The 56018-nt window shown below is 68.3% G+C and carries 53 protein-coding genes (2 of these 53 only partly in view); 19 read left to right on the forward strand and 34 right to left on the reverse strand.

The annotated features are described in order from the left end of the window. Positions 1–387, reverse strand: partial view of a DMT family transporter gene (locus tag OD750_RS14550; RefSeq protein ID WP_263541407.1) — the 5' end (the start) only. 504 nt of this gene lie to the left of the window's left edge; 387 of the gene's 891 nt are visible here — the first part of the coding sequence; it begins with the start codon at positions 385–387; the stop codon falls past the left edge of the window. Between the two features lie 98 nt (positions 388–485). On the opposite strand from OD750_RS14550, the gene OD750_RS14555 reads away from it, so the two are divergent. Then, positions 486–1379 (forward strand): LysR family transcriptional regulator, encoded by an 894-nt coding sequence (locus OD750_RS14555; RefSeq protein ID WP_263541408.1) that lies wholly within the window; start codon positions 486–488, stop codon positions 1377–1379. Positions 1380–1427: 48 nt separating this feature from the next. On the opposite strand, the gene OD750_RS14560 is transcribed toward OD750_RS14555, so the two are convergent. Genes OD750_RS14560 through OD750_RS14575 form a run of 4 tightly spaced genes read right to left on the reverse strand, consistent with a single transcriptional unit; the run spans position 1428 to position 5307 of the window. Then, positions 1428–2567, reverse strand: a complete 1140-nt coding sequence (locus OD750_RS14560) for a sulfate/molybdate ABC transporter ATP-binding protein (protein ID WP_263541409.1) — start codon at positions 2565–2567, stop codon at positions 1428–1430. A 2-nt stretch (positions 2568–2569) separates the two neighbouring features. After that, a complete protein-coding gene (gene cysW, locus OD750_RS14565) occupies positions 2570–3433 on the reverse strand; it encodes a sulfate ABC transporter permease subunit CysW (RefSeq protein ID WP_263541410.1) in 864 nt (287 codons plus the stop codon). Position 3434: 1 nt separating this feature from the next. Continuing rightward, the gene (gene cysT / locus OD750_RS14570; RefSeq protein ID WP_263541411.1) at positions 3435–4253 is read right to left on the reverse strand and encodes a sulfate ABC transporter permease subunit CysT; all 819 of its coding nucleotides are present in this window, start codon (positions 4251–4253) and stop codon (positions 3435–3437) included. Between the two features lie 55 nt (positions 4254–4308). After that, positions 4309–5307 (reverse strand): sulfate ABC transporter substrate-binding protein, encoded by a 999-nt coding sequence (locus OD750_RS14575; protein WP_263541412.1) that lies wholly within the window; start codon positions 5305–5307, stop codon positions 4309–4311. Positions 5308–5526: 219 nt separating this feature from the next. Here OD750_RS14575 and OD750_RS14580 point away from each other — a divergent pair, with 219 nt between their 5' ends. Beyond that, complete coding sequence (locus tag OD750_RS14580; RefSeq protein ID WP_263541413.1) at positions 5527–6189, forward strand: energy transducer TonB; 663 nt, start codon at positions 5527–5529, stop codon at positions 6187–6189. Positions 6190–6297: 108 nt separating this feature from the next. Beyond that, complete coding sequence (locus OD750_RS14585; RefSeq protein WP_263541414.1) at positions 6298–7536, forward strand: CSLREA domain-containing protein; 1239 nt, start codon at positions 6298–6300, stop codon at positions 7534–7536. Here the strand turns inward: OD750_RS14585 and OD750_RS14590 are convergent. Further along, a complete protein-coding gene (locus OD750_RS14590) occupies positions 7533–8210 on the reverse strand; it encodes a protein kinase family protein (protein WP_263541415.1) in 678 nt (225 codons plus the stop codon). The genes OD750_RS14585 and OD750_RS14590 overlap by 4 nt on opposite strands. An 82-nt stretch (positions 8211–8292) precedes the next feature. Between OD750_RS14590 and OD750_RS14595 the strand changes: the two genes are divergently transcribed. Then, a complete protein-coding gene (locus OD750_RS14595) occupies positions 8293–9072 on the forward strand; it encodes a DUF3298 and DUF4163 domain-containing protein (RefSeq protein ID WP_263541416.1) in 780 nt (259 codons plus the stop codon). A gap of 186 nt (positions 9073–9258) precedes the next feature. On the opposite strand, the gene OD750_RS14600 is transcribed toward OD750_RS14595, so the two are convergent. The 3 genes from OD750_RS14600 to glk all read right to left on the reverse strand — a co-directional run bounded on the left by OD750_RS14600 (position 9259) and on the right by glk (position 15697). Beyond that, entirely contained in the window at positions 9259–11562 is a 2304-nt protein-coding gene (locus OD750_RS14600; protein WP_263541417.1) for a family 20 glycosylhydrolase, read from the reverse strand. A 170-nt stretch (positions 11563–11732) separates the two neighbouring features. Next, a complete protein-coding gene (locus OD750_RS14605; protein WP_263541418.1) occupies positions 11733–14408 on the reverse strand; it encodes a TonB-dependent receptor in 2676 nt (891 codons plus the stop codon). Between the two features lie 158 nt (positions 14409–14566). Further along, positions 14567–15697, reverse strand: coding sequence for a glucokinase (gene glk / locus OD750_RS14610; protein ID WP_425508232.1), 1131 nt, complete (start codon positions 15695–15697; stop codon positions 14567–14569). 317 nt (positions 15698–16014) lie between these two features. Between glk and OD750_RS14615 the strand changes: the two genes are divergently transcribed. The 3 genes from OD750_RS14615 (at position 16015) to OD750_RS14625 (ending at position 18998) form a co-directional block, all read left to right on the forward strand. Next, positions 16015–17313, forward strand: coding sequence for a sugar MFS transporter (locus OD750_RS14615; RefSeq protein ID WP_263541420.1), 1299 nt, complete (start codon positions 16015–16017; stop codon positions 17311–17313). A gap of 112 nt (positions 17314–17425) precedes the next feature. Further along, complete coding sequence (locus OD750_RS14620) at positions 17426–18469, forward strand: LacI family DNA-binding transcriptional regulator (RefSeq protein WP_263541421.1); 1044 nt, start codon at positions 17426–17428, stop codon at positions 18467–18469. Positions 18470–18545: 76 nt separating this feature from the next. Then, the gene (locus OD750_RS14625; protein ID WP_263541422.1) at positions 18546–18998 is read left to right on the forward strand and encodes a hypothetical protein; all 453 of its coding nucleotides are present in this window, start codon (positions 18546–18548) and stop codon (positions 18996–18998) included. A 164-nt stretch (positions 18999–19162) separates the two neighbouring features. On the opposite strand, the gene OD750_RS14630 is transcribed toward OD750_RS14625, so the two are convergent. The 16 genes from OD750_RS14630 to OD750_RS14705 form a co-directional block, all read right to left on the reverse strand. Continuing rightward, complete coding sequence (locus tag OD750_RS14630) at positions 19163–20602, reverse strand: transglutaminase-like domain-containing protein (protein WP_263541423.1); 1440 nt, start codon at positions 20600–20602, stop codon at positions 19163–19165. Positions 20603–20806: 204 nt separating this feature from the next. Continuing rightward, positions 20807–21367 carry a hypothetical protein gene (locus tag OD750_RS14635; RefSeq protein WP_263541424.1) on the reverse strand — a complete coding sequence of 187 codons (561 nt, stop codon included), beginning with the start codon at positions 21365–21367 and terminating at the stop codon, positions 20807–20809. A gap of 18 nt (positions 21368–21385) precedes the next feature. Then, positions 21386–21580 (reverse strand): hypothetical protein, encoded by a 195-nt coding sequence (locus tag OD750_RS14640; protein ID WP_263541425.1) that lies wholly within the window; start codon positions 21578–21580, stop codon positions 21386–21388. 78 nt (positions 21581–21658) lie between these two features. Next, positions 21659–23923 carry a carboxy terminal-processing peptidase gene (locus tag OD750_RS14645; RefSeq protein WP_263541426.1) on the reverse strand — a complete coding sequence of 755 codons (2265 nt, stop codon included), beginning with the start codon at positions 23921–23923 and terminating at the stop codon, positions 21659–21661. Between the two features lie 32 nt (positions 23924–23955). After that, complete coding sequence (gene lipA, locus OD750_RS14650; RefSeq protein ID WP_263541427.1) at positions 23956–24933, reverse strand: lipoyl synthase; 978 nt, start codon at positions 24931–24933, stop codon at positions 23956–23958. Between the two features lie 5 nt (positions 24934–24938). Continuing rightward, the gene (gene lipB / locus OD750_RS14655; protein WP_425508243.1) at positions 24939–25661 is read right to left on the reverse strand and encodes a lipoyl(octanoyl) transferase LipB; all 723 of its coding nucleotides are present in this window, start codon (positions 25659–25661) and stop codon (positions 24939–24941) included. Beyond that, on the reverse strand, positions 25649–25939 hold the full coding sequence (locus OD750_RS14660) for a YbeD family protein (RefSeq protein WP_263541429.1): 291 nt from the start codon (positions 25937–25939) through the stop codon (positions 25649–25651). The genes lipB and OD750_RS14660 overlap by 13 nt, the downstream gene beginning before the upstream one ends. A 4-nt stretch (positions 25940–25943) precedes the next feature. Beyond that, complete coding sequence (locus tag OD750_RS14665) at positions 25944–27191, reverse strand: D-alanyl-D-alanine carboxypeptidase family protein (protein ID WP_263542102.1); 1248 nt, start codon at positions 27189–27191, stop codon at positions 25944–25946. Positions 27192–27285: 94 nt separating this feature from the next. Then, entirely contained in the window at positions 27286–28245 is a 960-nt protein-coding gene (locus tag OD750_RS14670; protein ID WP_263541430.1) for a septal ring lytic transglycosylase RlpA family protein, read from the reverse strand. Further along, positions 28242–29234: a lytic murein transglycosylase B gene (gene mltB / locus OD750_RS14675; RefSeq protein WP_272841991.1), complete on the reverse strand. Its 993-nt coding sequence runs from the start codon at positions 29232–29234 to the stop codon at positions 28242–28244. Before mltB ends, OD750_RS14670 begins: the two co-directional genes overlap by 4 nt. A gap of 129 nt (positions 29235–29363) precedes the next feature. Then, positions 29364–29804, reverse strand: a complete 441-nt coding sequence (locus OD750_RS14680) for a hypothetical protein (protein WP_263541432.1) — start codon at positions 29802–29804, stop codon at positions 29364–29366. A gap of 73 nt (positions 29805–29877) precedes the next feature. Next, on the reverse strand, positions 29878–30993 hold the full coding sequence (gene rodA / locus OD750_RS14685; protein ID WP_263541433.1) for a rod shape-determining protein RodA: 1116 nt from the start codon (positions 30991–30993) through the stop codon (positions 29878–29880). Further along, a complete protein-coding gene (mrdA, locus tag OD750_RS14690) occupies positions 30990–32864 on the reverse strand; it encodes a penicillin-binding protein 2 (RefSeq protein ID WP_263541434.1) in 1875 nt (624 codons plus the stop codon). The genes rodA and mrdA overlap by 4 nt, the downstream gene beginning before the upstream one ends. Further along, the gene (mreD, locus tag OD750_RS14695) at positions 32861–33352 is read right to left on the reverse strand and encodes a rod shape-determining protein MreD (RefSeq protein ID WP_263541435.1); all 492 of its coding nucleotides are present in this window, start codon (positions 33350–33352) and stop codon (positions 32861–32863) included. Before mreD ends, mrdA begins: the two co-directional genes overlap by 4 nt. Next, the gene (gene mreC, locus OD750_RS14700; protein WP_263541436.1) at positions 33349–34290 is read right to left on the reverse strand and encodes a rod shape-determining protein MreC; all 942 of its coding nucleotides are present in this window, start codon (positions 34288–34290) and stop codon (positions 33349–33351) included. The genes mreD and mreC overlap by 4 nt, the downstream gene beginning before the upstream one ends. A 111-nt stretch (positions 34291–34401) precedes the next feature. Then, positions 34402–35448, reverse strand: a complete 1047-nt coding sequence (locus OD750_RS14705) for a rod shape-determining protein (protein ID WP_263541437.1) — start codon at positions 35446–35448, stop codon at positions 34402–34404. Between the two features lie 259 nt (positions 35449–35707). Here OD750_RS14705 and gatC point away from each other — a divergent pair, with 259 nt between their 5' ends. Genes gatC through gatB form a run of 3 tightly spaced genes read left to right on the forward strand, consistent with a single transcriptional unit; the run spans position 35708 to position 38915 of the window. Further along, positions 35708–35995: an Asp-tRNA(Asn)/Glu-tRNA(Gln) amidotransferase subunit GatC gene (gene gatC / locus OD750_RS14710; protein ID WP_263541438.1), complete on the forward strand. Its 288-nt coding sequence runs from the start codon at positions 35708–35710 to the stop codon at positions 35993–35995. A 29-nt stretch (positions 35996–36024) separates the two neighbouring features. Continuing rightward, positions 36025–37467 carry an Asp-tRNA(Asn)/Glu-tRNA(Gln) amidotransferase subunit GatA gene (gatA, locus tag OD750_RS14715; RefSeq protein WP_263541439.1) on the forward strand — a complete coding sequence of 481 codons (1443 nt, stop codon included), beginning with the start codon at positions 36025–36027 and terminating at the stop codon, positions 37465–37467. Then, positions 37464–38915, forward strand: a complete 1452-nt coding sequence (gene gatB / locus OD750_RS14720; RefSeq protein ID WP_263541440.1) for an Asp-tRNA(Asn)/Glu-tRNA(Gln) amidotransferase subunit GatB — start codon at positions 37464–37466, stop codon at positions 38913–38915. Before gatA ends, gatB begins: the two co-directional genes overlap by 4 nt. Before the next feature lie 166 nt (positions 38916–39081). Here the strand turns inward: gatB and OD750_RS14725 are convergent, their stop codons facing one another. Then, on the reverse strand, positions 39082–41334 hold the full coding sequence (locus OD750_RS14725) for an RCC1 domain-containing protein (protein ID WP_263541441.1): 2253 nt from the start codon (positions 41332–41334) through the stop codon (positions 39082–39084). Between the two features lie 84 nt (positions 41335–41418). Next, the gene (locus tag OD750_RS14730; protein WP_263541442.1) at positions 41419–41877 is read right to left on the reverse strand and encodes a GNAT family N-acetyltransferase; all 459 of its coding nucleotides are present in this window, start codon (positions 41875–41877) and stop codon (positions 41419–41421) included. Between the two features lie 76 nt (positions 41878–41953). Between OD750_RS14730 and OD750_RS14735 the strand changes: the two genes are divergently transcribed. Further along, positions 41954–42580: a short chain dehydrogenase gene (locus OD750_RS14735; RefSeq protein ID WP_263541443.1), complete on the forward strand. Its 627-nt coding sequence runs from the start codon at positions 41954–41956 to the stop codon at positions 42578–42580. A 92-nt stretch (positions 42581–42672) separates the two neighbouring features. Continuing rightward, positions 42673–43158 (forward strand): hypothetical protein, encoded by a 486-nt coding sequence (locus tag OD750_RS14740; protein WP_263541444.1) that lies wholly within the window; start codon positions 42673–42675, stop codon positions 43156–43158. Here OD750_RS14740 and OD750_RS14745 read toward each other — a convergent pair. Both OD750_RS14745 and OD750_RS14750 read right to left on the reverse strand, forming a co-directional pair. Further along, a complete protein-coding gene (locus OD750_RS14745; RefSeq protein ID WP_263541445.1) occupies positions 43039–43665 on the reverse strand; it encodes a hypothetical protein in 627 nt (208 codons plus the stop codon). The genes OD750_RS14740 and OD750_RS14745 overlap by 120 nt on opposite strands. Before the next feature lie 64 nt (positions 43666–43729). Further along, positions 43730–44557: a helix-turn-helix domain-containing protein gene (locus OD750_RS14750; RefSeq protein WP_272841993.1), complete on the reverse strand. Its 828-nt coding sequence runs from the start codon at positions 44555–44557 to the stop codon at positions 43730–43732. Between the two features lie 193 nt (positions 44558–44750). Between OD750_RS14750 and OD750_RS14755 the strand changes: the two genes are divergently transcribed. Beyond that, positions 44751–47102, forward strand: coding sequence for a proprotein convertase P-domain-containing protein (locus OD750_RS14755; RefSeq protein ID WP_263541447.1), 2352 nt, complete (start codon positions 44751–44753; stop codon positions 47100–47102). Positions 47103–47214: 112 nt separating this feature from the next. On the opposite strand, the gene OD750_RS14760 is transcribed toward OD750_RS14755, so the two are convergent. Both OD750_RS14760 and OD750_RS14765 read right to left on the reverse strand, forming a co-directional pair. After that, on the reverse strand, positions 47215–48099 hold the full coding sequence (locus OD750_RS14760) for an Fpg/Nei family DNA glycosylase (protein ID WP_263541448.1): 885 nt from the start codon (positions 48097–48099) through the stop codon (positions 47215–47217). A gap of 10 nt (positions 48100–48109) precedes the next feature. Further along, positions 48110–48499, reverse strand: coding sequence for a VOC family protein (locus OD750_RS14765; protein ID WP_263541449.1), 390 nt, complete (start codon positions 48497–48499; stop codon positions 48110–48112). Positions 48500–48561: 62 nt separating this feature from the next. Here OD750_RS14765 and OD750_RS14770 point away from each other — a divergent pair, with 62 nt between their 5' ends. The 4 genes from OD750_RS14770 to dbpA all read left to right on the forward strand — a co-directional run bounded on the left by OD750_RS14770 (position 48562) and on the right by dbpA (position 52162). After that, positions 48562–48984, forward strand: a complete 423-nt coding sequence (locus OD750_RS14770) for a cupin domain-containing protein (protein WP_263541450.1) — start codon at positions 48562–48564, stop codon at positions 48982–48984. A 108-nt stretch (positions 48985–49092) separates the two neighbouring features. Next, positions 49093–49884 carry a hypothetical protein gene (locus tag OD750_RS14775; RefSeq protein WP_263541451.1) on the forward strand — a complete coding sequence of 264 codons (792 nt, stop codon included), beginning with the start codon at positions 49093–49095 and terminating at the stop codon, positions 49882–49884. Between the two features lie 149 nt (positions 49885–50033). Continuing rightward, a complete protein-coding gene (locus OD750_RS14780; protein ID WP_263541452.1) occupies positions 50034–50741 on the forward strand; it encodes a ParA family protein in 708 nt (235 codons plus the stop codon). Between the two features lie 44 nt (positions 50742–50785). Further along, positions 50786–52162: an ATP-dependent RNA helicase DbpA gene (gene dbpA, locus OD750_RS14785; protein WP_263541453.1), complete on the forward strand. Its 1377-nt coding sequence runs from the start codon at positions 50786–50788 to the stop codon at positions 52160–52162. 149 nt (positions 52163–52311) lie between these two features. Here the strand turns inward: dbpA and OD750_RS14790 are convergent, their stop codons facing one another. After that, positions 52312–52830: a hypothetical protein gene (locus tag OD750_RS14790; protein WP_263541454.1), complete on the reverse strand. Its 519-nt coding sequence runs from the start codon at positions 52828–52830 to the stop codon at positions 52312–52314. 169 nt (positions 52831–52999) lie between these two features. Here OD750_RS14790 and OD750_RS14795 point away from each other — a divergent pair, with 169 nt between their 5' ends. Beyond that, positions 53000–53671 (forward strand): Bax inhibitor-1 family protein, encoded by a 672-nt coding sequence (locus OD750_RS14795; RefSeq protein ID WP_263541455.1) that lies wholly within the window; start codon positions 53000–53002, stop codon positions 53669–53671. A gap of 3 nt (positions 53672–53674) precedes the next feature. Here the strand turns inward: OD750_RS14795 and OD750_RS14800 are convergent, their stop codons facing one another. Beyond that, entirely contained in the window at positions 53675–54337 is a 663-nt protein-coding gene (locus tag OD750_RS14800) for a hypothetical protein (RefSeq protein WP_263541456.1), read from the reverse strand. Between the two features lie 38 nt (positions 54338–54375). Next, on the reverse strand, positions 54376–55806 hold the full coding sequence (locus OD750_RS14805; RefSeq protein ID WP_272841994.1) for an MFS transporter: 1431 nt from the start codon (positions 55804–55806) through the stop codon (positions 54376–54378). A gap of 61 nt (positions 55807–55867) precedes the next feature. On the opposite strand from OD750_RS14805, the gene OD750_RS14810 reads away from it, so the two are divergent. Next, on the forward strand, positions 55868–56018 hold the start of the coding sequence (locus OD750_RS14810; RefSeq protein ID WP_263541458.1) for a TfoX/Sxy family protein. It continues 200 nt past the right edge of the window; 151 of the gene's 351 nt are visible here — the first part of the coding sequence; it begins with the start codon at positions 55868–55870; its stop codon lies beyond the right edge, outside the window.

A 56018-nucleotide genomic window follows, 5' to 3' on the forward strand; every position in this document is an offset into this window, starting at 1 on the left:
CGCCTCGCCGGTCAGCGTCGCGAGCAGCGATACGCCGATCGGCATCGCGCCGATCACGAGCGCGGCGATGCCCGCGCTCGCACCGTGCGCCATGCCGGTGTAGAGCGCGCCGAACTGCAGCGCGAGCGACAGCAGGCCGACGACGGCGCTGTGCGCGAGCGTGCGAGCCGGCGGCCATGCCGGGCGCGCGATCGCCGCGAGCGCGGCGAACGCGAGCGCGGCGATGCCGAACCGCAGCACCAGCACGGTGAACGGTCCCGCGTGCGCGATCGCGACCTTGCTCGCGAGATAGCCGGTGCTCCACACGACGATGAACGCCGCGGGCAGGAATTCGTGCAGGTTCCAGGGGCGTCTTTCGGCGGCGAGTTCGGTGCAGGCGGCGTTCATCGAAGGTCCGTGCGAGTTCATGACGGGCGTACGATAGGTTCGCGCGCCGCTGCGATAAACTGGCCGTCGAGCAATCGTTTATTGCGCCGAGGGCAATAATGAGCGATCGACTGAATCAGATGGCCGCGTTCGTCGAAGTCGCGCGGCAAGGCAGCTTCGTCCGCGCGGCGGAACGGCTCGGCGTGAACGTCTCGGCGACGAGCCGCGGCGTCGCGGCGCTGGAGGCGCGGCTCGGCGTGCGCCTGTTCCAGCGCAGCACGCGGCGTGTCGCGCTGACCGAGGCGGGCCGCGCGCACTACGCGCGCTGCGAGGCGCTCCTGAACGAATTCGACGATGCCGAGGCAGCGGTGAGCCAGCTTTCCGGGGCGATCAACGGCACGCTGCGCGTGACGATCCCGGCGGGCCTCGGCATGACGCATATCGTGCCGTTCGTCGCGGGATTTCTCGAACGGCATCCGGGCCTGGAACTCGATCTGAGTCTCGCGAACCGCATCGTCGATCTCGTCGAGGAAGGCTATGACCTCGCGATTCGCGTCGGCGGACAGCGCGACGCGCGGCTCGTCGTGAGGAAGCTCGGCAGCAGCCGGCGCGTGCTCGTCGCGAGCCCGGACTATCTCGAGCGCCGCGGCACGCCGCGCACGCCGGCCGCGCTCGCGTCGCATACGCGGCTCGTGCTCGAGGTGGGCCTCGCGCCGCGCGTGTGGCGGCTCGTCAACGGCGCCGACGAGGTCGCGATCGACACGCCGTCGCGCGTGCGCAGCAGCGACGCGATCGCGCTGCGCCGGCTGTGCGTCGACGGCAGCGGCATCGCGTTCGTGCCGGGTTTCGTCGTGGCCGACGACCTCGCGGCCGGACGCCTGAAGCGCGTGCTGCCGCGCTGGGCGTCGCCGGTGCAGGAGATCCATGCGATCTACCCGGCCAACCGTTTCATTCCGGCGAAGGTGCGGGCGTTCGTCGACTATCTGGAAGGGATTTTGCGAGAAGTGCAGTAATGTCTTTCTCCCTCTCCTCCAAGCTCGCTTGGGGGAGAGGACTCGAAGCTACCGCATCCGCGCCAGCGCCGCCTGCCCGTAGCGCGGATGCACCACGCGCCGCCGCGACGGATCGAGCTGGCCGGTTTTCGGATCGTGCGCGAACACCGTCAGATGCCGCGGCTGCACCGTCACGCTCATGCCGGCCGCAAGCCCGCGCCGCTGCGCCTCGTCGCCGCCGAGTTCGGCGTCGAGCGTCAGGCCCAGTGCCGGCACTTCGATTTCGACGTGCGCCACGCTGCCGGCGAAGAACACGTGGCCGAGCGTCGCCTTCCAGCCCGAGTCGAGCGACGTCGTCGTGAACGCGAGATGCTCGGGGCGCACGTACGCGACGCCGCTGCCGTCGCCGATGCCGTCGAGCGGATCGGCGTCGAAGCGCTGGTCGCCGGCCTGCACGCGACCGCCCGCGAACTTGACCGGAATCTTGTTGACCCGGCCGATGAACTCGAACACGAACGGCGTGCCGGGCTGCTGGTACACCTCGTCGGGCGTGCCGACCTGTTCGATGCGGCCCTGGTTCATGACGACGACGCGGTCGGCGAGTTCGAGCGCTTCCTCCTGATCGTGCGTGACGAATACGGTGGTGAGGCCGAGTTCTTCGTGCAGATGCCGCAGCCAGCGCCGCAAGGTCACGCGCACCTGCGCATCGAGCGCGCCGAACGGCTCGTCGAGCAGCAGCAGATCGGGCTCGATCGCGAGCGCGCGCGCGAGCGCGACGCGCTGGCGCTGGCCGCCGGAGAGCTGCGCGGGATAGCGGTTGCCGAGTCCGTCGAGCTGTACGCGTTTGAGCAGCTTCTCGACGCGCTCGGCGATCTCGGCGCGGCTCGGCCGCTTGGCGCGCGGTCGCACGCGCAGGCCGAACGCGATGTTCTCGAACACGGTCATGTGGCGAAACAGCGCGTAGTGCTGAAACACGAGGCCGACGCCGCGTTCGCGCGCGCTGACCGACAACAGGTCGCGGCCGTCGCGGCGCACGTCGCCCGCGTCGGGAAAGTCGAGACCCGCGAGGATGCGCAACAGCGTCGTCTTGCCTGACCCCGACGGGCCGAGCAGCGCGACGAATTCGCCGGGTGCGATCGACAGGCTGACGTCGTCGAGCGCGCGGAAGTCGGCGAAGCGGCGATGCAGATGCGAGAGTTCCAGAGTCATCGTCAATGCCCGCGCGGCGCGCGCGCCGCCAGTTCGGCGCCGTAGCGCCATTCAAGGAAGGTTTTGACCGCGAGCGTCACGAGCGCGAGCAGCGCGAGGATCGACGCCACGGCGAACGCGCCGACGTAGTCGTATTCGTTGTAGAGAATTTCCACGTGCAGCGGCATCGTGTTGGTGAGCCCGCGGATGTGGCCCGACACGACCGACACCGCGCCGAACTCGCCCATCGCGCGCGCGTTGCACAGCAGTACGCCGTACAGGAGCGCCCACTTCACGTTCGGCAAGGTCACGCGGAAGAACATCTGCCAGCCGGTCGCGCCGAGCGTGCGCGCGGCTTCTTCTTCTTCGCTGCCCTGCGCCTGCATCAGCGGAATCAGCTCGCGCGCGACGAACGGCAACGTGACGAACACGGTCGCGAGCACGAGGCCCGGCACCGCGAAGATCAGCTTGATGTCGTGCTCGGCGAGCCACGGCCCGAACCAGCCCTGCGCGCCGAACAAGAGCACGTAGATCAGGCCCGAGACGACCGGCGACACCGAGAACGGCAGGTCGATGAACGCGCCGAGCCAGGCCTTGCCGCGAAAGTCGAAGCGCGTCATCGCCCACGCCGCGGCGAGGCCGAACACGGTGTTGAGCGGCACCGAAATCGCCGCGACCAGCAGCGTCAGGCGGATCGACGCGAGCGCTTCGGAATGCGCGAGCGCGGCCGTATACGCGCCCACGCCCTTGCGCAGCGCTTCGACGAACACCGCCGCGAGCGGCAGCACGAGAAACAGCACGAGAAACGTCACCGCGAACGCGATGAGCACCGCGTGCCAGCTGACGCGCGCTTTCGACGGACGGCGGGAGAGCACGATCTCGTTCATGTCAGCGCTCCGCCCAGCGCCGGCTCCAGCGCTGCAACAGGCCGATGCCGAGCAGGATCGCGAACGAGATGCCGAGCATCACGACGCCGATCGCGGCTGCCTCGCCATATTTGTACTGTTCCAGTTGTTGCACGATCAAGAGCGGCATGATTTCCGATTCGAACGGCTTGTTGCCGGCGATGAAGATGACCGAGCCGTACTCGCCGACGGCACGTGCGAGCGCGAGCGCGAAACCGGTCAGCAGCGCGGGCAAGAGGAGCGGAAACAGCACGCGCAGAAACGTCTGCACGCGCGTGGCGCCGAGGCTTTCGGCGGCCTCCTCGAGGTCGCGGTCGAGCGTTTCGAGCACCGGCTGCAGCGTGCGCACGACGAACGGAAAGCCGACGAACACCATCGCGACGAGCACGCCGGTCTGCGTGAACGCGACCTTGAGGCCGAGCGGTTCGAGCCAGCGCCCGAGCCAGCCGTTCGGCGCGTACAGCGCGGTCAGCGCGATGCCGGCGACGGCGGTCGGCAGCGCGAACGGCAGGTCGACGAGCGCGTCGAACAGGCGCTTGCCCGGAAAGCGGTAGCGCACGAGCACCCAGGCGATCAGGAGGCCGACGCCCGCGTTGATGAACGCCGACAGCACCGCGGCGCCGAACGACAGTTTCAGCGCCGCGAACACGCGCGGCGTGGTCACCGCCGCCCACAGGCCGGAAAAGCCGAGTCCGGCGGCCTTGAGCGCCAGCGCGGCGAGCGGCAAAAGAACGATCAGCCCCAGGTACGCGATCGCGTAACCGAGGCTGAGTCCGAAGCCGGGCAATACTCGTCGAGCCATGCGTCGCGCCTTTCCTGCGCGGCGCCGGTCGTTGCCGGCGCCGCGTCGTCTGTCGTTACTTCGCCGCGCCGATCGTGTCGAACACGCCGCCGTCGGCGAAATGCGCCGCCTGCGCCTTCTTCCAGCCGCCGAACACCTCGTCGATCGTGAAGGTGTTCACCTTGGGGAACGTGCCCGCGTACTTCGCGGCCACTTCTGCGTTGCGCGGCCGGTAGTAGCGCTTCGCCGCGATCTCCTGCGCCTGCGGCGTGTAGAGGAAGTTGAGATACGCCTCGGAGACGGCGCGCGTGCCGCGCTTGTCGACCACCTTGTCGACGATCGCGACCGGCGGTTCGGCGAGGATCGAGATCGACGGCGCGACGATTTCGAACTGGTCCTTGCCGAGTTCCTGCTGCGCGAGCAGCGCCTCGTTCTCCCACGCGAGCAGCACGTCGCCGATGCCGCGCTGCACGAACGTCGTGGTCGAGCCGCGCGCGCCGGTGTCGAGCACCGGCACGTTCTTGAACAGCGCGGTGACGAATTCCTTCGCCTTCGCCTCGCTGCCGCCCGGCTGCTTGAGCGCGTAGCCCCACGCGGCGAGGTAGTTCCAGCGCGCGCCGCCCGAGGTCTTCGGATTCGGCGTGATCACCTCGACGCCGGGCTTGACGAGATCGCCCCAGTCCTTGAGGCCTTTCGGATTGCCCTTGCGCACGAGAAACACGATGGTCGAGGTGTACGGCGTCGCGTTGTTCGGGAATTTCTTCTGCCAGTCGGCCGCGAGATAGCCCTTCTCGGCGATCGCGTCGATGTCGTAGGCGAGCGCGAGCGTGACGACGTCGGCTTCGAGGCCGTCGATGACCGCGCGGGCCTGCTTGCCCGATCCGCCGTGCGAAGCGTTGATCGTGACGTTGTCGCCCTTCTGCGCCTTCCACTGCGCGGCGAACGCGGCGTTGACGTCCTTGTACAGCTCGCGCGTGGGGTCGTAGGAAACGTTGAGCAAGGTGATGTCGGCGGCCGACGCGTGCGCGGCGAACGCGAAAGCGAGGACGGTCAGCGTGGAGCGGATCGATCTCATGGGGTTCCAGACCTTGCCGGTTGAGTGGGCTACAGCCTAGTTCGGCGACGGTTAAGCCGGAATTGACGCGCCGTTATCACCATATGACGCAACGCACGATCGCGTTGCAAGCGGCCGGGACGGCGGGCCCGCGAATGTCGCCCGGAAGCGCTAACCCCGGCCGGGAACCCGCGTCGTTGCAGCCCTTCGCCGGCACTCGCGGCTTGAAGGGGAAACATCATGGCTACCGCCGTATTCGACGACCGTCCGCGCGAATCCTTCCAGTGGACGCGCAGTTCCGCGATCAGCGTGACGCTGGCGGCTCACGCGCTCGCCGCTTTGCTGATCCTCGCGCCGCCGGCGATGGAGTCGGTCGCCAGGCGCGAAAGCACCGCGATCGAGCCGATCATGGTGATTCCCGAGAAGAAGCCGGAAGAGGTGATTCCGGTACAGCCTCTCAAGCCGCCGCCGCCGTTCCGGCCGAGGCCGGCGCCGACGCCGCGGGTCGAAACGCCGCCGACACCGCCGATGCCGGTGGAGGCGAACGACAGCCCGATGGCGATACCCGTCGATCCGACGCCGGCCGCGCCCGACCCGGGTCCGGCGCCGATCCCCGAAACCGCGCCGACCGCGCTCGGCTACGGCGCCGGCATGAAGAACGTCGCGTATCCGCGTGACGCGATCAAGAACCGCCACGAAGGCACGGTGATGCTGCGCGTGAAGATCGGCACCGACGGCACCCCGCTCGAGGCGATCGTCGAGTCGTCGTCGGGCCACGCGTCGCTCGACCGCGCCGCGCGCGAGGCCGTCATGAAATGGCGCTTCACGCCGGGCACGAAGAACGGCCAGCCGTTCATCGCGTGGGGCCTCGTGCCGATCGCGTTCAAGCTCAACCAGTTGTAAGCCGCCGAGGTTTGCCCCCTGGCGCTTTACCGGTCCAAGGACGGACCACCCGCGGCGCGACACCTAAGTTCGCTTGACGCGATATTGCGCGTGCGAAACGATTCGCACATGAAAAATCTTTTACTTGCGGCAACCGCCCTCCTCGCCGCGCCGATCGCACAGGCGTCGACGCTCGTCGTGACCGAGGCCGCCGACACCGTCGCCAACAACGGCCGCTGCTCGCTGCGCGAAGCGATCACCGCCGCGAACACCGGCCTGCCTTCGGGCGCCGCGGCCGGCGAATGCGGGCAAGGCGTCGCCGCGCCGTACGACCGCATCGACGTGCCGGCCGGCGACTATCGCCTCGAACGCGCAGGCAGCGGCGAGGACAACAACGTCAACGGCGATCTCGACATCCGCAGCGCGAATCTCGAACTGCGCGGCGCCGGCGCCGACGTGGTGACCGTCCGCGGCGATCGCGAGGAACGCGTATTCGACGTCGGCACGCCCGCCGCGCCGGCCGGCGCGCACGTGACGATCGTCGGCATGACGATCCGCAACGGCAACGACACGAGCGGCGGCGGCATCCGCGCGCGCGCCGGATGGGCGCTGCGCGTGGCCGACTGCGGGCTGTCGAACAACGCCGCCGCGACGGCCGGCGGCATCGACGCGGCGGGGGGCCTCGAAATCGACGGCTGCGCGTTCCACGCCAACAGCGCGACCGACGCGACCGGCAACGGCGGCGGCGCGTTGCGCTACACCGGCACGAGCGCGGCACTCATTCGCAACACGACGTTCAACGCGAACGAGAGCGCGACATCGGCCAGCGTCGTGCTGATCAACGGACCGATGACGTTCAACAACGTCACGCTGACCGAAAACATCGCCGACGCCGATTTCAACGGCACCGGCGACGGCGCGATCGTCGCGAACGGCGACGTCGCGGTTTCCAATTCGATCATTGCGCGCAATGTGGATTTGAGCGTCGCGATCGGCGGACCCAACAATCCCGATTGCGTAACCTCGCCGGGCATGCTGCTGTCGCAGGGCTACAACCTCATCGGCAACCCGGGCACGAGCTGCACGTTCATCGCGGGGCCCGGCGACCAGATCGGCTCGGCGGCGGCACCGCTCGATCCGAAGCTCGAACCGTTCGCGGTCTACGGCGGCACCGTCGAAACGCAGCCGCCGCGCGCCGACAGCCCCGCGATCGACGCGGGCAACCCGGCCGCGCCCGGTGCGGCGCCCGCGTGCGAAGTCGACGACGCGCGCGGCATCGCGCGGCCGTCGGGCCCGCGCTGCGACATCGGCGCGGTCGAGATCAACGATCGCATCTTCGCCAACGGGTTCGAGCTGCCGGCGCCTTAAGGATCGCGCGGCGTACGCCGCACGCGCAGCGCGCCGCCGTCGTCGTCCCAGTAGCCGAACCAGCGCCGCGCAATGAACTTGTATACGCGCTTGCCGGTGGCCTTCCATGCGCGCGCGAGCCACGAGCGGCGCGCGAGCAGGCGGCGTTCGACCGGCGTCAGCGCGTCGGGGCAGTACGTGCGCTTGTGCTTGAGCAGATGCCGCACGTCTTCGCGCGCGAGCATGCGGAACCACGCGCCGCGGCGGCGGCTGATCCAGCAGATCTGGAAGTCGACGAGCCCGGGCCGGCCGTCGCCGCGCACGAGCCAGTTCGGCTCCTTCGCCAGATCGTTGTGCGCGAGGCCGCGTGCGCGCAGCGCCTTGACCAGCCGGTGCGCATCGCGAAACCACTTCGGATCGCGCGGCTGCGCATCCTGCATCGGCTTGCCGTCGAGATAGCTGCGTTCGAGCACCGCACCGTCGAACGCGATGAGCTGCGGTACGCCCTCGACGCCGCGCACGCGCTCGAGGCCGCGCGCTTCGTGGCGTGCCGCGAACCGCGCGGCCCAGCGCAGCAGCCAGTGCGCGCTGCGGGTGTCGCGCCGCACGAATCGCACATCGCCGCGCTGTACGCGCTCGATGTGGCCGAACGTGTCGGCCTTGAGCAGTTCGCGTTGTTCTTCGGAGTCTTGCATCCGCAAAGGCTAACACGCGCGAGTGCGGCCCCGATTCAGGTGGCCCGCGTAGACTCGTCGCACGGCACCACGGAGATCGCAGATGCGGACTGCCGCATTGCGCCTAGCCGCCGCGACGCTCCTTCTCGCCGGCTGCGGCGCACAGGAACCGCCGGCCCCGCCGACCACGCCCACCGCCGCGACGCGCGCAGGCGACGTTTCCACGGTCGACCAGGCCAGCACCGAACGCTACCGCTACGACGTCAACTATCCCGCGCTCGCAGCACGCGATGCGACGCTGGCGGCGGCGTTGCGCGCGTACGGCGAACAGCGCAAGCGCGAGTTTCTCGCCGCCGCCGAAGGCGCGCCGCGCTCGGCCGATACCGAGTTCGTGCCGTGGGAGCTGCATCTGCGCTTCGACGTGCGCGCCGACACCGGCGACTTTCTCGCGATCGTCGCAACCGGCGAGGCGTACAGCGGCGGCGCCCACGGCAACCCGGTGATCGCCTCGTTCGTCCTGCATCGTGCCAGCGACCGCGTGGTGACGATGGCCGACCTCTTCGCCGACGCCGAGGAAGGCGAACGCGCGCTCGGCGACTACGCGCGGCGCGAACTCGTCGCGCGGCGCGCCGCGGCGCGTCCGCTCGACAATGCCGAACTGCGCTGGCTCAGGGACGGCACGGCGCCGCGGCCGGAAAACTACGCCGTGTTCGCGATCGACGGCGACGGCGCGCGGCCGGCGCGCGGCCTCGTGCTGATTTTTCCACCTTACCAAGTTGCGCCATATGCCGACGGAGCCGTCGAGGTGGCGGTGCCGGCGTCGGTATTTCGCGAATTGCTGAGGCCGGCGTTTCGCGGGGCGTTCGAGAAGGCGACGCAATGACGCCGCTCCCTCTCCTCAAGCTGCGCTCGTGAGAGAGGGGCGGCGCATCGTTGCGCCAGGCGCCGGGTTTTCACCGGACGTCGCTCGCTGAAGGCTGTTTCGAAAATCCGGCGTCGAGGAGGATCCCGGCGTCGCCCCCTCGCCCTGCCCTCTCCCCCAGGACGCGGGGCGTTCCGGGGGAGGGTTCTACTGCAGCCGCACCCGATCGATCGCCCAGAGCGTTTCCGGCCCCGGCCGCGTGAAGCGGAAACACAAGTCGTGCCGGCCGGTGGCCTTCGGCAGTTCGCCCCCGAGCACGGTCACGCCGGGGTTCGCTTTCGCCGCGGTCAGCGGAATCGTCGTCCACGGCGCGCCGTCGCAGCCGTCGAGCCGGATTTCGAGTTCGCCGTCGGGATTGGCCGGCTTGCGCACGACGACATTCTTGATGTCTCGCCACAACTGGAAATTGTACGGGAGGTTGCCGACCTCGGCCGCGATGCGCTCGATGCCGTCGAGCGATGCTTGCGGCCAGATCCAGCACGCATCGAAGATGTCGACGGTGTACATCGCGCGCGGCCCGGCGAGCGGCGCGTCGTCTTCCAGGCGCAGGATCAGTCCGTTGTCGCGGCAAGGCTTGAGGTCGGCGCTGCTGCGCAGGCGCTGCGACGCGGCGTCGAGGGCGATCGGCGGCGCCTCGCTCATGCGCACGCCGTCGACGAACGCGGCGGCGCGCATCGCGGTTGCCGCACCCGCGTCGAACGGCGCCGTGTACGCCGTCGACTGAGCGGTCGGTTCGCCGCCGTCGAGCGTGTAGCGGATCTGCGCGGATTTCACCTGGGCGGCGAGCGTCACCTTGCCGGCATCGACCGACGCCTGCACGCGAAACGCGCTGTCGGCGTAGCCGATGCCGAGCGCGCGATAGCGCGCGAACTGCGCCGGCAGGCGATTGACGAACCCGTTCCAGTCGCGCGCGCCGGCCGGCGACCAGTCGACTTCGGCGATCGCCGCGAGACGCGGATACACCGCGTGTTCGACCATCGCCTCGGTACGCATGTGCTCCGTCCACAAGTTAACCTGTGCGCCCAGTACGTGACGCGCCTGTTCCGGCGTCAGTTCCGCCGGCGTCGGCTCGAAGCCGTACAGGCTTTCGATCGTCACGAGCGCGTCGAGCCGCGCGGCCGGCTCGTCGCCGGCAAGGCTCTGCAGGTTGTTGATGTACAGCTGCGGCGCGGGCGACAGAACGACGTCGTGCCCCTTGTGCGCGGCCTCGATCGCGCCGTTCGTGCCGCGCCACGACATGACGGTCGCTTCGGCCGGCAGCTTGCTTTCGAGTATCTCGTCCCAGCCGATCAGCTTGCGCTGGCGCTTTTCGAGCATCGCCTCGAGCCGTTCGAGAAACCAGCCCTGCAGGGCGGTTTCGTCCTTGACGCCGAGCGCCTTCATGCGCGCCTGCACGGCCGCCGACGCCTGCCAGCGATCCTTCACCGCCTCGTCGCCGCCGACGTGCAAGTAACGGCCCGGGAACAGCGGAACGACTTCGTCGAGCACGTCCTCAATGAATGCAAACGTGGAATCTTCAACATTGAGCAGATACGTGTGCACGCCCCAGTCGACCGAAACGCCGGGCGCATCGCCCGTGCCGAGTTCCGGGTACGCCGCGATCGCGGCCTGCGCGTGGCCGGGCATGTCGATCTCGGGCACGATCTCGACGTGCCGCTGCGCGGCGTAGCGCACGACGTCGCGAATCTCGTCCTGCGTGTAGTAGCCGCCGTAGACGCGCGGCTTGCCGGTTGCCGGATCGATGTCGGCCGCGGCGGCGGGGCCCGGCGGCACGCGCCAGGCGCCGACGTCGGTCAGCTTCGGATACTTTTTGATTTGGATACGCCAGCCCTGATCGTCGGTCAGATGCCAGTGCAGCACGTTGAGCTTGTGCAGCGCCATCGCGTCGATCGTGCGCTTGATGAAGTCCGGCGACTGGAAATGGCGCGCCGAATCGAGCATCAGACCGCGCCACGCATAGCGCGGCTGGTCCTGGATCGACAGTGCCGGCAACGCGACAGCGTCGCCGCGGCGCGCGTCGCTCGTGGCGAGCTGCCACAGGCTCACGCCGCCGTAGAACAGGCCGCGCGCGGTGCGCGCGGTGATCTTCGCGCCGCTGTCGGCGACGTCGATCGTATAGCTTTCGTCGCCTTCGCCGGCGGCGTTCGCGTCGAGCGCGAACGTGATCGCGCCGCTCGCGGGCGCGTCGGCGAGCTTGAGCGCGAGGCCGCGCGTGCGTGCGAGCGTGTCGACGAAATACGCCGCTGCGGCTTTCGCCTCGGGCGATGCGGCGATCACCGGCGTTGCGGCGTCGACGCGGAAAACGCCGCTGCGCACGTCCAGGCGCAACGGCTGCGGAATCAGTGACGGTACTATCGTGGCCTGCGGCGGCGCGGGCGCGGGCGCCGGCTGCCGCGAACACCCGGCGACACACGCGATGACAAGTACGGCGAATGCGGGCGCGAACTTCATGATGACCTCGGTCGGAACGACATGCCGGATCGACTCTAACCTCAAAAAAGAGGCCGGGAATCCCGTTCCCGGCCTGCAAGCTTCACCACGTTGGAGTCGTCTGTCTTTCGGTCTTTCTTCTCTTTGCGCCGGCATGACCGGCGCGGGCGCAAGGTTTCCGTCGCGCGCGATCAGAAGTTCGCGCGCAGGGTCAGCATGTAGCGGCGGCCGGTCGAGTACTGGCCGGCGAGATAGTCCTTCGTACCGAGGTACTGGAAGTACTTCTCGTCGATCAGGTTGCTGCCGTCGAACGAGAGCGACAGATTCGGCGTGAACGCGTACGACACGCTCGCGGCGACGTCGGTGTAGTCGTCGACGCTCGCCGGCGCGGCGCCGGCGACGTAGCCGCCCGCGAGGTAGTTGCTGCGGTAGTTGTACGTGATGCGCGCGGTCCAGTTGTCCTTCTCGTAGTACGGGCTGATCGAGATCGAATCCTTCGACTGGTACGGCATCGCGTTGCCCTGGCTCGTTTCGCCATCGGCGTACGTGTAGTTCGCCTGGATGCCGAAGCCGGTGTCGCCGAACGGCTGCTGGAAGTTGACCGTGAAGCCCTTGATCTTCGCCGAGCCCGCGTTGTACGGACGCGAAACGCTGTAGTCGCAGAAGCCGTCCGCGGCGCAGCCGTTGAAGCCGATCATGCCGGCCCACTGGTCCGGGTTGTTGTCGCGGATCGAGTTGTACTGGCGTTCGATGCGCGCGACGCGGTCGATGTAGTTGAGCATGTGCTTGTGGAACACGCCGAACGCGAGCACCGACTGCTCGGCGAAGTACCACTCGACCGTCGCGTTGAAGTTGATGGCTTCGTACGGCTTGAGGTCGGCGTTGCCGCCGGCGCCGGTCAGCGTCGAGTCGTTGAGGAACGTGTTGTTGACCATCTGGTTGTACGGCGCCCAGGCGATCATCTGCGCGCCGGTCAGACGCAGCACGATGTCGTCGGCGGCGTCGTACGCGATGTTGAACGACGGCAGCGGCTTGTTGTACTTGGTCGACTTGGTCTGCCACCACGAAGCCGGCGCCGGCAGCACCGGCGCGGCGCCGCCGGGGTTGTAGCCGGTCGCGTCGGTCGTCGTGTCGACGTAGCGCACGCCGAAGTTGCCGTGCAGGCCGTTGTCGGACGCGAAGTTCAGCTGCGCGTAGAACGCGTCGGTTTCCTGCTCGAGCGCCCAGGTGTTGTTGATCGTCGAGCCCGGATCGGGGTGCGCGTAGTCGAGCGGACTGTTGCGTACCCAGCGCACGACGTTGTCGCGACCGACGTACAGGTGCCCGCCGTGACCCGGCGAGAAGCCGTTGAACGCGCCCATCGTGTCGGCGTAGCCGATCGTGCCGACGTCCGCGAGCGAGCCCAGGCGCACGCCGCCGACCACGGTCAGGCCGTAGGCTTCTTCGTGCTTGGTGTAGCGGTAGCCGAACAGCAGCTGGTTGAACACGCTGTCGAAGCTGCGCGAGAAGTCGAGCTGATAGTACGTGTCCTTGCCTTCCGACGAGAACGCGCCGCGGTTGCCCATCCAGCCGGCGTCGCGCCAGTTCGCCGGATTGCGTGCGGCGGTCGGATCGTCGAACGTCACGCCGCGATGCGTATCCCAGCTGAAGCCGCCCTGGTAGACCGGTTCGATGAACCACTGCGCGATGTCCGGGTTTTCCGACTTCGAGCGGCCGGCCTGCCCGCCGACGGTCCACGTCTCGCCGCTGTACTGCACGTTGAGGTCGAGGCCCTTGGTCGTAACTTCCGATTCGCGCGCCTGGTTGTCGTAGATCACCGCGCCGCCGTTGGCCGACGAATGACCGCTCTGCGCGACGCCGCCGCGCACGTTGCCGAGCTGGTCGACCGCGCCGACCGTCGCCGGCGTCCACGTCGTGAAGCTGTAGACCGACTGGTTGTAATTGTCGAAATTTTCCTTGATGTACAGCGCCGACAGGTTCGCTTCGATGCGATCGGTCGGCTTGAACTGCAGGTTCACCGCGGCGCTGTCGCGCTCGCGCTTCTGCTGGAACCACGCGGCGTTGACCGAGTTCGGCACCATCACGTTGCCGGCGACGCCGGTCGCGTTGGTGAACGTCGAAGCCGGCACGTAGCCGAAGATTTCGATGCCCTGGCGGTCGACCTGCTCTTCGTAGTGCTGCGCGGCGACCGTGATGCCGAAGGTTTCGGCCGCGTTCTTCGTGCTGAACAGCAGCGAGGCGTTCGGCTTGCCTTCCGACGCCTGGTCGCTGTAGCTGTAGCCGATCGAGCCGGAGATCGAACCGGCTTCGAGATCGAGCGGCTTGCGCGTGTGCATGAAGATCGTGCCGCCGATCGAACCTTCCGGCAGACGCGCTTCGGGCGACTTGTAGATTTCCAGGCGGCCGAGGATTTCCGGCGCGATCAGCGTGTAGTCGAAGCCGCGGTTCGGCTGCTCGCCGTACAGCCAGATCGACTGGGCGACCGGATGGCCGTCGAGGAACGAAAGATTGAGGCTCGGATCGGTGCCGTCGATGCTGACGCGCTCGCCCTGGCCGAAGCGGCGGTCGATCGTGACGCCCGGCACCGTGATCATCGCCTCGGCGACGTTCGTGTTCGGGAATTTGCCGATGTCTTCGGCGGTGATCGCCTCGACCACGGCTTCGGCTTCGCGCTTGGTGTCGAGCGACGCCTTCAGGCTCTGCCGGATGCCCTTGACGACGACCTCTTCGAGTTCCTGCGTGCTGCGGTTGTCGCCGGACGACTGCGCCTCAGTCTCGGCTGCGGCCGTCGTTTCGGCCTGAGCGACCCCGTAGAAGCCGAGCGCCGCGACGATACTGACCGCCAGTATTTTCTTGCGATGGATCATGGGTGTTCCCCTTCCCTACCGTGAGTGGGTGTCGCTTTAGTCGCTGCGCGCGCAACGCCGATCGACGGGCCTCTTTCTGTTTGTCGCAACGGTCCTGTTACCTGCCTTCTTCCATACCCTGGCACTGCGCGCGCAGCGCCGTTGATCGCGGTCCCGCGTTACCCGTCGTTCTGGGTGTCGAGGAACCAGGTCGCCGCGCCGATCACGCCGAGCTGGCCGTGTTCGATCAGGCTGACGGGAATGCGTTCGAGCACCGCGCGCATCGCCCCCTTGGCGAGAAAGCGCGCGCTGAAATTCGACGTGACCAGAAACTGCCGGATCTGCGGCAGGATGCCGCCGGCCAGGTGCACGCCGCCGCGCGCGCCGCAGACGAGCGCCATATCGCCGACGACCGCGCCGAGCCACGCGCAGAACACGTTCAGCGCTTCGAGCGCGAGGGCGTCGTGCGCATTGAGCGCCGCTTCGGTGATCGCCGCCGGCGCGCGCAGTTCGGGCGTCGTGCCGCGGATGTCACAAAGCGCATTGTAGAGGTTTACCAGACCGGGCCCGGACAGCACGGCCTCGTTCGACACGTGGCTGTCGCGCCGCATCAGCACGCGCAGGATCTCGATCTCGATCTCGTTGCCCGGCGCGAGCGACGCCTGACCGGCTTCGGTAGCGAGGATGGTCGGGTGAGGTCCGCCGGCGATGCGCACCGCGGCGCCGAGACCGGTGCCGGGGCCGACGATCAGCGTGGGGCCGTTCGCCGCTTCGTCGGCATGGCCGGCGAGCAGCACGGTTTCGTTCGCGCGCAGGTAGTGCGTCGCGTATGCCACCGCTTCGAAATCGTTGACGAGGCGCACGCGCTCGACGCCGAGCTCGGCGCCGATCGCCGACATCGACACGGCCCACGGCAGGTTCTTGTTGACGAGCGTGTCGCCGACGGCGATGCCGGCGCAGGCGATCGCGATGCGGTCGACGCGCACGTCGCCGATCGAACGCAGAAAACGGGCGAGCAGGGAGGCGAGATCCGGAAAGTCGGCGCACACGTACTTGTCGTACTGCTCCACGCGCACGGCCGAGGAGTTCGCGCTTTCGGCGCGGACGAGGCCGATGCGCGCGTGCGTGCCGCCGACGTCCGCAGCGATGAACGGCGCCATGGCGGCCGTCCGCGCTCCGGCGAATCGTTGACTGGCTGGTTGGGCCACGCCTTCCTCCCCTGTCGGTATACGCGTTGTCTTTGCGACATTCCCCCAAGCGGCGCCGAGTGTGGTAGCGCGTGACAACGTTGTCAACTGCCTGTCATGCATGACCGGAGGCACCCGCCCACGACCGATCTGAGGCCGACCCAATGCGCACAACGGGTTGCGCCGCATTGGCACGAAACCCGCTTAGACGCTCGCTTTTCTCGCCTGATCCGCCGGCGGCGGCCCGACTGCGCAAAGCCGTTCCGGATCGCTGCAGTGCAGCATTCGCGGCAGGTGCAAAACGCGCGCGCCGCGCGCAAGATATGACAACGTTGCTAGTCTCGATGCCTCGCCGTGTGCACGGCGCGACGGCACGGACGAGCCGGCGGGCGCTCGGGAAGGCGACCGCACCATTCCAACCGGCATTCGGGAGCGAGGGCATGACGAGCGTTACCACGGGCGACAGCTACAAGAGTTCGGTCGCCACCATCGGCGTACTGTTCTTTATTTTTGGATTCGTCACCTGGCTCAACGGCCCGCTGATCGCGTTCGTCAAGCTCGCGTTCGACCTCGACACCGACGCCAAGGCGTTTCTCGTCACGATGGCGTTCTACATGGCGTACTTCTTTCTTGCGCTGCCGTCGTCGTGGATCCTCGTACGCACCGGCATGAAGCGCGGCATGGCGATCGGCCTCGGCGTGATGGCCGTCGGCACCGTCGTGTTCGGCACGTTCGCCACCGCGCGCAACTATCCGGTCTGCCTCGCCGGCCTGTTCGTGATCGGCTCCGGCCTGTCGCTGCTGCAAACGGCGTCGAATCCGTATATCAGCATTCTCGGTCCGATCGAAAGCGCCGCTGCGCGCATCAGCGTGATGGGCATCTGCAACAAGCTCGCCGGCATCCTGAGCCCCATCGTGTTCGGCATGCTCGTGATGAAGGACGTCGACCATTTCGAGAGCCGCGTGGCCGCCGCCGCGACGCCCGAAATCCGCAACGAGCTGTTGAACCAATTCGCCGCCGCGGTGTATTGGCCGTACATGGCGATGGCCGCGCTGCTGGTCGGGCTCGCGTTCTGGATCGTCAAGTCGCCGCTGCCGGAAGTGCGCGCGGCGGAGGCGAACGCGTCGAGCGACGGCGGCAAAAAAGGCAGCATCTTCCAGTTCCCGCATTTGTGGCTTGGCGTGCTTTGCCTGTTCCTCTACGTCGGCGTGGAGGTGCTCGCCGGCGACGCGATCGGCACCTACGGCAAGGGCTTCGGCCTGCCGACGAGCCAGACGGCGTATTTCCCGAGCTTCACGCTGACCGGCATGCTGATCGGCTACGTCGTCGGCCTGTTCGCGATTCCGAAGTACCTGTCGCAGGAGCGGGGTCTGGCGATATCGGCCGTGCTCGGCATCGTGTTCTGCGTGCTCGCGTACGTGACGAAGGGCTACGTCTCGGTCGCGTTCATCGCGGCGCTCGGGCTCGCCAACGCGCTGATGTGGCCGGCGATCTTCCCGCTCGCGATCGCAGGGCTCGGCCGCTTCACCGAAACCGGGTCGGCGCTTCTCATCATGGGCATCGCCGGCGGCGCGCTGATTCCGAGCCTGTTCGCGCGGCTGAAAGACCACTACGACTTCCAACTGGTGTTTCTGGCGATCGCGGCACCCTGTTATTTGTATATTTTGTTCTACGCACTCAAGGGCTACGCGGCCGGCCGGCGCGCCGCCGCGACGGGCGCGGCGGCGCTGGCTTCGTAGCGATGCCGCGCAAGTCGGGCGCCGGCGCTGGCCGCGCGCCCGTTTTGGCTTCACAATGCCCGCGCCGGACGACGCTCCGGCGCCAAGAATCCGCCTTCGCAAGGTTTGAAGGATGCGCAGTCCGACGATCAAAGACGTCGCCGAACGTTCACAGGTTTCGCTGAAAACCGTCTCCCGCGTCATCAACAACGAAACGACCGTGCGCGAGGGCACCCGCAACAAGGTGCTGCGTGCGATCGCCGAACTCGGCTATCAGCCGGACCTGTCCGCGCGCAGCCTGCGCAGCGCGCGGTCGTACGCGCTCGGCCTCGTCTACGACAACCCGAACCCGTACTACGTGATCGCGGTGCAGAGCGGCGTGCTGTCGGTGTGCCGCGAGAGCGGCTACGGCCTGCAGATCCACCCGTGCAATTCGAATTCGCCGAACCTCGCCGAGGAACTGGTGCAGCTCGCGCGTCACTCGCGGCTGGCCGGGCTCGTGCTCGCGCCGCCGATGTCCGAACGCATGGAGCTGATCCGGCACCTGACCGACCAGGGCATCCGCTTCGTGCGCATCATCTCGGCGGCCGAAGACCCGAAGGACGGCTACCCGTGCGTGTTCGTCGACGACCGCGACGCGGCGTACGACATCACCAAGCACCTGATCCAGCTCGGCCACCAGCGCATCGGCTTCCTCTGGGGCGGCGAGGCGCACCGGTCGAGTCCGGAGCGTTTTCGCGGCTACGAAAGCGCGCTCAAGGACTACGGCATCGCGCTCGACAAGAAACTGATCATCCACGGCGACTACAGCTTCGACGACGGTTTCCGCGGGGCGCGGCGCCTGTTCGCGCTGAAAGAGCGTCCGACCGCGATCTTCGGCTCGAACGACGAGATCGCCGCAGGCGTGCTCGCCGCGGCGAAGTCGTCGGGCCTGGAGGTGCCGTACGACCTCTCGATCGCGGGCTTCGAAGACAGCCCGTTCTCCAAGCAGTCGTGGCCGACGCTCACGACGGCCAAGCAGGCGACCGAAGAAATCGCCCGCCACGCGACGCAACTGCTCATCTCCACGCTCGACGAGGACGACGACGCCGACCGGCGCACGGTCGTGTCGAACAAGGGCTTCAGTCCGCAGCTCGTGATTCGCGGATCGACCGGGCCGGTGCGCGCCGGAAACTGATCGTCGATCAACCCCGCGCGCGGGCCGGCAACGTATTGAACCACGGCAAGTCCCCTCAACAACGAAGGAGAAAGCCGTGGCGACATTTCCGCGTATCGACCGACCCTGCCCGCTGACCTGGAACGCGCTGCCCGACGCCGGCGGCGCCGACTGCGCGCCGTGCGGCAAGCGTGTGCACAACTTGAACGCGATGAGCGACACCGAGCGCGCGGCGTTTCTCGCGCGCGGCGACGGCTCGGTCTGCGTCGCCTACAGCGTGAAGCGCCGCGTGCCGCCGGCCGTCGCGACGTGGCTGATGGCCGCCGCCGTCGGCACGTTCGCCGGCGTCGCATCGGCCGAAGCGACGCTGCCGCCGATGCCGATCGCATCGGCGATCGCCGGCGCGGTCGACGGCGACAAGGGCGACACGCTGCTCGAACCGATCCTGATGGTCGGGGCGGTCATCGATCCGGCGAAAGCCGAGAAGGTCGACGACGCCGACGCACCGCCGGAACTGCCGGTGGTCGTCGACGACGCCGGATCGCCGTAACGCGTGGCTCAGCGCGCGGCGGGTGTCCTGTCCGGTTAGTTGCTTGAAGATCTCGCGCGCGGATTTGGCCGCGAATCTAGGCGCGCCGACGAGTCGTACTGGTAGTACGGCGAGGAGGCGCAACGACGAGTCGCGGCCAAAGACGCCGCGAGAATTCATGCGAACTAATCGGACAGGACACTACTTGCGCGCTGGGCGACTTGCGCAATTGAACGAATCTGCAGTTTCGCAAGACGTCCCATCGCCGCCGCGAACGCGGCGCGATCGCCCTGCCCGACGACCAGCGCGACGTGCGTCGCGTCGAATCCCGCGGTCGCCGCGTCGAAGCTGACCCAACGACCGCCGATCAGCGCCTGCGTCCACGCATGCGGCACGAACACGTCGCCGCGGCCGGCATAACGCTGGCTGTAGACCATGCCGCCGGCGACGCGCGTCGGAATGCCGGCCGCGCGGCCGAGTGCGGCGAGATACAGCGCATAGGCGACGCAGTCGCCCTGGCCGCTGCGCGCGGTCGCAAGTGCCGAGCCCGCGCCGAGAAAGCCGTTGATGCCGACGAGATGCCGGCGCGCGTAGTCCTCCAGTGCGAGCATGTGCCTGCGCGGATCGGCGACCGCGCCGACCGTGCGCACCGCGTCGGCGAATTCCCGCGCATCGCTCTCGATGCGCGCGTTCGGCGCGCGCGTTTCGGTCGGCGCGACGTCGATGCGCGGCTCGTCGCCGCAGGTCGCGCAAATGTCGATCGACACCGTGTCGCCGTTCGCGCGTACACGCTGCTCGCCGGTCGACGGCACGTCGAACGCGCCGTCGGTATGCGCGAGCACATAGCGGATGCGCTGCGACTGCGCGGACGGCGGTATTCGGTACGGCGAGCGCACGAACAGGCGCTTGATGAAGTCGACCGAGCGGTTCGGCGCGAGAGCGACATCGCGCGTGGCGGCAACGAGATCGAGCGCGACGCCGGCGACGCGCATCTCCACACGCAGCGGCCGCAGACCGTCGTCGAGCCAGCTCGTCGTCGTGGAGACTTTGTCGCCCTTGCGCGTCGTGCGCACGACTTGCGTCGCGACGACGCCGACCCCGCCGACATCGATCGCGCGCCGCTCGCCGATGCGCAATTCGACCGGGACGGCCGCGTCGTCGTTCGTGTCGAAGCCGGTCAGCGCCAGCGTGCGTCCCGGCTGCGCGATCGCGTCGTGGAGCAGCGCGGCTTCGGCCAGCGGCCAGGTCACGCCGGACGGCAGCGCGACACGCTCGCGGCGCACGATGCCCTGCTCGTCGATGTCGAGCGCGATTGCGCCGCCATCGACGGTCGCGGTCTTGCCGCGCGTCACGTCGTGCGTGCGCAGCGCGAACGCGTAGGCGAGCGGCGCGCCGTCGACGCCCGATTCGAAGCGCTGTTCCAGCACGAGGCGATTCGCGCGGTCGGCGCCCTGCAATTCGATTTCGACGCGCGTCGTGTCGATCGTGCGGCCGTCGGCGATGTCGCGCCGCATCTGCGCATGGCCGGCCTTGTCGCCGTCGATCAACACCGCGAACCATTGCGGTTCGGCCGAAGCCGACGCCGCGCACAAGAACAGCAACCCACCGCAATAACGCGCGAGCATCGGACGCCCCTTTCGATCGACGATGACGTCTGCAACGCGCGGGCGCGGGAAACGGGTTAGCGGGGCGTCAGCGTGTGGCGTTCTGCGGCTCGATCGCGGCCGGTTTTTCGCGGATTTCGTGGCCTGCAACAGACGAATCGGAAGAGGGATCGCGAAGGACTGGTCGTGGAGGACGCCGCTGCGGAGCGAAGCCAATAGCACAAGCTATTGGCTGAGTGAGCAGCAAGTCCTGCGCGGCCAGGACGAGCGAGCTACTTTCGATTTGTCTGTTGCAGGCCACCAGTAGCCGAACGTGTCGGCCAGGAGTTTCATGCCGCCATAGCGCGAGACGTAGACGAGAACGACGAGCAGCGTGGTGACGGCGATCGCCAGCAGGTTCGCGACGAGGTTTTCGCCGACCGCGCGCCACCACGATTTCGCTTCCTTGAGCTGGCGGACGAGTTCGGCGTCCATTGCCGCTCGCGCCTGTTGCAGCGTGACGCCGAGCGAAGTCTCGCACAGGGTCTCAAGCGCGCTCTCGGCTTCGACGCGATACGCGTCAATGCGCGTCGGCAGGTTCGCCGCGTGGATGAACGCATCGAGTTCGCTCGGCGTCGTCTCGCGGTCATGGCGCTCGCGCATCGATACGCAGAAGTTCAATTTGTCGCGTTTGTACAGCGCATACGCGACGTGGCCGACCATGTCGTCCTTGTCCTGCACGAACGTGGCATACGTCCGGTGCGCGACCGGACCGCCGGAAGCCTGGATCGCGCGCTGCGCGTCCATCACCGGATTTGGCGTCGGCTACTTGCTGCGCGATCTTGACAGCGAGCGCATCGCGATCACGCCGGCCCGCGCGATTTCTTCGCTCGTCAGGTGAAAGCGGCGGCCGGTCAGCTGCGTGTACAGATTGTTCGGAGGAATGCCCGCGATCAGGCGCGCATTCGCTTCGCGGATGACGTCGACGGTGATCAGTTCCTTGAGCGTGGCGCGGCGCATGGCGAGTTCCTTCGCGACAGTCGGTCGAGTACGACCGAGCGTCGCGAAAAATTTCCATACTCGCAAGCCCAAGAACATTCAGTCGACCCCGAGCTTGCCCGCGTGCGGCAGCACCTGCTGCGCGAGCTTCGTGTCGGCGCGGATCAGGCCCACTTCGTCGGCGAGGATGTGCGCGGCTTCGTCGAGCAGGATGTCCTTCTGGTCCTTCGCCTTCTTTTCGCGCTCGACCTGCGCCTTGATGCTGCGCTCGTCGGCCTGCAGGCCGTCGTCGGTCGCGGCGACCGCGTCGCTGGTGGCGGAGGCGGACTCGACTTCGCGTTCCACCTTGCTCTTGCCCGCGCCGGCGCCCTTCGTCGCTTCGATCGCCTTGGCCGCTTCGTTGCCCTGTACCGCTTCGTTCCCGGCGTCAGCCGCGAGCTTCTGCTTGTCCGCGTCGCGCGCCTTCTTCCGCGCCTCCTGGTCGTCGCGTTCCTTGCGCCGCACGTCCTCGTTCAGCGAGACGGTTTTCTCGTCGCGCAGACGCTTGATCTCGGCGAGGTCTTCGGTGAGGTACTGCCATTCCTTCGACTTCGCCACGCGCGCGTCGTGGCGCGACGCCAGCATCGGTACGAGCGGCTTGAGATCGGCCACGGCGCTGTATTTCGCCGGCGTGATCGAACTCCACGGCAGCGCGTTCTCGTAGCTCGATTCGCCGAATTCCTTGGCGTCGCCGCTGTCGGGGAACGCAAGATCGGGCGCCACGCCGCGCAGCTGCGTCGTGCCGCCGTTGATGCGGAAGAACTGCGCGATCGTCATCTTGAGTTCGCCGTATTTCGGCTTCTCGTTCTGCGCGACCTGATCGAGATCGACGAGGTTCTGCACCGTGCCCTTGCCGAACGTCGGCTCGCCGATGATCAGGCCGCGGCCGTAGTCCTGGATCGCCGCGGCGAAGATTTCCGACGCCGACGCCGAGCCGCGGTTGACGAGCACGGCGAGCGGGCCGTCCCACGACATGCCGGCGTTGCCGTCCTGTTCGGATTCGACGCGGCCCTGCGCGTTGCGCACCTGCACGACCGGGCCCTGGTCGATGAAGAGGCCGGTGAGTTCGGTCGCCTCGGTCAGCGAACCGCCGCCGTTGTTGCGCAGGTCGATCAGCACGCCGTCGACCTTGTCCTGCTTGAGCTCGCCCAGGAGCCGCGCGACGTCGCGCGTGGCGCTCTTGTAGTCGCGGTCGCCGCGGCGGCGCGCATCGAAGTCCTGGTAGAACGTCGGCAGCTGGATCACGCCGACGCGGCGCACGGCTTGCCCGTCCTTGACCTCGATCACCTGCTTCTTCGCCGCCTGCTCCTCGATGCTCACCTTCTTGCGCACGAGCGAGAGCTGCACGGGCTTGGCGTCGAGACCCGCGTCGGAAGGCAACACTTCCAGTCGTACCGTCGTATCTTTCTGGCCGCGGATCTTGTCGACGACGTCGTCCAGACGCCAGCCGATGACGTCGACGACTTGGCCGCCTTCGCCCTGGCCCACGCCGACGATCTTGTCGCCGACCTTGAGCTTGCCGGACAGCGCCGCCGGACCGCCCGGCACGATCTCGCGGATCGCCGTGTATTCGTCTTCGCGCTGCAGCACCGCGCCGATGCCCTCGAGCGACAGCTTCATCGCGATGTCGAAGTTTTCGCTCGCGCGCGGGCCGAGGTAGTTCGTATGCGGCTCGATCGCGGTCGCGTACGCGTTCATGAACGTCTGGAACACGTCTTCGCTGTTGATCTGCGCGACGCGATCCTCGAAGCCGGCGTAGCGCTTGTCGAGCGTCTTCCTGATGTCGTCGTCCTTCTTGCCGGCGAGCTTCAGGCGCAGCACGTCGTTCTTGACGCGCTTGCGCCACAGGTCGTCGAGCTCGGCGGTGTCTTTCGCCCACTGCGCCTTTTCGCGGTCGAACGCGTAGGTTTCCTGCGTGGTGAGATCGACCGGCGCCTGCAGCAGCTTGCGCGAATACGCGGTGCGTTCGGCGACGCGCTGCAGGTACAGGTTGAACACCGCGTAGGGCATCGTCAGGTCGCGGTTGTAGATCGCGTCGTCGAGCTGTTCGCGCGCGGCGACGAACTTGTCGACATCGGTTTTGACGAAGAACAGCTTGTCGGGGTCGAGCGACTTGAAATAGCCGTCGAACATGCGGACCGACATCGCGTCGTCGAGCGGCACGGCCTTGTAGTGGAAGCGCGTCAGGAAGCGCGACGCCCAGATGGCGGCTTCGGCCTGATCCTCGCCGGGCTTGAGCAGCGGGCCGCCCGCGACCGTACCTGCCGGCTTCGCGCCAACGGCGCCGGCGGCGATCAGAGCGAGGATGAGTAGCGTTTTCCGCATGACGTTCTCCGCAAAACTGTTGCTGCTTGGGCTCAGGCTACCTGCATCACGCCCGCCGCGTGTGCCATTTCGTCCGCATGATAGGACGAACGGACCATCGGTCCCGACGCGACGTGCTGGAAACCGAGCCGGTAACCGAGCTCTTCCAGCGATTTGAACTCGTCGGGCGTCCAGTAACGAATTACCGGATGATGGTGCGCGGTGGGTTGCAGGTACTGACCGATCGTGACCATGTCGACATCGTGCGCGCGCAAATCGTTCAATGCGCCTTCGACCTGTTCGTAGGTTTCGCCCAGCCCCAGCATGATGCCGGACTTCGTCGGCACCTCCGGATGCTGCGCCTTGAAGCGCTTCAGGAGGTCCAGCGACCAGTCGTAGTCGGCGCCGGGCCGCACTTCGCGATACAGCTCGCGGACGGTTTCGAGGTTGTGGTTGAACACGTCCGGCGGCGCCGCTTTGAGAATTTCCAGCGCGCGCTCCATGCGGCCCTTGCCGCGGAAGTCGGGCGTGAGGATCTCGATCTGGATGTTCGGGCTCTGCGCGCGCACCGCCGTGATGCAGTCGGCGAAGTGCTGGGCGCCGCCGTCGCGCAGGTCGTCGCGGTCGACCGACGTGATCACTACATAGCGAAGACTCATGTCGGCGATCGTGTCGGCGAGGTGCTTGGGCTCGTGCGGATCGGGCGGCTTGGGCCGGCCGTGCGCGACGTCGCAGAACGAGCAGCGGCGCGTGCAGACTTCGCCGAGGATCATGAAGGTCGCGGTGCCCTTGCCGAAGCACTCGTGGATGTTCGGGCACGAAGCTTCTTCGCAGACCGTGACGAGCCGGTTTTCGCGCAGCTTCGCCTTGAGCTTGGCCACCGCGTTGCCGGGCGGAATGCGCACGCGGATCCAGTCGGGTTTCTTCAGGCGCGGCGCGGCGTCGAATACGGCGCGGTTGCGCGCGATCTTGTCTTCGCCGAGCTGCTTTTCGCCGACGACGATGATGGGAATGGACTTGGTCGTTTCCATGGATTTCACGCGGGGGCGGCAACGCGCGGGGCGAGCGCCGGGAGTACGGGATCGGCCGGTTGCGCACGCAGACCGAGCTGAGCGCACAGATGGTCGATCAGCACGGATTCGAGCGCCGCCGGGCTCGACGGGCCGCCCAAGTCTAGCACCTGGGTTACCGCCAGACCCTCATAACCGCAAGGATTGATGCGGTGGAACGGTTCCAGATCCATCGCGGCGTTGAACGCGAGGCCGTGGAACGACGCGCCGCGCCGGATGCGCAAACCGAGCGCGGCCACCTTCGCCGCGCCGACGTACACGCCGGGTGCGCCGTCGCGGCGGGCCGCTACGATGTTCCAGTGGTCGAGCGTGTCGATGATGGCCTGCTCGATGCGGTGCACGAGCTCGCGCACGCCGAGGCCGGCGCGGCGCAGGTCGACGAGCGGATAGACGACGATCTGGCCGGGGCCGTGATACGTCACCTGGCCCCCGCGATCGACCGGAACGACCGGGATGTCGCCCGGCGCGAGCACGTGCTCGCGCTTGCCGGCCTGCCCGAGCGTGAACACCGGCTCGTGCTGCAGCGACCAGAATTCGTCGGCGGTCGCCTCGGTGCGCGCGTCGGTGAACGCCTGCATCGCGCGCCAGACCGGCTCGTAGGGGAGCACACCGGGAAACCGGCGGACCAGAACGGGGAGAGCGGCGGTTTCCACGGTCGCGCGGTCGGTTCCTTTCGCTACAGCGTCCAGCGAATATACGGGTTCGCGCGCAGCGCCGCGTGCGCGGCGTCGTATTTCTCGCGCGACGGGCAGGTGAAGCTGACCGACACGGACACGTAGTTGCCGCCGCTCGACGGCCGCGCCCGCGCGCTGCCGGCGAGCACCGACAGGCCGAGTTCCTCGAGTATTTCCGGCACCAGTCGGCCGAGGTCGGCCGCGGTATTGCCTACCGCGGTGATCTCGAACACGCCGGGAAACTGGAAGCCCTGTTGCGGCGATTCGGGTTGGATGTCGTCGAGATTGCGCATTGCGTCACTTCGTATTCGGTTGCGTCGACGGCTGTATCGCCTCGTCGCTCTTGAACCACAGCATGATGCCGTCGCCGAGGCGGCGGAAGAAGCCGCCTTCCGGCGCTTCGTCCATCACGATGACCGGCCGCTCGGCGATCGGCTTGCCGTCGAGGCTGATCTTGATCGTGCCGACCGCCTGGCCCTTCGTGAACGGGGCGACGAAGCGTCCCGGCACGTCCATGCTGGCCTTGAGGTCACCATAGCGCCCGCGCTGCACGGTGACCAGCAGATCCTGCGCGACGCCGAGCTTTATGGTGCTGCCCTCGCCCTTCCACAAGGTCGGCTCCGCGATCGGCTGGCCGGCCTGGTACAGCTTGTGCGTCTCGTAGAAGCGGAAGCCGTAGTTCATGAGCTCCTGCGTCATGTCGGCACGCGCCTTCTCGCCCTTGGTGCCCATGACGACCGTGATCAGGCGCTCGTCGCCGCGCTTGGCGGACGCGGCGAGGCAGAAGCCGGCGGCCGAGTGGTGGCCGGTCTTGATGCCGTCGACGCTGCCGTCGCGCCACAAGAGCGAATTGCGGTTGTGCTGCTTGATGCCGTTCCACTCGAACTCCTTGATCGCGTAGATCTTGTAGTCCTCGGGGTAGTCGCGGATCAGCGCGCGCGACAGGGTCGCGATGTCGTGCGCGGTCGTGTAGTGGTCGGGCGCCGACAGGCCGCTCGCGTTCGCGAAATGCGTGTCCTTCAGGCCCACGCGCTGGGCGTACTGGTTCATGAGTTCGGCGAAAGTCGCCTCGGAGCCGGCGATGTGCTCGGCCAGCGCGATGGCCGCGTCGTTGCCGGACTGCACGATCATGCCCATCAGCAGGTCGTGCAGCTTCACCTTCGAGTTGAGCGCGAGAAAGCTCGTCGAGCCGTCGGTGCCGGCGCCGCCGCCGCGCCACGCGTTTTCGCTGATGAACACGTCGTCGTCGGGCTTGACCTTGCCGCCGGCGAGCTCCGCCGAGACGACATACGACGTCATGATCTTCGTGATCGACGCCGGTTCGACGCGCTCGTCGGGATTGAGCGACGCGAGGATCTGCCCGGTTTCGTAGTCCATCAGCACCCACGATTTCGCGTCGAGCGTCGGCGGCGGCGGCACCGGCACATTGATCGGCGCGGCGACGGGTTTCGCCGGCGCGGGCGACGGTGCCGGGGTCTGCGCGGCGGCGTGGCCGGCGCAGGCGGTGAGGACGAGAGCGGCAAGCAGATTGCGAATGGGCGACATCATCAAGGGACTCAGGGTTGTGCGCGGCGTCCGGCCGTGCGGATGTTGTTCTGTTCTCGCCGCGATACGCGCCGGCGGTCGTGGCGGTGCATGGTCAATCGATCGCGACCCGGGCTTCGCCCAGGCCGAGACGGCGGATTTGGTCGGTCAGACGGTCGGCTTCGTCGGCATCGCGCAGCGGGCCGATGCGCACGCGCCGCACGCTGCGACCGTTCACTTCGGCCTCGACGACGCGCACGTCGCCGAGTCCCGCCTTGGCGACGGCATTGGCCGCGCGCTCGGCGTTGGCGGCTTCGCCGAACGCGCCGACCTGCAGATAGATGCGCGGCGACGCACCGTCGGCGGCGGGCTGCGGCGCCGGCGGCGGCATTTTCGCGCCCGCAGCGGGCCGCGGCGCGCGCGGCGCCGACGCGACCGTCACGGGCGGGCGCTCGGGCTCGGCTTCGCCGGGCTGCAGCGCGCGCACCTCGACGAGGCCGGTGCCCTTGGGCCACACGCCGATCTTCACGGCGGCGGCGTACGACAGGTCGATCAGGCGGTTGTCGTGGAACGGGCCGCGGTCGTTCACGCGCACCACCACGCTCTTGCCGTTTTCGAGGTTCGTCACGCGCGCCCAGCTCGGCAGCGGCAGGCTCTTGTGCGCAGCGGTGAATTTGTACATGTCGTACGGCTCGAAGCTCGACGTCATGTAGCCGTGAAACTTGTTGCCGTACCACGAGGAAATGCCGCGCTCGGCGTAGCCGCGCGACGAGGCGAGCACCTGGTAGCTCTGGCCGAGCACGGTGTACGGCGAACGGTTGCCGTAGCGCGACAGCGGCTCGGGAACCGGCACGGGCTCGGGTATCGTCGACACGTCGATCTTCTCGGAAGGTTCGCCGTCGTGACTTTGCCGGTAGCGTTCGGCCTGGGAGAGGCTGGTTTCTGGCGCGTTGCGGGCAGCCGGCGCGGACGCCTGCGACGCGGGCGGCGGCGCCGATCCGCGCTTGGTGCGCGCGCCGCCGCAGCCGGTCGCGACGAGCGCGAAGGCGACGAGGCACACGAACCGCGCTTTCACGGAGCGGGCTCCGCGGCCGGTTCGGCGACGCCCGCGGCGATCGCCTCGGAAAGCTGCATCACCGCCATCGCGTACAGCGAGCTCTTGTTGTAGCGCGTGATGACGTAGAAATTCTGGAACGTAATCCAATACTCGGGACCGAGTTCGGCTTCGAGCGTCACGAGGTTCGCCGGACGCTGCGGATCGAGGTGCACGAGCGGCGCGTAGCCCCACGACACGAGTTGTTCGACGGGGTAGATCGGCTCGACGCTGCCCGGCGCGATCGCGCGGCGATCCTGGGCCGGCTGCGCGCGCGTGGCGATGCTGCCGCCCTCCTCCCAGCCGTAGCCGCGAAAATAGTTCGCGACGCTCGCGACGACGTCGGGCGTCGAATTCCACAGGTCGATGCGGCCGTCGCCGTCGTAGTCGACCGCGAACTTCGCGATCGAGGTCGGCATGAACTGGCCCCAGCCCATCGCGCCCGCGTACGAGCCTTTCAGCTCGCCGATCGGATACGCCAGATGCTTGTCCTGCAGCAGGAACAGCTGCTTGAGTTCGCCGCGAAAGTATTTTTCCCGAGGTGGATAATGGAACGCGAGCGTGTACAGCGCGTCGAGCACGCGGTATTTGCCGGTGATCTTGCCGTAGCTCGTTTCCACGCCGATGATCGCGACGATGATTTCCGGCGCGACCTGGAATTCCTTCGCCGCGCGTTCTATCAATTCGCGGTTGTCGCGCCAGAACGCGATGCCCTCGTCGCGGCGCTTGTCGGTGATGAAGATCGGCCGGTAGGTTTTCCACGGCTTGGCTTCGGCCGGCTTCGTCATCGCATCGACGATGCTCTGCTGGAACTGCGCCGTCGCAAGCGTGTCGAGCACGGCTTGCGCATCGAGGCCGTTCTCGCGCGCGAGCTCGTCGGCGAACGCCTTTTCGGCGTCGGCGGTCGACGGGGTATCGGCGGCGGAAGACAAGCCCGGCACGAGCGCAAGGCTCGCCAAGAGACCGAACACACGAGAAAGCGCGGGCATCGAGAGCGTGGCACCGTACAGGGGAATCAATCGGGCGGTAGCCTAACACGCTCGATCGCCGACATAGCCGTCGGATTCGGCCCCCGTTCACGCTTTATGCGGGTCGATCGCTCAGCGCGTCAGCCGAAATGCGGCGGCTTTTTCCATCAGCGCCTTGATGTTGTCGCGCCAGCGCGCCGAGGCCGGCGGCTCGGGCGGCGGACCGTTCGACGGCTGGGCCTGCGGCCGGCGCAGGTCGCCGTCCTGCGCGTAGCGCAGCGCTTCGATCGCGAGCCGGTCCCAGCGCAGAAACTGCGACGCCGGCACGAGCACCCACGGGCTTTTGTCGGCGATCTGTCCGATCGGCGCCCAGGTGCCGGCACCCGGCAGCGCGAGCGCGTGCTCGCGGACGCGGCCCTGCAGACGAAACGCCATGCCGTTCGTCGCGTAGAACAGAAACGGCGTCGCGCCGAGCTGCACCGCGGGCTTGCCGTACAGGCTCACCGCGGCGGCCTCGTGCTCGCGCTGCAGGAACTCGCTGATCGTGTCGTAGCGTGTACGCGCGTTGGCCATCGCGGCGCCTCGTCGGAAACCAGGCCATGGTAGCGCGTTCGCGCGTCGCCGTTGCTGAGGTCGCGGCGGCGGCCTACCGCACCAGATTCCGGTGCGCGTGAATCGACATCAGCACGCCGAAGCCGGTCAGGAGGCTCACGATCGACGTGCCGCCGTAGCTCACGAGCGGCAAGGGCACGCCGACGACCGGCATGAGGCCGGTGATCATGCCGCCGTTGACCATCACGTAGACGAAGAACGACATGCCGATGGCGCCGGCGAGGAGGCGCGAGTACGTGTCCTTCGCGTTCGCGGCGATCCACAGGCTGCGGCCGATGATGAAGATGTAGAGGGCGATCAGCGCGAGCACGCCGACGAGGCCGAATTCTTCGCTGAATACCGCGAACACGAAGTCGGTCGTGTGCTCGGGCAGGAATTCCAGGCGCGACTGGCTGCCGTGATGCCAGCCCTTGCCGAACACGCCGCCGGCGCCGACCGCGATTTCCGACTGGATGATGTGCCAGCCGTTGCCGAGCGGATCGGATTCCGGGTCCATGAACATGCGCACGCGGTTGCGCTGGTATTCGTGCAGGAAGTGCCATGCGACCGGCGCGGCGCCGGCGACGACCGCGAAAATGCCGCCGATGCGCCACCACGACAGGCCCGACAGGAACAGCGCGAAGCAGCCCGAACCCGCGACGAGAATCGCGGTGCCGAGGTCGGGCTGTTCGGCGATGAGGCCGGCCGGGATCGCGATCAGCACGGCGACGACGAACAGGTCCTTCCAGCTCGGCGGCAGGCGCTGCGAATGCAGGTACCACGCGACCATCATCGGCATCGACAGCTTCAGGATTTCCGACGGCTGGAAGCGCACGAATTTCAGATCGAGCCAGCGGTTGGCGCCGCGCCCCTCGCCGAAGATCTCCACGATCACCAGCAGCATGATGCTGAACACGTACAGCCACGGCGTCCACGTGCGCAGGGTGCTCGGCGGAATCCGCGAAATCACGAGCAGCATGACGCCGCCGAGCAGAAAGCGCGCGCTCTGGTTCATGACGATGCGCGGGTCCTTGTCGCCGGCGCTGTAGAGCGTGACGAGCCCGATCGCGCCGACGAGAATCAGCGACAGCAGCAGCGGCAGGTCGAGCCGCGGCTTGCGCAGGTGGCGGCGCGCGAGATCCGAAACGTAGCTCAAGCTTTGTTCGATCATGGTACGGCGCTCGGTTGCGGGGCGAGCCAGGCGTCGAGGATGCGCTTGGCGAGAGGCGCCGCGTCGTGCGAACCGCTCGCGCCGAATTCCATCACCAGCGCGAGCGCGATGCGCGGTTCGTCCGCCGGCGCGAACGCGACGAACAGCGCCTGGTGGCGCTGCGCGTCGTCGAGGCCGCGCGTGTCGACTTCGTCGCCGGTACGCGAGAAGCGCTGCGCCGTGCCGGTCTTGCCGGCCGTGACGTACGCGGCGTCGGCGAAGACGCGGTTCGCGGTGCCGGTCGGGCCGCTGACCACGGCGATCATGCCCTGCCGCACGGCTTCCCAGTTCGTCATGTTGACGATGAAGCTCGGCTCGGGCGGCGGCTGCGCGAGGTCCTGTATCGGCGCGCCGAAACCGGCCTGGGTACTTTTCAACAGATGAATTTTGCGGTGTTCGCCGCGCGCGGCGAGGATCGCGGTGGCATTGGCGAGCTGCAGCGGCGTGACGACCCAGAAGCCCTGACCGATGCCGGCGATCACGGTTTCGCCGGGAAACCACGGCTTGTTGAACATGCCGCGCTTCCATTCGCGCGACGGCAGCACGCCGCTCGCCTCGCCGTAGAGGTCGATGCCGGTCGGCTTGCCGAAGCCGAAACGGCTCATGTAGCTCGCAAGGCGATCGACGCCCATGTCGAGCGCGAGCGAATAGAAATACGTGTTCACCGACTGCGCCAGCGATTCGACGAGGTCGACGCGGCCGTGACCGCCCTTGCGCCAGTCGCGATAGCCGCGCGACTGGCCCGGAATATGGAATTCGCCGGTCGAGAACACCGTGTCGTCGATCTTGCGCACGCCGAGTTCGAGACCCGCGATGCCCATGAACGGCTTCACGGTGGAACCGGGCTTGTAGTTGCCGACGAGCGCGCGATGCAGGAGCGGCCGCATCGGCGAACCGGTGAGCGTGCGGTAGTCGTAGTGGCTGATGCCGTTGACGAACAGGTTCGGGTCGTAGCTCGGCACGCTGACCATCGCCAGCACCTCGCCGTTGCGCGGATCGATCGCGACGGCGGCGCCCGGCTTGCCTTCGAACACGGCTTCGGCCGCTTCCTGCAGGCCGATGTCGATCGTCAGATACAGGTTCTTGCCCGGCACGGGCGGCTGGCGGTCGAGCTGGCGCAGCACGCGCCCGTCGGCGTTGACCTCGACGCGTTCGTAGCCGGGCTGTCCGTGCAGCTGGTCTTCGTAGTAGCGCTCGATACCGGTCTTGCCGACGTGCGTCGTGCCGGCGTAGCGCGCCGTGTCGAGCTTGGCGAGGTCGTCCTCGTCGATGCGCGCGACGTAGCCGACGAGATGGCCGAACTCGGCGCCGCGCGGGTACGTGCGCGTGAGGTACGGCACGACCGCGACGCCCGGAAAGCGCCAGCGGTTGACCGAAAAACGCGCGACCTCGTCCTCGGTCAGCCGAAAGCGCAGCGGCAGGCTCTGGAAGCCGCGCCGACCGCGTCGCTGTTCGCGAAATCGCTTGACGTCGTCGTCCGTCAGCGCGACGACGTCGCGCAGCGACTCGAGCATCGCGTCGAGATCGTCGACCTTCTCGGGCACCACTTCGAGCCGGAACGCGGCGGTATTGTCGGCGAGCAGCACGCCGTTGCGATCGAAGATCAGGCCGCGCGCCGGCGGAATCGGCCGCAGCTTGATGCGGTTCTGGTCGGCGCGCGTGGAGAATTCCTCGTGGCGCACCACCTGCAGATAGACGAAGCGCGACGCCAGCACCGACAGGCAGGCCACGATGATCGCGAAGCCCACGATCGCGCGGCGCTGGAACAGGGCGACCTCGCCCGGGTTGTCCTTGATCGCCGGACGGCGCGACGGCGGTGCGGGCGTTCTCATGACTCGTGCGTACGCAGACGCGCTCGCACGTCGTCGATCAGCAGAAACACCCACGGCCACGCGAGCATGCCGGCGAACGGCGCATACCAGAACGCCGCGGTCGGCATCGGGTCGCCGGAGAACGCGCGCACCATCACGCTGACGACGCGGTCGTTGACGAGCAGCGCGAGCACGGCGAGCGCCTGCTGCCACATCGGAAAGAAGCGCAGGCGCGAACGGAAGCGCAGCACGACGAACGCGAGCGCGGCGAGCCGCAGCGCCTGATCGCCGAGCAGATCGCCCTGCAGCACGTCGCCGACGAGGCCGAACAGGAAGGCGCGGCCGAGCCCCAGCCGCTCGGGTTCTTCGAGCGCCCAGTAGATCACCACGAGGCCCAGCCAGTACGGCTTGAACGGCAGCAGCAGTTCCGGCAGCGGCATCAGCTGCAGCAGGCACGCCAGCACGAGGCTCGCGACGAACAGCCACAGATTGGCGCGTTGGCGGTTCACCGCGCGCCTCCCGCGGGCGGCGCGGCGGGCACCGGCGGCGGCGAAGTATCGACCGGCGGGCCGCCCGACGCCGCCGGCGCCGGCGGCCCGACCGGTTCGGCAAGCGGCCTCAGCAGCAGTACGTCGCCGCTGCGCTCGAGCGCGGCGGCCGGCCTCGCCAGCGCCGCGGCGAACATGCCGCTCGCGTCGGCCGACACCGAATCGATCACGCCCACCGGAAACCCGGCCGGAAACCCGCCGCCGAGACCGGACGTCACGAGCTTGTCGCCGGCCTTCACGTCGGCGCTGACCGGAATGTTCGGCACCTCGAGCTGATCGGTCGTGCCGTTGCCGTAGGCGATCGTGCGCAGGCCGGTGCGCTCGATCGTGACCGGCACGGCGTGGCTGCGGTCGGTGATGAGGATCGCGCTCGACGTGGTGGGCAGCACTTCGGAGATCTGGCCCATCACGCCGTACGCGTCGAGGACCGCCTGTCCGACCGTGATGCCCTGGTTCGCGCCGGCGTCGAGCATGATGCGCTGGCGGCTCGGGTCGAGCACGACGTCGATCAGCTTGGCGAGCTGCACGCCCATGCCAAGCGAATGCTGCACTTCGAGCAGTTCTTTGAGGCGCGTGTTCTGCTCGGCCACCGCGCCGAGCCGGTTCAGGCGCGCCTGTGTCAGAAGCAACGCCTCGCGCAGGCGCTGGTTTTCCTGCGTCAGCGCCTGGCGGTCGGAAACGGCGAGGCGCAGGCTGCGCGCGGCGTCGGCCGGCATCGCGGCGATGCGGTAGACCGGCTCGATCGCCAGGTGCAGGTATTGCCGTACGGTTTCGAGATAGCGCCCGCGATGGTCCGCCACCATCAGCGCGACGCCGGCGGCGAGATACACGATCAGCCGCAGCGTGCTCGTGGCGCCGGCGGCGAACAGGGGACTGGAATCGTTCCGGGCGATCGCCATGCGGAAGGGAGGTGCCGGTTGCGCGTCACCCCGGCGTGCGCCGGGGTCCAAACGTGGATTCTGACGCCTTGCGAAGCGCGTTCCCAGCGTCGGCCGGGACGACGTCGAGGGTTATTCCGCCGCGAAGAAATCGCTGCCGTGCTGATCGATCAGATCGAGGGCGCGACCGCCGCCGCGCGCCACGCACGTCAGCGGTTCGTCGGCCACCTGCACGTGCAGGCCGGTTTCCTCGGAAATCAGGCGGTCGAGATCGCGCAGCAGCGCGCCGCCGCCGGTCAGCACGATGCCGCGTTCGGCGACGTCGGAGCACAGTTCCGGCGGCGTCTGCTCGAGCGCGCTGCGCACCGCCGAGACGATGCCGGCGAGCGGCTCGTGCAGCGCTTCGAGCACTTCGTTCGAGTTGATCGTGAACATGCGCGGCACGCCCTCGGCGAGGTTGCGGCCCGACACTTCGATCTCGCGCACTTCGCTCTGCGGATAGGCGCAGCCGACTTCGATCTTGATGCGCTCGGCCGTCGCCTCGCCGATCAGGGTGCCGTGGTTGCGGCGCACGTAGTTGACGATCGACTCGTCGAAGCGGTCGCCGCCGATGCGCACCGACTGCGAGTAGACGATGCCGTTCAACGAAATGACGGCGACTTCGGACGTGCCGCCGCCGATGTCGAGCACCATCGAACCGCGCGCCTCGTGCACCGGGATGCCGGCGCCGATCGCGGCGGCCATCGGTTCTTCGATCAGAAACACGTCGCGGGCGCCGGCGCCTTCGGCCGATTCCTTGATCGCGCGGCGTTCGACCTGCGTCGACCCGCACGGCACGCAGATCAGCACGCGCGGACTCGGCCGCAGCACGCGCGACTTGTGCACCTGCTTGATGAAGTACTGCAGCATCGCCTCGGTCATCGTGAAGTCGGCGATGACGCCGTCCTTCATCGGACGGATCGCGACGATCGATCCCGGCGTGCGGCCGAGCATGCGCTTGGCGTCGGTACCGACCGCAGCGACGCTGCGCGGACCGCCGGGACCGCGATCCTGGCGGATCGCCACGACCGACGGTTCGTTGAGAATGATGCCCTGGCCGCGCACGTAGATGAGGGTGTTGGCGGTGCCGAGGTCGATCGAAAGATCGTTGGAAAACCAACCGCGAATGCTTTTGAACATGGTCGCCCAGGAGCCGGCGTTACGTGGAATGAGTCCCCGGCGCCGAAAGGGCCGGGACTCGCGAGACTGTCCGACGCGCCTCGGGAAGGCCGCGGAAGGGCGGCTAGTCTAGTGACGTGGCCTTGGCGGCGCAAGCTAAGCTCAAGTTAAGAAAGCATTTTTGCCCCGCTCGGCCATAAATTTGCCACAACCCCATATGTCCTTTGGTGCGCTGCAGCGCCGTGCTACCGTCACGGCTCGTTCAGTTAACCATTCCGCCATGAATCTCGATCACGCCACCGTCCGCCATATCGCCCGGCTCGCGCGGCTCGCGCTGCCCGACGGCGAGCTCGACGCCGTCAGCGCCGACCTGACGCAGGTCCTGCATCTTTTCGACGAACTGCAGACGGCGAACGTGGAAGGGCTGAATCCGCTCGCGCACCCGCTCGACGTGACCGTGACGCTGCGCGACGACGCCGTGACCGAGACCGATCGCAGCGAAACGCTGCTCGCGCTCGCGCCCGAATCGCAGGGCGGCTACTACCTCGTGCCCAAGGTGATCGAATGAGCGCCGATTCGATGAGTTCGAGCGATCGAATGAGCGCGCCGTTCGCTTCGATCGACGCGCTCGCGGCCGATCTCGCCGCGCGCCGGGTCAGCGCGCGCGATCTCGCCGAACGCGCGCTCGCCAACGCGCGGCGGCACGCGCACCTGAACGCGTTCATCGGCGTCGATCCGGAACGCGCGCTCGCCGCCGCGGAGCGCGCCGGCAACGCGCGCGGACCGCTCGCCGGCATCCCCTTTGCGCACAAGGATATTTTCTGTACGAAGGGGCAGCGCACGACCTGCGCCTCGCACGTGCTGGAAAACTTCATCGCGCCGTACGACGCGCACGTCGCCGAGCGCCTCGACGCGGCCGGCGCGGTGTCGATCGGCAAGACGAACATGGACGAATTCGCGATGGGTTCGTCGAACGAGAACAGCGCGTTCGGCGCGGTGAAGAATCCGTGGGACGAAGCGCGCGTGCCGGGCGGCTCGTCCGGCGGTTCGGCCGCCGCCGTCGCCGCCGGCATCGTGCCGTTCGCGACGGGCACGGACACCGGCGGTTCGATCCGCCAGCCGGCCGCGTTCTGCGGCGTCACCGGCCTCAAACCGACCTACGGCCGCGTCTCTCGCTACGGCATGATCGCCTACGCATCGAGCCTCGACTGCGGCGGCGTGCTGGCGCGTTCGGCCGCCGACTGCGCGCACGTGTTCGCCGCGATCGCGGGACACGATCCGCGCGACGCAACCAGTGCGGCGCGGGCGGTCGACGACGTCGCGGCATCGCTCGACGCCCCGCTCGCCGGTCTGCGCATCGGCGTGGCGCGCGAATACTTCGGCGCCGGCGTCGACGACGGCGTCGCCGCGTGCGTGCGCGAGGCGCTCGCCGAACTCGAAAAGCTCGGCGCGACGCTCGTCGACGTGAGCCTGCCGAACGCACATCACGCGATCGCCGCGTACTACGTCATCGCGCCGGCCGAGGCGTCGAGCAATCTCGCGCGCTACGACGGCGTGCGCTACGGCCATCGCGCCGCGCAGCCGAAGTCGCTCGACGACCTGTACAGCCGCAGCCGCGCCGAAAGCTTCGGCGCCGAGGTCAAGCGCCGCATCCTCGTCGGCACGTATGTGCTGTCGGCCGGCTACTACGATGCGTATTACCTTCGTGCGCAAAAGGTACGGCGCCTGATCGCCGGCGATTTCGCGCAGGCGTTCGGCGACGTCGACCTGATCGCCGGCCCCACCGCGCCGACGACGGCGTTCCGTCTCGGCGAGAAGTCGAACGACGCGATCGCGATGTACGCGGCCGACGTCAACACCGTCGCCGTCAACCTCGCCGGCCTGCCGGCGATTTCGACGCCGGCCGGTTTCGTCGGCGGCCTGCCGGTCGGCCTGCAGCTCGTCGCACCGGCGTTCGCCGAGGCGCGGCTGCTGAACGTCTCGCACCGTTTGCAGCAGGTCACGGACTGGCACGCACGCCGGCCGGAGGGCTACGCATGAGCCGCGCCTGGGAAGCCGTGATCGGGCTGGAGATCCACGCCCAGCTCAGCACCGCGAGCAAGCTGTTTTCCGGCGCGCCGACCGCCTACGGCGCCGAGCCGAACACGCAGGCGTCGGCGGTGGACGTCGCGCTGCCCGGCACGCTGCCCGTGCCGAACCGCGCCGCGATCGCGAAGGCGATCCGCTTCGGCCTCGCGATCGACGGACAGATCGCGTCGACGTCGGTGTTCGCGCGCAAGAATTATTTTTATCCCGATTTGCCCAAAGGCTACCAGATCAGCCAGTACGAACTGCCGATCGTCGGACGCGGCACGCTCGCCGTGCGCGTGGACGACGGCCGCACCATCGCGGTCGCGATCGAACGCGCGCACCTTGAGGAAGACGCCGGCAAGTCGGTGCACGACGCGTTCCACGCCGAAACCGGCATCGATCTCAACCGCGCCGGCGTGCCGCTGCTCGAAATCGTGTCGGCGCCGGTGATGCATTCGGCCGCCGAGGCCGTGGCGTACATGCGCACGGTGCACACGCTCGTGCGCTGGCTCGGCATCTGCGACGGCAACATGCAGGAGGGCTCGTTCCGCTGCGACTGCAACGTGTCGGTGCGGCCGGCCGGCACGACGACGCTCGGCACGCGCACCGAAATCAAGAACGTCAACTCGTTCCGTTTCGTCGAAAAGGCGATCGAGTACGAAATCGAGCGCCAGATCCGCGCGATCGAGAACGGCGAGACGATCGTGCAGGAGACGCGCCTGTACGACCCGACGCGCCATCAGACGCGCACGATGCGCACGAAGGAATCGGCCGACGACTACCGCTATTTCCCCGATCCCGACCTGCCGCCGCTCGTGGTGACGAGCGCGGACATCGAGCGCGAACGCGCGAGCATGCCCGAACTGCCCGGCGCGCGCCGCGCGCGCTACGTCGCGGCGCTGGCGCTGCCCGAAGCCGACGCCGACCAGCTGTGCGCCGACAAGGCGACCGCCGACTATTTCGAGGCGGTGCTTTCGGCGCTGCCGGGCGAGGCCAAGCTCGCGGCGAACTGGGTGCTCGGCGAACTCGCCGCGGCATTGAACGAGGCGCAGACGCCGATCGAAGCGGCGCGCGTCGACGCCGCGGCGCTGGCGACGCTGCTCGCGCGCCTGCGCGAAGGCGTGATTTCGGGAAAAATCGCCAAAGAAGTTTTCGCCGCAATGTGGAACGGCGAAGGCGGCGCCGACGCGATCATCGAGGCGCGCGGACTGCGGCAGATTTCCGACACCGGCGCGCTGGCGGCCGTCATCGACGAAGTGCTGCGCGAGTTTCCGCAGCAGCGCGACGCGTGCCGTGGCGGACAGGAAAAACTGTTCCCCTTCTTCGTCGGGCAGGTGATGAAGCGCACGCGCGGGCAGGCGAATCCGCAGCAGCTCAACGCGCTGCTGCGCGAGAAGATCGGCCTGGAAACCGCGTAGCGGCCAGTGGCCCGTAACAGATGAATCGAAAGTAGCTCGCTCGTCCTGGCCGCGCAGTACTGGCTGCTCACTCAGCCAATAGCGGTGCTATTGGCTTCGCTCCGCAGCGGCGTCCTGCACGATGCGTCCTTCGCGATACCTCTTCCGATTCATCTGCTACAGGCCACTAGTCGACGCCGTTGCCGAAGATCCGATCGTCGAGCACGACCGTGCCGGGCGTGCCGACGATCACCTGGCGGCCGATGCCCAGAGGGCCGAGCAGGTCGTCGCCCCAGCAGCTCAGGCCGCCGCCGGTCGTCGTCGCGCAGGCATGCGTGCCGTTGATCGCGACCAGACCACCGGCGCGATTGGCAAGGCCGATCACCCATGTCGGCACCAGCCGCATCGTCCGCGGCGTACCGCCGTTGCCGAGGTCGCCCTCGTAGTCTCCGCCCCAGCACAACACCGAGCCGTCGTGGACCGCGCAGGTCGCGTCGTCGCCGGCCGCGATCGCGGTGACGCCGGCGTCGAGCCCGGTCACCGCGGACGGCGTCAGCTGCGTGTCGTTGAGGATGCCGTTACCGAGCTGGCCGTAGCCGTCGTAGCCCCAGCACTTCGCCGCGCCGCCGACGATCGCGCATGAATGCGAATAGCCGGCGGAGATCGCCGTCACGCCGCTCGCGAGTCCCTGCACGGGAATCGGCGTCGCGGTAAAGCCCGAACCCGCACCGTTGCCGAGCTGCCCCGAGTCGTTGAGTCCCCAGCATTTCGCCGCGCCGTTGACGACGGCGCAGCCGTGATTCGGTCCGAGCGACAGCGAGTCGATCGTGCCGTCGAGCCCGACCGCCGGCAACGGCGAATTCGTATCGACGGTGGTGCCGTTCGCCAGCTCGCCGTTCGCGTTGTACCCCCAACACAGCACGTCGCCGTTTTGCACGGCGCAGCTGCGGTTGCCGCCGGCTTCGATACGCGTGACGCCGCTCGCGAGCCCCTTCACCGCAACGGGTTCGTCGGCATTGTTGTTGGTGCCGTCGCCCAGCTGGCCTTTTTCGTTGTTGCCCCAGCACCACACGCCGCCGTTGACGACCGCGCAGCTGTGATCGTAGCCGGCGGCCACGGCCGTCGCGCCGATCGACAACTGGGGAATGGCGAACGGCAAGGGCACCGAGAGGGAAGCCCGGCCGGTGCCGACCGCGCCTTCGCCGTTGAATCCCCAGCACGACACGCCGCCGCCGACGACCGCGCACGTATGCGCCGCGCCGGCCGCGAGCGCGCCGACGTCGGTCACCGCGACGGCCACGGGTTGCGTGCGCCACTCTCGCGAACCGTCGCCGGCCTGGCCGTAGGCATTGAAACCCCAGCACCACACGCCGCCGCCGGTGCGCAGGACGCACGTGTGGTAGCCGTGCGACGAGACGTTCTGCGCATTGCCGGCGAGTCCCGGCGACACGATGGCGACGTTGCTGTCCGGCCCTTCGCCGTCGCCGAGCTGGCTGTACAGGTTGCTGCCCCAGCAGCGCGACGTATCGTCCGTGCCGACGACGCAGGTGTGCAGCGCGCCGGTCACGACGGTGCGCGCCGGCGCGGTCAGGCCGGTCGCGTCGACCGGCACGTTGCTGCTCGAAACGGCGTCGGTGCCGAGCTGCCCGTTGCCGTTGCTGCCCCAGCATTTGACTACGCCGCCGGCAGCAACGGCACAACTGTGAATGGCGGACGCGCTGATCGACACGACACCCGCGGCAAGCCCGACCACCTGCACCGGCGTCGGCTCGAATCCGCCGGTAACGCCGTTGCCGACCTGACCCGAACCGTTGTTGCCCCAGCATTTCGCGGCGCCGCCGGCGATCGCGCAGGCGTGGAAGACGCCGGCCGAAATCTGCGTGACGCCGGCGCCGAGTCCGCTGACCGCCACCGGCGCCGGCCCGCCCACGCCCGAACCGTCGCCGAGGCTGCCGAGCGTGTTGTCGCCCCAGCACCAGGCCGCGCCGGCAACGACGGCGCAGGTGAACGTATCGCCGGCGGCAATCGCCGTCGCGCCGGGCGGCAATCCGGACACGGCCACCGGCACCGCCGTGTCGCCGGTACCGATGCCGCTGCCGAGCTCGCCGGACAAATTCGCGCCCCAGCACCACACCGCGCCGGACACGATCGCGCAGCTGTGCGTCTTGCCGGTCGCGATCGCGCTCGCCGCGCCGGGCAGGCCGCGCACGGGAACCGGCGTCGCGGTCGACCAGTAGTCGCCGGTGCCGAGCTGACCGTCCGCGTTGCGGCCCCAGCACATCACCGCGCCGTCGGCCTTGAGCGCGCACGAATGCCCGAAGCCGGACGCGACCGTCGTCGCGCCGGCGAGCGGCACGAGCACGTCCTGCGCACTGGCTTGCGCGGCGAACCACACCCATGGCGCAACGAGACACAGGCGGCTAGCGGTGGGCGAGAACATCGGCAGGCTCCGGCGCGGCACGGCGCCGCTTTCGATTTCGAAACGCATTATTGCAAGGCGAACGGACAAACCGCTCGGAACGGATCACAGCGCTCGCTTCATGCCGATGTGGCTCGCGGCGAAACCGAGCCGTTCGTAGAAGCGATGGGCGTCGACGCGACGCCGGTCCGACGTCAGCGAGATCGTTGCCGCGCCGCGTTCGCGTGCGCGCTCGATCATCGCGGCCATCAATTGCCCGCCAAGCCCGAGACCGCGCAGATCGCCGCGCACATGGACCGATTCGACGATCGCGCGCCACGCGCCGCCGTGCGCGAGGCCGGGCAGAAAGGTGAGCTGCGCGGTCGCCGCGACGGCGCTGTCGAGTTCGCCGACCCACAGTTCGTTGTCGGTGCTCGCCATGATCGCGTCGAATGCGGCGACGACGGCCGGCGTTTCCTCGACGACGTACGTGCCGCGCGCCCGCGCGACATCGTTGTCGGCGATGATGCGCAGGAGATCGACGAGATCGGCGCGGCGCGCGCGGCGCAGGCGCAGTTCGGTCATGCGTGAACCTCCGGCTTCATCTGCGCGTGCGCGCCCCGACGACGCACAATACCATCCGCACTCCGGGGAGAATCGCATGACTCCGACTTCCGCAACGTCCCTGCCGCGCGTCCTCGTCGTCGGCGCGGGCGGCACGCTCGGCCGCGCCGTCGTCGCCGAACTCGCGCAGCGTCACGACGTGATCGCCGCCTCGCGCACCGAAGGCGACGTGCGCATCGACCTGACCGATCCGGCAAGCATTCGCGCCGCGCTGGAGAAAATCGGCCGCCTCGACGCGATCGTCTGCACCGCCGGCAAGGTGCCGTTCAAGCCGCTCGCCGACATGACCGCGGAACTGTACGCGAGCGGTCTCGACGACAAGCTGATGGGCCAGGTGAACCTCGTACTCGCCGGTCGCGGGCATCTCGCCGACGGCGGCTCGATCACGCTGATCGGCGGCATCCTCGCCGAGCGGTTCATCCGCAGCGGCACGTCGGCCTCGATGGTCAACGGCGCGCTAGAGTCGTTCGTGAAGGCCGCCGCGATCGAGCTGCCGCGCGGCCTGCGCATCAACCTCGTGAGCCCGAACGTGTTCGCCGAGTCGATGCCGGACTATGCCCCGTTCTTCCGCGGCTTCGAACCGGTGCCGGTCGCGCGCGCGGCGCTCGCCTACGGCCGCAGCGTCGAGGGCGCCGAAACCGGGCAGGTCTACCGCGTGTTCTAGCCTCGACGTTGCAACGCCTGCGGTTACGCCGCGATGCCGGCGCCGGCAACGCGGCTTTCGCTATCGTGCGCGACGGCTCACCGAGGACCGTCATGAAACGTTCGCCGCTCGTTCCCGTTCTTGCCGCAGGCGCGCTCAGCGCGACGATCGACATCGTCTACGCGTGCAGTTTTCACTTTTTCAACAGCGGCGTGCCGCCGCTGCGGATTCTCCAGACGATCGCGTCGGGCTTGCTCGGCACCGCGTCGTTCGACGGCGGCGCGGCGAGCGGCGCGCTCGGGTTTGCGGCGCACTACTTCATTCTGATCGTCGCCGCCGGCATCTATTACGCGGCCAGCCGGCGCTGGCGCTTTCTCGTCGAGCGCGCGTTCGTCGGGGGCGTCGTCTTCGGCGTCGGCATCTGGCTCACGATGAATTTCGTCGTGCTGCCGCTGTCGGCCGCGCCGCCGTTCAAGCTGTCATGGTCGCTCGGTTCGGTCACCAACGCGCTCGTGCACTGGTTCGTGCTCGGCCCCGTGATCGCGCTGACGCTCGAACGCCTGGCGCGCACGCCGGTACCACACGAGATGCACGAGTAGATACGCCACCGCGCCGGCGAACGCGCCGAGCGCGAAGTGGCCGCGCGACTGCCACGCGACGATCGCTATCGGCGCGAGCACGACGAAAGTCTGCGTCGCCGACATCCACAGCACGAGCAGATGGCTCATGCGCACGCTGCCCGACAGCTCGTCCGGATGCGCGCGCACGTACGCGAACAGCGCGATGTTCGCGAGGTGCCGCGCGTTGACCGCGCCGAACATCGTCAGCAACGCGCCGATGAAGAAATCGGTCAGCGACGCATAGCGCAGCGGCAGGAAAGCGTCGAGCGCGACGAAGATCGCCGTGAACGCCGCGACGATCGCCAGATGCCGGGGATTGAACCAGCGCCGCGTCGCGACCGCGCCCTGCCACAGCGGATTGAGCTCGTAGTGTTCGATCTCGAAATGCCGCGCGTAGCCGCCGGCATGCAGGCGCGCGCCGGCGATCGTCAGCGCGTAGTCGAGCAGCATCAGTACGGGCACGGCGAGAAACAGCGGTCGGTTCATGCGATCGTCCTGCGCGAAAGACGCAAGACCGATCATGCCCCAAACCGCGGCGGGCGGATGGCCGTCAGCCGCGCTCCCGCGCGGCGGCGGTTGCGATCCGGCTCGCGCGGTACGCCGCCGGCGTCGCACCGGTGACGGCCTTGAACTGCCGCGTGAACGCGCTCTGGTCGCTGTAGCCGCAGACCGCCGCGACCTGCGCGAGCCCGACATCGCGCCGCACGAGCAGGCGCGCGGCCGCTTCGGCGCGCGTATTGGCGACGAGCTGCATCGGCGTGCGGTCGAACAATCGCTTGAGCAGGCGTTCGAGCCGGCGCGTGCCGAGGCCGGCGACGCGCGCGAGCGCGTCGATGCGTATCGGTTCGGCGTAATGCTGGCGAATGAAGTCGAGCGCGCGCGCGACGTTCGCGTAGCCGTCGGCACCGGCGTCGACCGCCGCGATCAGCTTGCAGATGCCGCACAGGCCGACGACGCGGCCTTCTTCCAGAAGCGGAAATTTGTACGAAACGCACCAGCTCGCGCCGCCGTCGGCGTGCGGCAGCTGCTGCAGGCGGTCGTGCAGTTCCACGCCGTCGTCGAGCACCGCGAGATCCTGCGCGTAGCACGCCGCGCCGAACGCGCTCGGAAACAGGTCGCGCGCGGTGCGGCCGATGAGGTCGCTCTTGGCACGCGCACCGCACCGCTCGACCAGCGTGCGGTTCACCGCGACGTAGCGCGCATCGCGATTCTTGACGAAGAACAGCGTGTCCTGCGCGCAGTCGAACAGGCGCTCGGCCACGGCCGAGGCCGTATGCATCGACCACGAAACCGACGACATCGGCACCGGCAGTACCGGCGCCGCAAAGCCTCGGTCTCGCGACGCCCCCGCGTCGGGACCGGAAAAAATCGAGGTCATCGCAACACGCTCCCGTCGTGTCGTCGCACCGCGCCGCGCGCGATCCGTCACCTCACCCATCCGACAGCCCTGGTGTCGGAACCCGTCAAGACGTACCCCCGGCACGGTCGATAGTACCGCGGCTGCGTCCCCCTGTCGCAGCGCCGATCCTCCGAGCGTTCGCCATCCCCTGAACTCGCGTGGAGAACTATAGATGAGTACCTTGTCACGTTTCGGCCGGCTCGCACTGGCCTTCGGTCTCGCCGCGGCGCCGCTGCTCGCGCTCGCCGCGGCGCCCGCCGCTTTCGAAAACTCGCTCGCCTCGCTCGATCGCGTCGACCGCCAGGTGATGCCCGCGGTCGACCTGCAGGCGCTGCGCAACGACGACGCGCGACGCGCGCGCGGCGCGTTGCCCCCGCGTTTCGCCGTGCCGATCGCAGTTGCGCTGAACCCGGAAAAATCCGGTACCTGGGAAGACCTCGACGCCGGGCACCGCATCTGGCGCCTGCGCATCACCTCGCCGGGCGCTCACTCGATCAACCTCGGCTTCACGCAATACCACATGCCGGCCGGCGGTCGCCTGCTCGTCTATCCGGCCGGCATGCAGCGCAACGCCGACCCGACCCTCGTGCGCGAATTCTCGGACGCGGACAACGCGCCGCACGGCCAGTTGTGGACGCCGATCGTCATGAGCGACGACATCGTCGTCGAAGCCGTGGTGCCGCGCGAGCGCACCGGCGAACTCGTGCTGGAACTCACTTCGGTCAACCACGACTATCGCGGCTTCGGCCGCGTCGCCGCCGAAATCGCGACCGGCGTCACGCCGGCCGACGTCGGCGACGTGTCGGGCTCGTGCAACGTCGACGTGGTCTGTCCCGAAGGCGATCCGTACCGCGACCAGATCCGCGCCGTCGCCGTGTACTCCACCGGCGGCAGCACGTTCTGCACGGGCAGCCTGCTCAACAATACCGCGCAAGATCGCAAGATGTACTTTTTGACCGCGGCGCACTGCGGCATCAACTCCGGCAACGCCGCGTCGCTCGTCGTCTACTGGAACTTCCAGAACTCGTTCTGCCGCCCGGTCGGCAGCGCCGCGAGCGGCGCGGCCGGCAACGGCACGATGGGCCAGTTCCAGACCGGCGCGATCTTCCGCGCCGCCAACACGCCGTCCGACTTCACGCTGGTCGAACTCGACGACGCGCCGAACCCGGCGCACAACCTGTTCTGGAACGGCTGGGATCGCCGCAGCCAGAACTTCCCGTCCGCGTTCGGCATCCACCATCCGGCGACGGCCGAAAAGCGTATCAGCCTGTCGACGACGTCCACCGCGACGACGAGCTACAACTCGACCGCCGAACCCGGCGACGGTACGCACGTGCAGGTGAAGTGGCGGCCCGGTATCGGCGTGACCGAGGGCGGCTCGTCCGGCTCGCCGTTGTACAGCCCGGAAAAGCGCGTGATCGGCCAGCTCCACGGCGGCCCGTCGTCATGCAGCGCGACCGACGCGAACAAGCGCGACTACTACGGCCGCGTCTCGGTGTCGTGGGCCGGCGGCGGCTCCAACGCGACACGCCTGTCGAACTGGCTCGACCCGGGCAGCACCGGCGCGCAGACGCTCGACGGCCTCGACAACACCGGCGGCCCCGGCAACACGCCGCCGACCGCGAACTTCAGCTTCACCACGAGCGCGCTGACCGCGACGTTCACCGACACGTCGAGCGACAGCGACGGCACGATCGCGTCGCGCAGCTGGGCATTCGGCGACGGCACCACGTCGACCGCGACCAATCCGACCAAGACCTACGGCGCGTCCGGCACCTACAGCGTCACGCTGACCGTGACCGACAACGGCGGCGCGACCAACAGCGCGACGAAATCGGTGACCGTGTCGGGCGGCGGCGGCGGCAACGTGCTGACGAACGGCGTGCCGGTCACCGGCATCTCCGGCGCGCTGAACAGCGAGCAGACGTGGACGCTCGTCGTGCCGGCCGGCGCGAGCAACCTCACGTTCACGACCGCCGGCGGCAGCGGCGACGTGGACATGTACGTGCGCTTCGGCGCGGCGCCGACGACGAGCACGTACGACTGCCGTCCGTATACGTCGGGCAACGCCGAAACCTGCAATATCGCGACGGCGCAGGCCGGCACGTACTACGTGATGCTGCGCGGCTACGCGGCGTATTCGGGCGTGACGCTGACCGGCAGCTACACGACCGGCGGCGGCGGCGGCACGTTCTCGAACGCGACGGACGTCGCGATCACCGACAACGCGACGGTCGAAAGCTCGATCACGGTCAGCGGCATCGCCGGCAACGCGCCGGCGGCGTTGCAGGTCGCCGTCGACATCAAGCACACGTACATCGGCGATCTGAAGGTCGACCTCGTCGCGCCGAACGGCACGTTGTTCAACCTGTGGAATCGTACCGGCGGCGGCACCGACAACATCATCCAGACGTTCACGGTGAACGCCTCGGCGGTGACGGCGAACGGTGTGTGGAAGCTGCGCGTGAACGACAACGCGAGCGCCGATACCGGCAAGATCGACAGTTGGGGATTGACGTTCTGAGGTAGAGACGCGCCTTCACCACGCTCGTCATTCCGGCGAAAGCGGAAATCCGGCTTTTGCCTTTGCGCCGAAAGCAAAAACCGGATCCCGGCGCTCGCCGGGATGACGAGCCTTACAACAGCTGGTCGATGTCCTTCGGCCAGCTGTCGTGCAGCAGGCGCGACAGCGCACGGTCGGCGAGCACCTTGCCGCCGGTCTGGCAGCGCGCGCAGTAGTTCGCCTCGTTTTCGGCGTAGACGATGCGCTGCACCGGCGCACCGCAGACCGGACACGGCTTGCCGTAGCGGCCGTGCACGGCCATCGCGTCGTGGAACGCGGTGACTTTTTCCGGGAACGCCTCTGCGGCATCGTCGCGCAGCCGCGTTGTCCACTCGGCAAGAACTTGCTTCGTTGCTTCGTACAGCCGTTCCGCGTCGGCCGGCGCGAGCTTCGCGCCGAGCGCGAACGGCGACAGCCGCGCGCGATGCAGGATCTCGTCGGAATAGCTGTTGCCGATGCCGCTGAACAATCGCGGATCGGTCAGCGCGCGCTTGATGGTGTGGTTGCCCTGCGCCAGCCGCTGCGCGAAAGCGACCGCGTCGATCGCGAACACGTCGACGCCGCCCGGATCGAGCGCGGCGAGCGCCGCCTCGCCCGCCACGTAGTGCAGCGACGCGCGCCGCTTGCTGCCCGCTTCGGTGAGAAACAGCGTGCCGCGGTCGAATTCGAAGCTCGCCAGCGCGATCTTGCCCGGCGCCTTGCCGCCGGCGTCGCGCCAGCGCAACCGGCCGGCGATCATCAGATGGATCACCAGGAACCGTTCGCCCGACAGCGCCAGCACGATGCGCTTGCCGAGCCGGCGCACGCCGGTCACCTCGCGCCCGGCGGCGTCGCCGATCGGCGGATCGACCGTGCGCAGCACGAACGGATTGGCGAGCAGGACCTTGCGCAGCGCACGCCCGACGATGCGCCGCTCCAGATGTTCGACGTAGACGACGATGTCGGGCAGTTCCGGCACGGACGCATCCTTATTTCATTTGCAACAAATCCCACGCGTTGCCGTAGAGATCTTCGAACACGGCCACGGTGCCGTAATCCTCGTAGCGCGGCTTCTCGCGAAACTTCACGCCGTGGGCCGTCATGCGCGCGTAGTCGCGCTCGAAGTCGTCGGTGTTGAGGAACAGGAAGACGCGGCCGCCGGTCTGGTCGCCGATGCGCGCGGCCTGCTCGGGCGTCGCGGCCTGCGCGAGCAGCAGGCGCGTGCCGGTACCGCCGCGCGGCGCGACCAGCACCCAGCGCTTGCCGCCGCCGCGGTCGGTGTCTTCGACGAGGTCGAAGCCGAGCGCCTGCGTGTAGAACGCGATCGCTTCGTCGTAGTCGCGCACGACGAGGGTCAGCGCGCCGATCGATTGCTGCATGACGGTCTCCGTATTGCCGGCCGCCACGATACCATCGGCGCACGCCGCCCCGGAGCCTTCGCATGAACCGCCTGATCGCCGTCTGCCTGCTCGTCCTCGCCCCGTCGCTCGCGAGCGCGTTCGAACCGACCGCGACGCTGAAGGTGACGCCGGTGCTCAAGTCGACGACGAGCTGGGACGACAAGCCGCTCGCCTGGCCCGCCGGGCAGGCCGAAGCGACGGCCGTGACGATCGAAATCGCGCCGGGCGCCGAAACCGGCTGGCACAAGCATCCGGTGCCGTCGTTCGGCGTCGTGCTCGAAGGCACGCTCGAAGTCGCGCTCAAGGACGGCCGCACGCGGCGCGTCGAACAGGGCCAGGCGCTCGCCGAGGTGGTCGACACCTGGCACAACGGACGCAACCTCGATCCGAAAAAGCCGCTGAGACTCCTGGTTTTCTATACGAATACCGCCGGGCAGCCGCTGACGGTGAAAGAACAGCCTTAGAACGTTCGCGAACGCGCAACGAACGCACCGCGCCGGTGAGGCGAATTCGCGCTCCATTCCGTCCTTGAGATTCGAACGCGCCGTTGCGGCGCCGAACGGAATCGAATCATGCGTCTCCTGCGTTTTCTCGCCCTGCTCGTCTTCGCGCCGCTCGCCGGCGCGGCGAGCGTCAACGACCACTGGTGGAATCCCGACGCGCCCGGCTACGGCGTGATGCTCGAACACGTCGGCGACGGCGGCTACGCGCTGCTGTACGACTACGGCGCCGACGGTACGCCGCGCTGGTACGTCGCGCCGGCGCTCGATCGCTACGGCTCGACCGCGTCGGGCCAGCCGGCGCTGCGCGGCGACCTGTATCGCGTCGAAGGTTCGCCGTACGGCGCGCCGTACGATCCGGCGCGGCGCGGCCAGACGCGCGTCGGCACGATCAATCTCGAACCGCACGAAGTCGACCGCATGCTCGTCGTCACGACGATCGACGGCGTCGAGCGCTCGCAGTCGACGCGGCGGCTGACCTGGGCCGCGCCCGAATACGGCTATCGCTATCTCGGCGGCTTTTCGATGCGCCGCGTCGTCGAAGGCAATCCGATCGCGGTCGTGCAGAACTACTTCGCACCGTTCGACATCGAGCGCCGCGGCGACACGCTGCTGATGCAGGAAGTCGGTTCCCCGCGCGCGTGCAGCTACACCGGCGTCTATCGCCAGAACGGCCGTCTCGGCAGCGCGGTCGGCACGTACCGCTGCGACGAAACCGACGTCGGCACGTTCACGGCGAGCGAAATCGAGACCACCGGCAACGGCGTCAGCGGCCGTCTCGAACGCCGCGGCACGAACTACCGCGAATACGGCCGTTTCGGCGGCGTCACCCAGTATTCGCACACGACCGGTCCGATCGACTGACCGGTCGACGATCCCCCGGCGCAGGGACGCGCCTCTTTGTTCAGCTTTTTCTCGCTCGATCAGCGTTTTATGCGGCAATCGTCATAGCGCGTCGACATTGCCGGTCGTATGATCGGCCCCATCCCGTTCGCCGGGATGGGGGAATCGCCATGTTTCGCGTACTGGTGGCCAACAGCAAGGGCGGCAGCGGCAAGACGACGCTGACCTCGAACCTCGCCGGTTACTTCGCCCACAGCGGGCGGCGCACCGCGCTCGTCGACTGCGATCCCCAAGGCTCCTCGCTCGCGTGGTGCGCCCTGCGCGCGGCGCATCTGCCGCCGGTCCACGCGATCGCCGGCGAAGATCCGGTGCACGGCCTGCGCGGCAGCTGGCTGCTGCGCCTGCCGACCGCGACCGAAATCGTCCTGATCGACACGCCCGCCGGCCTGCGCTCGCACGAGTTCGCGCAGTTCGCGCGGCATGCCGACGTGCTGCTGATTCCGGTCGTGCCGTCGGCGATCGACCTGCGCGCGACGCTCGCGTTCATCGACCTCGTCGGCAAGCAGCCGGAAATCCGCCAGGGCCTGCTGCGACTCGGCCTGGTGGCGAACCGGCTGCGCGAGCGCACGCTCTCGGCGCGCACGCTCGACGCCACGCTCGAACGCCTGGCGCGCTACACGATCGCGCGCGTGCGCGATTCGCAGGTCTACGTCGGCCACAGCGCGGCCGGGCTGACGCTGTTCGACGATCCCGGCGCGCAGGCGCGCGCGCACCGCGAAGACTGGGCGCCGCTGACCGCATGGCTCGAAGCGCGCGCGGCCGACCGCGCGCCGCGCGGCGTCGTCACGCCGCTCGCCGCGGCGCGCAGACCGGCCTGATAAACTGCGCCACTTCGCGGGCGACCGCATTTACGGCCCGCCCGATGCCCGATTTTTCAACGCTTGCGCTCGCCCCGCCGCTTCAGCAGGCGCTCGAGGCGCTCTCGTACACCACAATGACGCCGGTGCAGGAACACGCGCTGCCGCCGATGCTCGACGGCCGCGACGTGATCGCCCAGGCCAAGACCGGCAGCGGCAAGACCGTCGCCTTCGGTCTCGCGCTCGTCGCACGCATCGACGCCGCGCAGATCGGCGTGCAGGCGCTCGTGCTGTGCCCGACGCGCGAGCTCGCCGACCAGGTCAGCAAGGAAATCCGTCGCCTCGCGCGGTTCGTGCCGAACGTGAAGCTGTCGACGCTGTGCGGCGGCGTGCCGCTGCGCGTGCAGGCCTCGTCGCTCGCGCATGCGCCGCACATCGTCGTCGGCACGCCGGGCCGGCTGCAGGAACACCTCGACGCCGGCAACCTCGATCTGACCGGCCTGCGGGTGCTCGTGCTCGACGAGGCCGACCGTATGCTCGACATGGGTTTCGCCGACGCGATCGCCGGCATCGTCGGACAGACGCCCAAGGCGCGGCAGACGCTGATGTTCTCCGCGACGTATCCGGACGAGATCCGCGCCGCCAGCCGCGCGTATCAGCGCGAGCCGGTCGACGTGACGGTCGAGGCCGCGCACGACGACGTCGCGATCGTGCAGCGTCTCGTCGACGTCGACGAGGACAGCAAGCTCGACGCGCTCGCGTGGCTGCTCGGCCAGCACAAGCCCGAGTCGGTGATGGTGTTCTGCAATACGCGGCGCGACACGCAGGACGTCGCCGACGCGCTCGACGCGCGCGGCTACAGCGTGCTGGCGCTGCACGGCGATCTCGAACAGCGCGACCGCGACGAGGTGCTGGTGCGCTTCGCCAACCGCAGCGCGACGATCCTCGTGGCGACCGACGTCGCCGCGCGCGGCCTCGACGTGCGCGAGCTGGCCGCCGTCGTCAACTACGACGTGCCGAGCGACCCCGACACGTACATCCACCGCATCGGCCGCACGGGCCGCGCCGGCAGCGGCGGTCTCGCGCTGACGCTCGCGACGGCCCGCGAAGCGTCGCGCGTCGCGGCGATCGTCGATCGCCTCGGCGCCGAACCGCGGCGCGAAGCGGCGAAGCTCTCGCCGGGCAAGCTGCGCACCGGCGCGCTCGCGCCGATGGTGACGCTCGTCGTCGACGGCGGCCGTAAGGACAAGGTGCGGCCGGCCGACATCCTCGGCGCGCTGACCGGCAGCGCCGGGCTGCCTGGCACCGTGGTCGGCAAGATCGACATCTTCGACGTGCGGGCCTACGTCGCGATCGAACGCGGCGTCGCGGACAAGGCGCTGGAGCGGCTGCGGGCCGGGAAGATCAAGGGGCGCAGTTTTCGGGTGCGCAAGCTGGTTTGAGGATTGGAGCCCTCTCCCCCAAGCTCGCTTGGGGGAGAGGGTTGGGTGAGGGGAGCCGCCGGAATCTGCGTTCCGCTCGGCGAGGTGCGCAGTGTCGCCCCCTCACCCCGGCCCTCTCCCCCGACGGCAGTCGGGGGAGAGGGAGAACACTACGGCTGCTTCGACGCAAACCCCGCCCAGGCCCCGAACTGCTGCCCGACCACCTCGTCGACCTTCGCCGCAAACTTGTCGAAGCCGTGCGCCGACGTGCCGCTGACGCGGTACGTCACCGTCGCCTCGGTGCCGACGTCGTTCGGCTTGAGCGACACCTCGAGCACCGCCGACACGGCCATCGCCTGCAGCGGTCCGAGCGCGCCGGCGATGCGCACCGTCTTTTCGTTCTCGACGAACACGACGCGCCCGTGCTCGGCGCTGCCGCCCTTCCAGCGCTCGCAGAAGCACGACCCGGCGTCGAGCTTGAGACTCAGGTTCTTCGCCTCGCCCGACCAGGTGTGGTCCTTCGGCCACCACTGCCCCGGCTGGGCGAGCGCCGCCCACGCGGCGGCCGGCTTCGCCGAAATGTCGTAGCGGTGCGTGACGATGAAGCCGTCGGCCGACACCTGCTTGAGATCGGCATGCGCGGACGGGGCCGCGACGAGGGCGAGAACGAGAAAAGCGGCGCGCGGCATGGCGAAACTCCTCGCAACGGATGCGACGGCGAGCCTGCCACGAAACCGGGCCGCCGCGCGACCCGCCGCGTATCGGCCTCGAGCCCTTGATCGTCGACCGCCGCGAAGGCGACACTTGGGAACTCTCCGCCCAGCCCCAGGTCGGAGCCCAGCCCACCGGAGTATCCCGATGTCATCGACGAATGCCGCAACGATCATTCGCCAGACCCTGACCACCGACAAGATCGCGCGTCAGACCTATACGCTGCTCGGCATCATCGTGGCCGTCGCCGCCGCGGGCGCCGGCATCGGTCTCGCCGTGGGCTTGAAGCCCAGCCTCGTCACCGCCATCGCGCTGATGGTCGTGTTCATCGGCGGCCCGTTCCTGATCGAACGCATCAAGAGCGGCGACGCGGCGATCTACACCACGATCGGCTGGGCGGGTCTCGTCGGCTTCCTCCTGAGCGCGGTCGTCGGCGCGTACCTCAAGATGCCCGGCGGCAACATGATCGTGCTCAACGCGCTCGGCACGACCGCGCTGGTGTTCTTCACGCTGTCGGGCTACGCGCTCGTCACGCGCAAGGACTTCAGCTTCATGGGCGGGTTTCTGACGGTCGGCTGCGTCGTCGTGTTCGTCGCGGCGATCGCCAACCTCTTCTTCGCGATGCCGCTGCTGAGCCTCATGATTTCCGGCGTGTCGGTGCTCCTGATGTCCGGCTTCATCCTGTACGACACCAGCCGCATGATCCACGACGGCGAGGCCAACTGCGTCGACATCGCCGTGTCGCAGTTCGTCAACATCACGATCCTCTTCATGCACCTCTTGCGCCTGTACTCGTTCTTCGCCGGCGACGACGAATAGCCGTCACTTCTTCGGCCACGGCCACTGCGACACCGGCGGCGACGCTGGTGTCGTCGTTTTCGGCGGCGGCGTGGCAAGCTTCCAGCGAACGTAAGCCATCGCCGCGTAATACAGCATGCCGAACGCGAGCACGGTCTGCGGCTTCTGCTGCCACAGCCCCTTGCCGGTTGCCGCGATGCCGAGCTCGGCGCGCACCTGCGCGGTCAGGCCGAGCTCCGGAACCGGCAGGATGACGGTCGCGAACACGCCGAGGATGTAGAACAGCGCGCCGCAGCCCCAGAGCGCCTGCTGGCGCCGGATTTCCTCGTCGCGCGGCACCGGCGCTAGCCACACCATCGCGAGCCGTCCGACGAGCAGCCACAGGAAGACGTGGATCACCCACGGCCGGTTCATGCCGTAGGCGAAGCCGAGCACGAACAGCATGTAGAACGCGCCGAAGCCGAGTACGCCGAGCGTCTTCTTCCAGCGCGACGTCGTCGGCGACAGCACGATGCTGCCGATGAACGCGCCGGAGTGGACGAGCAGGAATTCGAGCAGCATCAGGACGAGCAGGTCGCCGACGAGCGTCGTGCCGAAGCCGAGCGGATGTATCCACGTGTAGACGAAGAACGACGCGGTGACCGCATCCGGCGTGGCCGCGGCGACGCGGCGGAACGTGTCGAGCATCGCGACTCCCCTTCGCTTCCCGATGCCGCGAGTATCGCCTACGTCGCCGGACGCTGCTCGACCTTCGGTTCCGCGATCTCGCCGCCCGGCTTCGCCTTGCCGGACATCTCGTTGCCCGCATCGGCCGGCAGGTGCCACATCATCCACGCCGACGCGGCCGAACACAGGCCGACGACGAAGAACGCAAACTGGAAATTTTCCGCCGCGGTCTCGGCGCGGCCGGTCGCGAACGCGGCGAGCTGCAGCGCGTAGCCGCCGACCGCAACCCCCATGCTCAGCGACAGCTGCTGCATCATGCCGGCGAGGCTCGACGCCTGCCCCATCTGCGCCGATTCCACTTCGGCGTACGCGATGGCGTTCAGGCTCGTGAACTGCAGCGAGCGGAAGCAGCCGGCGACGAGCAGCACGGCGGAAATCAAGAGATGCGGCGTCTGCGCGGTGAACAGGCCGTAGCCGCCGAGCAGCGCGGAGGCGACGAGCGCGTTCGTCAGCAGTATCCGACGGAAGCCGTAGCGCCGCAGGATCGTCGCCGCGAGCGTTTTCATGAACATTGCGCCGGCCGCCGAAATGAACGTGAGGAGACCCGACTGCAGCGGCGTGAGGCCGAAGCCGAGCTGCAGCATCAACGGCAGCAGGAACGGTGTCGCGCCGACGCCGATGCGAAACAGCGAACCGCCAACGACGCCGGCGCGAAACGTTTCGAGGCGAAACAGCGACAGGTCGAGCAGCGGTCGCGGATGCCGCCGCGCGTGGAACACGTACGCGACGAGCGCGACGAGGCCGATCGCCAGGCACGACAGCGCGATCGGCAGCGGCACCAGATGCCGACCGATCGTCGAGAAGCCGAACAGCGTCAGCGCGAGGCCGACGCCCGACAGCGCGAAGCCGGTCCAGTCGAGGGGGCCGGCCTCGTCGCGCAGCTGCGGAATGTGCCGCTGCGCGAGCGCGATGCCGACGAGCCCCATCGGGATATTGATCAGAAAGATCCAGCGCCAGTCGAAATACGTGACGATGAACCCGCCGAGCGGCGGCCCGAGCATCGGCCCGACGAGCGCCGGAATCGTGAGCCACGACAGCGCGACGACGAGTTCGCTCTTGGGCACCGTGCGCAGAATGACGAGCCGGCCGACCGGCACCATCAGCGCGCCGCCCATGCCCTGCACGAAGCGCGCGGCGACGAGCGTCGGCAGCGAGCCCGACGCGGCGCAGCCGATCGAGCCCAGCAGGAACACGGCGATCGCGACGATGAAAGTGGTGCGCGCGCCGAAGCGGTCGGCGATCCAGCCGCTGACGGGAATGAACACGGCCAGCGCGATCAGGTAGGTCGTCAACGCGAGCTTCAGCGCGACGGGAGAGGTGGAGAGATCGATCGCCATCGCCGGCAGCGCCGTCGAGATCGCGGTCGAATCCATGTTCTCGATGAACAGCGCGCACGCGACGATCAGCGGCAACAGGCGCTCGGGTCTCACGTTTCGGCCTTGCGGAAAAACCCGTCTATGATCCCCGCTATCGCCGCCATCGACAACCGCCATGCAGCCCGACCAGCGCACGCACCTCGAGGAACTGTTCGGCCGCTTCGGCCCGGTTCGCGTGAAGGCGATGTTCGGCGGCTACGGCATCTACTGCGGCGAGCGATTCTTCGCGGTCGTCATCGACGGCGACATCGGCCTCAAAGTGGACG

This window comes from Tahibacter soli, from assembly GCF_025717065.2.
GTDB lineage: Bacteria > Pseudomonadota > Gammaproteobacteria > Xanthomonadales > Rhodanobacteraceae > Tahibacter > Tahibacter soli.

Coding starts and splice junctions, on each gene's coding strand:
- OD750_RS14555 (WP_263541408.1), top strand. CDS start 486: ATGAGCGATCGACTGAATCAGATGGCCGCGTTCGTCGAAGTCGCGCGG.
- OD750_RS14560 (WP_263541409.1), bottom strand. CDS start 2,567: ATGACTCTGGAACTCTCGCATCTGCATCGCCGCTTCGCCGACTTCCGC.
- cysW (WP_263541410.1), bottom strand. CDS start 3,433: ATGAACGAGATCGTGCTCTCCCGCCGTCCGTCGAAAGCGCGCGTCAGC.
- cysT (WP_263541411.1), bottom strand. CDS start 4,253: ATGGCTCGACGAGTATTGCCCGGCTTCGGACTCAGCCTCGGTTACGCG.
- OD750_RS14575 (WP_263541412.1), bottom strand. CDS start 5,307: ATGAGATCGATCCGCTCCACGCTGACCGTCCTCGCTTTCGCGTTCGCC.
- OD750_RS14580 (WP_263541413.1), top strand. CDS start 5,527: ATGGCTACCGCCGTATTCGACGACCGTCCGCGCGAATCCTTCCAGTGG.
- OD750_RS14585 (WP_263541414.1), top strand. CDS start 6,298: ATGAAAAATCTTTTACTTGCGGCAACCGCCCTCCTCGCCGCGCCGATC.
- OD750_RS14590 (WP_263541415.1), bottom strand. CDS start 8,210: ATGCAAGACTCCGAAGAACAACGCGAACTGCTCAAGGCCGACACGTTC.
- OD750_RS14595 (WP_263541416.1), top strand. CDS start 8,293: ATGCGGACTGCCGCATTGCGCCTAGCCGCCGCGACGCTCCTTCTCGCC.
- OD750_RS14600 (WP_263541417.1), bottom strand. CDS start 11,562: ATGAAGTTCGCGCCCGCATTCGCCGTACTTGTCATCGCGTGTGTCGCC.
- OD750_RS14605 (WP_263541418.1), bottom strand. CDS start 14,408: ATGATCCATCGCAAGAAAATACTGGCGGTCAGTATCGTCGCGGCGCTC.
- glk (WP_425508232.1), bottom strand. CDS start 15,697: ATGCATGACAGGCAGTTGACAACGTTGTCACGCGCTACCACACTCGGC.
- OD750_RS14615 (WP_263541420.1), top strand. CDS start 16,015: ATGACGAGCGTTACCACGGGCGACAGCTACAAGAGTTCGGTCGCCACC.
- OD750_RS14620 (WP_263541421.1), top strand. CDS start 17,426: ATGCGCAGTCCGACGATCAAAGACGTCGCCGAACGTTCACAGGTTTCG.
- OD750_RS14630 (WP_263541423.1), bottom strand. CDS start 20,602: ATGCTCGCGCGTTATTGCGGTGGGTTGCTGTTCTTGTGCGCGGCGTCG.
- OD750_RS14635 (WP_263541424.1), bottom strand. CDS start 21,367: ATGGACGCGCAGCGCGCGATCCAGGCTTCCGGCGGTCCGGTCGCGCAC.
- OD750_RS14640 (WP_263541425.1), bottom strand. CDS start 21,580: ATGCGCCGCGCCACGCTCAAGGAACTGATCACCGTCGACGTCATCCGC.
- OD750_RS14645 (WP_263541426.1), bottom strand. CDS start 23,923: ATGCGGAAAACGCTACTCATCCTCGCTCTGATCGCCGCCGGCGCCGTT.
- lipA (WP_263541427.1), bottom strand. CDS start 24,933: ATGGAAACGACCAAGTCCATTCCCATCATCGTCGTCGGCGAAAAGCAG.
- OD750_RS14660 (WP_263541429.1), bottom strand. CDS start 25,939: ATGCGCAATCTCGACGACATCCAACCCGAATCGCCGCAACAGGGCTTC.
- OD750_RS14665 (WP_263542102.1), bottom strand. CDS start 27,191: ATGTCGCCCATTCGCAATCTGCTTGCCGCTCTCGTCCTCACCGCCTGC.
- OD750_RS14680 (WP_263541432.1), bottom strand. CDS start 29,804: ATGGCCAACGCGCGTACACGCTACGACACGATCAGCGAGTTCCTGCAG.
- rodA (WP_263541433.1), bottom strand. CDS start 30,993: ATGATCGAACAAAGCTTGAGCTACGTTTCGGATCTCGCGCGCCGCCAC.
- mrdA (WP_263541434.1), bottom strand. CDS start 32,864: ATGAGAACGCCCGCACCGCCGTCGCGCCGTCCGGCGATCAAGGACAAC.
- mreC (WP_263541436.1), bottom strand. CDS start 34,290: ATGGCGATCGCCCGGAACGATTCCAGTCCCCTGTTCGCCGCCGGCGCC.
- OD750_RS14705 (WP_263541437.1), bottom strand. CDS start 35,448: ATGTTCAAAAGCATTCGCGGTTGGTTTTCCAACGATCTTTCGATCGAC.
- gatC (WP_263541438.1), top strand. CDS start 35,708: ATGAATCTCGATCACGCCACCGTCCGCCATATCGCCCGGCTCGCGCGG.
- gatA (WP_263541439.1), top strand. CDS start 36,025: ATGAGCGCGCCGTTCGCTTCGATCGACGCGCTCGCGGCCGATCTCGCC.
- gatB (WP_263541440.1), top strand. CDS start 37,464: ATGAGCCGCGCCTGGGAAGCCGTGATCGGGCTGGAGATCCACGCCCAG.
- OD750_RS14725 (WP_263541441.1), bottom strand. CDS start 41,334: ATGTTCTCGCCCACCGCTAGCCGCCTGTGTCTCGTTGCGCCATGGGTG.
- OD750_RS14730 (WP_263541442.1), bottom strand. CDS start 41,877: ATGACCGAACTGCGCCTGCGCCGCGCGCGCCGCGCCGATCTCGTCGAT.
- OD750_RS14735 (WP_263541443.1), top strand. CDS start 41,954: ATGACTCCGACTTCCGCAACGTCCCTGCCGCGCGTCCTCGTCGTCGGC.
- OD750_RS14740 (WP_263541444.1), top strand. CDS start 42,673: ATGAAACGTTCGCCGCTCGTTCCCGTTCTTGCCGCAGGCGCGCTCAGC.
- OD750_RS14745 (WP_263541445.1), bottom strand. CDS start 43,665: ATGAACCGACCGCTGTTTCTCGCCGTGCCCGTACTGATGCTGCTCGAC.
- OD750_RS14750 (WP_272841993.1), bottom strand. CDS start 44,557: ATGACCTCGATTTTTTCCGGTCCCGACGCGGGGGCGTCGCGAGACCGA.
- OD750_RS14755 (WP_263541447.1), top strand. CDS start 44,751: ATGAGTACCTTGTCACGTTTCGGCCGGCTCGCACTGGCCTTCGGTCTC.
- OD750_RS14765 (WP_263541449.1), bottom strand. CDS start 48,499: ATGCAGCAATCGATCGGCGCGCTGACCCTCGTCGTGCGCGACTACGAC.
- OD750_RS14770 (WP_263541450.1), top strand. CDS start 48,562: ATGAACCGCCTGATCGCCGTCTGCCTGCTCGTCCTCGCCCCGTCGCTC.
- OD750_RS14775 (WP_263541451.1), top strand. CDS start 49,093: ATGCGTCTCCTGCGTTTTCTCGCCCTGCTCGTCTTCGCGCCGCTCGCC.
- OD750_RS14780 (WP_263541452.1), top strand. CDS start 50,034: ATGTTTCGCGTACTGGTGGCCAACAGCAAGGGCGGCAGCGGCAAGACG.
- dbpA (WP_263541453.1), top strand. CDS start 50,786: ATGCCCGATTTTTCAACGCTTGCGCTCGCCCCGCCGCTTCAGCAGGCG.
- OD750_RS14790 (WP_263541454.1), bottom strand. CDS start 52,830: ATGCCGCGCGCCGCTTTTCTCGTTCTCGCCCTCGTCGCGGCCCCGTCC.
- OD750_RS14795 (WP_263541455.1), top strand. CDS start 53,000: ATGTCATCGACGAATGCCGCAACGATCATTCGCCAGACCCTGACCACC.
- OD750_RS14800 (WP_263541456.1), bottom strand. CDS start 54,337: ATGCTCGACACGTTCCGCCGCGTCGCCGCGGCCACGCCGGATGCGGTC.